Raw genomic sequence first — 57671 nt, 5'->3', positions numbered from 1 at the left:
TCGCAAGACTTATCAGATTGGATTGGAAAAACAGTAACAGTACTCGTTGAACAAGCGACAAGTGCTACTCTCAAAGGGAAATTGATTGTCTAAACCTGTTGATTTAAGAACCGTTAGGGTTCATTCTAAAGATGATTTACCACCAGATTTTATGGTGGATACAGATAGGTTAGGTAAGTGGAAACGTTTCAAACCTTCCATTTTAAGAATTTACATTCTCAAAGAAATTCTTAGTCCGTTTTTAGTAGCTCTTTCCTTTTTCACAATGATTTATATGGCTGTCGCCATCCAGAAGATGATTGGCCTTTTTGTTGGGAAAGGTGTCGATTTTTTCCGTTTATTGGATTATATGGGTTATGTTTTTGGGAACACACTCCCCATGACAATCCCCATGGCATGTTTGATGTCTGGAATCATGGCGGCAGGTCGATTGTCTGGAGATTCAGAAATCACTGCAATGCGGGCATCAGGGGTATCGTTTCCTTATATCTACAGTAATTTTTTAGTGTTTGGTTTTATCATGACTCTTCTCGTTGGGTATCTAAATTTTTATTTAGGTCCAGAGAACACTCGTAAAATGAAGGATTTTGATAATTGGATTGCTTCTTATAATCCCTTACTTGCAATCCAACCGGGTCAATTTTCTGGGGATAAAACTCAGGATTTTTTCTCTGAGAAAGGTCGCACCATGTATTCTGGTGGTGTGGATGAAGATGGTAACCTAAGCAATGTTCAAATACGAGAATGGGCAATTTCTGCTAGTGGAACGGATTTTATCATGGTGAACAATTTGGCTGTCCCAATGGGTGGATCAAAAATGTTACAGATCATCAATGCCAAAGAAGGGTTACTTGTTGAAAAAAAGAACTCAGTTGGTGAATTCGAAAAGTCAGTTCGATTGCGGAAAGGATATGTGATTGAATGGGATCCTGAAACAAATGCGATTGGTGTTACCAATTTTATGAATGGGGAAATGGATTACAATACGCCAGCGAAAAAAGATACAAAAACCTTAAGTATCAATGTAAAACCAGATACCTTCTCCTTACCAATGTTAATCGAGATCAGAAATGCCATTGAATCGGAAGGTTTAGAAAATATTCCTGGATTGGAAATTTTAAAAGAATATGGTTTGTCCATCAAAGGGGTTGGTGGACTCAAACAAATGGTGGAACAATTCAAGTATGAACTCATCATAGGAGCCAATTCTGGAAACCAAGAAGAAATGGCACAAAAATTTGCCTTATTTACGCAGCTGTCTGAACTTCTGAATGAGTCCAAAAAAACACTCACTGGGTTTAATGTGGAAATCCACAAACGGTTCGCAACACCACTCTCTTGTCAGATATTTTTCTTTTTATCATTTCCCCTAGGTCTTGTTGTCAAACGGTCTGGAAAGGGGATGAGTTTTACTCTTGCTGTAATCTTTTTACTCATCTACTACACGTTTTTTATATTTGGTTCTGGGATTTCTTACAAAGAGAACGTTCCCGATTGGGTGGGGCCGTGGTCTGCGAATATCGTGATAGCCACCCTTTCGATTTATATCATGATCTCAAGGACTGATGCAAAATTACCAGAGTCAATTCGTAATAAGTTAGGTTTTTATTTTCGCTGGAAAGACAAGTGGGACGAAACTTGGGAAATGTTAAAAAATCGCTTCGCCAGGAAGAAATAATAGAAAATTTGCTAGAAAATTCCCCTGTCTACGGTCCCATAGAGTGTAGTTGTCATTTAGGAGATCGGGTTTGAAAACTTCTTATATTTGGAATCTTTCCCAGGGCCGTCCGTTTCCCGTAGAGCTTTGGAAACATTCAAAAATCAAGATCCAAGTGAACCAAATTGGTTTGTCAGAATTGGATCAAATCTCTATCACTCCAAACGATATTCACATCCTTTTCATGCAAGTAACGTTAAAAGAATGGAAAGAGATCCTACCCAAAATCAAATCCACTTTTGAAACGAGTCCATTTGTTTCTTTGATCTTAGTTTCTTCTGAAGATGGAGTAAACCAAATCCAAGAGATGGTACAAACCCAACCCAAATACCTAGTTTTAGAAAATCCTCTCCATGTTCGGGAACTCAGGATGATTTTGGACAGAACCATCCAATCAGAATCCTACAAAGCAGCTGCTTTAGATATAGGAAATTCCTGTTTAGAGAATGTGGGTTTTTTTGAGGGAGTATTTTCTTTAGCACACCAAGAATACGAAGAATCAAAAAAAGAAAACGAAGCTTTGCGTTCCATCCTTAAGTATGAAGAACTAGTCAAACGTTCACAAGCTGGGATTAATTCTGCTTTAGAACGTGTGAATGATATGAAAAACCAAGAGCTCATTGAGTTACATCAAAGAGTCAAAGCAATTCAACAATTGGATGAACTTCGTGAAAAAGAACTCAAACAAGCCCTTGAGTTACAAAAGGCGACAGAAGAAGTATTAAATTATTCACGAATTGAAGAAATGAATTTGGATAAAATTTTACGAGCACAAGATCGTTTATTTGAGTATACGGAACAAGAAATCAAAGAGCTGGTAGAAGAAAATAGAGCACTTAAGAAAAAACTTGGGATGGTCTAATTCAAAAATCCTTTCCCACTTTTTCCTCAATCGCCGCGTATTCTTTTGATTCGCGGCCATAATGCAATTCTGCAAATCGTAATAGATGTTTTTTCTTTAATTCTTTAAATTCATAATAGAGTTCTTGGTTTTTTGAACGAAACGCTGTTTGCTCCATTTTCTCATAGGAAAGTGCAAGGAGTCTATGTGGTTCTGCTTCCATTTCATTTTTGGATGAGATTTCAATATAACGATTTGTAAAGTCGATGACCTGTAAGTAGTTTTTAAAAGATTCTTGGTGTTTGATGTATTCTCTGTAAATACCAGACTTTAAATCTATATAGGAAGTACTTTCCTTAACCTTCGGATTCTCAATTTTATCCAACAAATTCATAGCTTTCACAAGACGAAGTGTTGTTTGAGTCCTTAATTCATAGAGTTGTTTTTGGAATTCTTTTTCTTTGTTTTCTTTTCTTGTTACTTTCTGCCATTCATAACGATCTTCGTAAAAAACTTCCTTTTTAAAATCTTCTCTTCGTTTATCGATTCCCTTCTTCCCAGTTTCAAAACCATCTAAGGCTAGTGAGTATTCTTTACTCGCGTCCGACCATCTTTTCTGAGAGTTTTTTTCATCCACAAAATCGAGAACTGGTATGGAACCGATAGCTTGGGTAGAATCACCCCAGGGAGAACCTGATTCTGGTTGGGTCGGGAGAATGGATTCAACCCTTGTTTCCGTTCCCTGTTTTGGTTCAGTGGCTCCGAGTGGAATTTGGAAAAATAAGAGGAGGAAGACCCAAAAAAATCGGCGGTGGTTTACCATTTCAGGGAAACTTTCCTTGAATCCAGGATATTGGCAAGAACTATCACTTTATGGTACTAATTCAGAGAAAAATGGAAACAACGAAAAAGATCGTTCTCATCGCGCATGACAATCGAAAAGAAGATTTACTTGATTGGGTAAAATTCAACCGAGGAACATTGAGCAAACACCATCTTTCCGCAACAGGGACAACGGGAAAATTGATCCACGAACAAATTGGTTTACCCGTGTTCCGTTTCATTTCAGGTCCACTCGGTGGAGACCAACAAATTGGTGCGAAAATTGTAGAAGATTCAATTGATTTTATGGTGTTTTTTTGGGATCCACTTTCTGCACAACCACATGATCCAGATGTGAAAGCTTTATTGCGTATTGCTGTATTATATAATATTCCAATGGCCTGTAATCGATCGAGCGCAGATTTTTTAATCTCTTCTCCTCTTATGGAAAAGGAATATAATCGGCAACTAATTGACTACGGTTCGAGAATACCCGCTAAAAATTAAAATAGGTTTCACTGAAAAATATTCAGCTGTTAGTTTATGGCGTTTTTTAAACATCAAATACAACATTGGATATAAAAAGTATTTGGAAATGGGCCAAAGGTAAAAATTAATTTCAATCTCATCGGATATTATGGATTCGTTCTCGTTTACTTTGATAAACCGATGGGTGTGTAAAAACTTAAGAAATGGTCCTTTTTCTTGGTTGTCCTGGAATAGGGAATTTTTCTCGTATTTAGTGTGTTTTGCGATCCATTCAGTAAAAAGAAAGGGAAAGATCGGAACTTTTAAAATGGCTGTTTCACCCACTTTAATGGATCCTGGTTTTTGGATCACTCTGATCCCTTGATTTGCTTTCATTAATGTTTCAAAACCAATCGGGTCTTCATGGAATTGGAATAAGCTTTCGATCGGCACTTGGAATTTTGATTGGAAAATAAATGTATCCATATTCATTAGAAGGTAAAAAATCAATTATGACTTTGTTTTTTCAGAAAAAGAATCAATCGTTTCCCAAATTACATTCCGAAGTCATCGAAAGAATAAAGGATGAGTCTATAAGGCAAAAAAAGGAACAAGTGTTATTGGTTCAATTGGTTCAGAACCAAAGCGGAGTCGGTGAAGTCCAAGTGAGTTTTGCAGATCGGATACCAGAGGATACGGATTGGATACGATTTGCAAATGAAGATTCGAAAAAAAGATTACAACATGGTGAGTTTTCCCTGGAAAAAGGAAACATATATTACCACCCCAATGTAGACTTAAAATGGAAAAACACTCCGAAAGAAACGATCTATAAGATCGAATCCAATTATCAATTTTCCAATGGGAAAGTTTATTTGGATCAAAAGAACTACGACCAGTTAGTGCCAATTTTAAAAAACTGTTTTCTTTCAGATCAAGTGGAGTCTATTTATATGGACGGAAACATTTGCCAATTGGAAATAAAATCGTTAGATGATACAAAAGAGGAAAGGATTTCAGAAGTTTTATTAACTTTCTTTTCTTCTTTTTATCCTAGTCCGTTTTTAGCACCACATCGTCCCCAGTAGCCAATTCTTTTTCCCATCCCCGTTGTTTTGGTTTGATGTTTGAAATCGACTTTCCTAAAGAAATGATTTCTCCTTCAAAAAGAGTTTTTCCTCTCCTTTGGAATACTGGTTTTGAATCCAATTTTAACCCGTCATCTTTTCCAAGAGATACTATGACTTCGTCTTTTTTTACCTTTAGAATTTTCCCTTCGATAGGTAGGGTAGATTTAATCCGTTCGGCAATTCGATGAACTATGGTAGGTAAACTATCTCTTCCTCTTTGGTTTGTTTTCCAATTGACGATGTCTTTAAGTTGATTCCGATCATAAACTGAAATATCAAATTTGATATCGCCATTCTCAATTTGGTATTTTCCATGGACCACATAACGGATTTTAGTTGCATTTCGCCTTTTGGAATCCAAGTGGTGTAAATTATCGATGGAAAATGGGATTGTTTGAGAAAAAGGATGGTAACTAGATTCTTTTAATAAATTTCGAATGGATTTAAATTCACTTCCTTCAACCACTCTTACTGATAACATATTTTTCAATTGGTATCTTAAAACTTCTGCAAAAAGGCGACCCGCTTGGAGGTGGTAGGGAAATGGACTCACTGATTCTAAATCAAAAACATAAACTTCTGGACTAAACCGAACCGATAAATCGGAAACAGAATTTGGATCGATTTGAATGAATCCTTCCTTAAATTCGATCGAATCCTTTAGATTTTTGATCACAAATTCTAATTTGTTCTGTAGTTTAAAAGAGTTTGGATCTTCTTCTCTCAGACGTAAAAGCAGATTTGTATACTTAACTGAATCACCTGATAAATTATAAAAGTCCAATAGTTCCTTTCGGATTACAGGTGTTTGGGCGCTTAAGTCCCTTGCTCTAAATAAATGGAATAAACTACTTTTATGGTATAAGGAATGTTTTTCTGCATAATAACGATCCCTTCTGTAGTCTCCCAACTCTCTTCTGAGTTTGGATTCTTCTTTCTCTGACGAAATTACATATTCTTCTGCTTCAAAACGCAATATTTCATCTAAATCATCGAGTGCTAATGCTCTTCTGTAATGGTAGGAGGCAAATTTGTTTTCACCCAATTCCCAAGCAAGATTCGCTTCAATACTATGATAAAGTTGATTTTCGGGGAACTCACGTGCAAGTTCGTAAATTCGTTTGAATGCTTTTGTTTTTAAATCTTTGTCATTATTTGCATTTGCTAAAATCAAATCATGGTATACAAAATAGAATCTAGCTTCTTCGTTTTTATCATCCAAATTTAACGCATTTTCAAGAGATTCCTTTACATTGGGTAAAATCGAAACCAGAGTCCTTGGTTGAAAGTAATTTTCATACAAAAGAACTTTTGCTTTAAAGGAGAATCCGGATGGATCATTTGGCTCTTTTTTTGTATATGAATCAATGGTTTCTAAGGCATTTTCGAATTGTTTTTTTGAAAAATACAACTCAGCTAACATTCTTAATAAATCAGAAGGTTCTCCTAATTTATCTGATAATGTTTTGATTTTATAAAGAGCAGAATCCGTTTTACCTTGTTTTAAAAGAGTTTTTGCTTCTGTGATCCTTAGTCCCGTGTGATTGGGAAATTCAGTGAGTAGGGGTTGGATTAATTCATTGACCGATTTATACTCACCATCTTGTAAATAAATTTCTGATAAACCTGTAACTGCCGGTATGTATTTGGAATCTCTTTGTAAAATATCTAAGTAAAACTTTTTACTTTCTTTATAGGATCCCAGTAAAAAACTACAATCAGCAATTCCTAACTTTGCATCGATGGAATTTCTATTTTTTTGTAAAGCAGATTGGTAGAGTGGAATGGCTTTTCTGCAATTATTGTTTGATTGGAAAATTTTAGCTTCTGCAATGTCTTCCAATGCACTGGGTTCTGAAAAAACAAATTGTGTGAAAAAAAATAGAATCCCAAATACAATGTGTTTTTTGGTTTGTTTAACGAGGTTCTGGAACAAAATAACCTCCTTCATCCCTTCCTTTTACACCTCTATGATCAACACCAATACCAATCTTAATGTATCGATTGATAAGTTCAGGATTGGTATCTGTTTTATAGGAAAGAATATAACGGTAGTCTAAATGAGATCTGAAAAGTTTGTATAAATCTCTTTCTTCCCCTTCACCATCTAAAAAGATATACTTCCCATTACTTGGCCCTGTTAAATCGGACCAAGACTCTTCAAACGATGGATTGGGATTTGTTGTTAATACATAAATCGGAATGGAATGTGCCTTCGCATAAGATACAATTCTCGATTTTTGGTATTGTAAAAAACTTTCTTCTTTAGCTTCTTTAGAAACCAAGTAAACGAGGATTTTTGGTCCCGTTTCCATTGAAAGTTTTTTTAACGCAGCAATACTTGCTTTTCCAAAATTGAATTTTTCTTCTGCTTGGCTGTCCCGAATTTTTGCCAAAATGTCTCTCAGAGAAACTGTGTCTGGTAAAATCAATTGGCTATCCTTTCCAGCTCTGTAAAGTGTTATATGATCTGTATCATGTAACGATCGAAAAAGAGGGAATAAACCATCCTCTAAATTTGTTTTCCCTTTTTTTAAACTTTCACTGTTTTCATAAACAATTGCTATGTTCATCTTTTCGTTAATTTTGTTTTTGTTCGCCAAAGAAAAGAGGGGAGTCATATTGTCATTTTCGTATATTCGAAAACTCAATCGATCAATTCCAATCAATTCCTTTCCGCCTCTATTTTTAACTCGAGTGTAAATGTGGATGTTGGGGAAATCGGAAGTATCGATTGATTCAATTTTTAAATCAAGATTTGATAATAAATTATTTTTATGGGAAAAAATATCAATTCGATGTTTTCCAAAATCTACGAAATACAAACTTCCTGTAGAATCCATATTCGTTGCAAATGGTCGGTATAAAACACGGTAAACGCCATTTTTGTCTCTGAATTTTGGAAGTTGCCTCCAATCTCCGTTTAACATAGAATAGGTCCAGATTCCTGTTAATTCATCAGTTAAGAAAATTTGGTTATCTAAAATTCGAATATTTCGAGGTTTTTTCCATTCAGATTTGGAAATGGTTTCAATGGTATTGCCATCACCATCAAACACAAAAACTTTTAATTTATCTTTATCAACCACATAGATTTTCTGATTCTCAATCGTGATCCCAGAAGGATTTACAAGTTTGGAATTGCCAATCCCAAGGATTTCTAATACAAATTGTCCATTTGCATTAAATTTTTGGATACGACCATTTCCAGAATCAGCAACATATAAATTTCCTAATGGATCAAAACAAATAGAAGAAGGCCCTCGGAATTGGCCTGGATTTTTTCCTGGTCCACCAATGGTTGCCAAATAACTTCCATTTAAATCAAAAATTAATACTTCGTCCCTAGCAAAATCGGCTATATAGATTTTTTGGTTTTGGTAAACGAGTGAAACTGGTCTTTCCAGTTTTCTAGTGATACCACCTCTCCAGTTAGAGATTGGAGTTCCTTGTGCATTAAATTTGATCACATTGGATGTATCAAAACCAGCTACATAAAAATTTCCATCTTCATCAAATGTGATATCAACTGGATTTCGAAAACGATAACCACGAATGGAATCACCTTCGATGGTTTTAAAGTAGATTTTCTCTTTTTCAGTCACACCACCTGCGATTGCTAATCGAAGTGTTTCTATTTTATTTGTAATGAGTAGGTCATTTTTTGCTTTGGTGGCTAAAATTTCTAATTCATCTAATGCTTCTTCCCATTCACCTAACAAATAGTAGTTATTTGCAAGTTCTAAACGAGCAAGATGGAAATCTTTTTTTAAATTTACTGCTTTTAGAAATCGTTCTTTAGCAGCTGAATATTCTCTTAAATTTTTATAGGTAAGGCCACGTTTGAATTCTTCCTTGGCATTCTCTTCCCCTAAGGAAAAATTGGGAAAGTCTAGAGGAAAGATTTGGGTGCAGACTAAAAGAAAGATGATGGATACAAACTTTCGCAAAAAACTTCCCCTCTGTCCCCCATTATAATGGGACATAATATTGTAGTCAACCCCTTCCTCAGAGAAAGGGCAAAGGAACCATTCTTTATTCTCGACAGAATCGCTAATTTAGGCAATATGGAATAGTCATTATGTCCCCTGATACCATCGAAAAAGAAGTCAAACGTCGGAAAACCTTCGCGATCATCGCTCACCCCGACGCGGGAAAAACAACCCTCACCGAAAAATTGCTCCTTTACGGAGGTGCGATCCAACTCGCAGGGGCTGTGAAAGCGAAAAAAGAAGGGAAATCAGCCACTTCAGACTGGATGGCAATGGAAAAAGAAAGAGGAATCTCCATTACCTCTGCAGCCTTACAATTTGAATACAAAGGTCATATTCTCAATTTATTAGACACACCAGGCCACGAAGACTTTTCGGAAGATACCTACAGAACCCTTATGGCAGCAGATACCGCTGTTATGGTGTTAGATGCCGGAAAGGGGGTCGAACCACAAACCATCAAGTTATTCCGAGTTTGCCGTGACCGTGGCATTCCCATCATCACCTTCATCAATAAAATGGACAGACCCACAAAGGATTTATACGCCCTTTTGGATGAGATCGAAAAAGTCCTCGGAATCAAAGCAGTTCCCGATGTTTGGCCGCTCGGAACAGGTTTTGATTTTAAGGGCGTTTATGATTTGCGGGATGCACAGTTGTATCTATTTGATCGAACCCCAGGGGGAAAACAGAAGGCTGGTTTTCGGATGGCTGGGCCCAATGATCCGAGTCTCGACAAACAGTTCGATGAAGAAATTGTAAAAGCTTTCCGTGAACAAATTGACCTCGTGGAAAATGGAATTGGCCAAGTGGACAAAAACTCTTTTTTACTTGGAAACGAAACTCCTGTGTATTTTGGATCCGCAGTAAACAATTTTGGGATAGAGTTATTTTTAAATAAATTTTTGGAATTAGCCCCAGGGCCTGATCATATTCCCCTACGGGATGGAAATTACTTAGATCCTGTGAATGCTCCTTTTAGTGCATTTGTGTTCAAAGTACAAGCGAATATGAATAAGGCACACCGTGACCGAATCGCATTTTTACGAATTTGTTCAGGTGTTTTTGAACGTGGATTAAACGTAAATCATAACCGTTTAGACAAACCTGTTAAATTGTCCTCTAGTTTTGCATTTTTTGGACAAGACAGGAACACTGTCGATTTGGCATACCCAGGTGACATTATTGGACTCGTAAATCCAGGAACCTATAAAATTGGCGATGTTCTTTCGACTGGAAATACACCACCACTTAGACCACTGCCAAGTTTTGCGCCAGAACTGTTTGCAACCATATCTTGTAAAGATACCTTACAGTTAAAATCTTTCAAAAAGGGTTTGGATCAATTAGCAGAAGAAGGAATTTTGCATTTATTCACATCACGAACGATAGGTGGTGGTGTTCCAATTATCGGAGCCATGGGAAAATTACAATTTGAAGTGTTCCAAAGAAGGTTAAAGGATGAATACGGTGCCGACACATCGATCAATATTCTCCCCTATGGAATTTCTCGTTGGGTAAAAAAAGAAGACCGACCTAAAATACCATCAAATGCAAATTTGGTAGAAGATTTATTCGGGAATATGGCTTTATTGTTTGATACAGAGTGGGATATGAATTATTTCCATAAAAATAATGAAGGGATTGAGTTATTAGACAATCCACCACTAGAAAATTAATTAGATGATATCAATTCCAATCCAAGTGATATCATCTAATAATTCTTTTCCTTCCGAGTAAGATCTAATTTTAAAATCTAATTCTTGTTTGACGAATGACATGTGGTTTGTTGTCATTTGTCCAAAAAATTTGAGTAATTCCGCTTCCCACAATTTTTCCTGATTTTTATTTTCCACATCTTTTAAACCATCAGTGAATAAATAAAATCGATCCCCTGTCAGGATGGGAAATTCCAATATTTTGGGATCGAGTTTAGGTATCATCCCGAACATGGGATTTAGTTTTTCATAACAATGGAATTGACCATCGCTATAGTGGAGCATGCCTGGATGGCCTGCGTTTCCATAATATACTTTATTTAGATTCAAATCAAAAAGTAAGAACAAAAATGGAACAAATGCGTATGGGTCAGGGAAATGAGTGCTTACACCTTCATTCATTTTTAATAAAATATTTTTGGGATCTGTTTCTGTTTTTGCAATTTGATGGAATAAAACCTTGAGTACTGTCATCATCATGGCTGCTTTCACTCCATGCCCAATCACATCTCCTAAAGCAAAAATATATCGATTATCTCCTAAATCAATATAATCATAATAATCACCACCAACCTGGATGAGAGGTCTATATAGGATTTCATAATCTAATTTTGGAAAAATTAGAATCTGTGATGGAAGGTATTTTTTTTGTAAATCCTTTGCATATTCCATCTCTTTTTCAAATTCTAATCTTTTTTTCGTTATATTTTGTATCAGTATCAATGCACCACTTGCGAATTGATTGTTTTGTTCTAAGAACCAAATTTGGTAGGTGATTTCTAGGAGTATGGTAGATCCATCTTTGACAAATACCTCTAATTCCTCTTTTCGTAATTCTTGTGTACGATCATTTTGTTCTTTGATTTCTCTTAAAAATTCAGATACTTCTGTTTTTAACCAATTTACTAAAGGTTCTTGGTAAATATAAACATCTGATACTTGTAGTTTTTCTTCAATGAATGGGTTTTCGAGAATTACATTTCCTAAGGAGTCGTAAAGAATCGCAGCATGAGGGTATTCGTTTAAGATTAATTTTAGTTTTTGTTTGGATTCAATTTCTCTCAGTGAAATGAAAATGGAAAAAAGAAATGTGAAGAATAATATACCCACTAAGGTTGAGATATTGGTTTTTAAAGAAGAGATAATTGGCTGTAATACAAGGTTAATGGGGCTGACAACGAATAGGTGGATGGGAAGTCCATAAAGAGGAACACCAACCAGAAAAAAACCTAAATCATCTTTCTCGACTTCTTTTAATGTTGGTAAATTGGAATTTGATTGTAAGGAAGATTTTGCTTTTTCTTTCCACTCTTCTGACACTAAAAAATTATCTTCAATAAATCCTGAAATTCCAAATTCTCCATTTTGATTTAATAAAAACAATCCTTCATTCGGATCACTAAAAGAAGAATCAAGTAACGCTTCTTCAATGAATACAGTAGGATAAAGATACATTCTTTTTTTATCTGTGATTAAAAAATAAGAAGTAACTGGATTTGAATGTGCACAAGATATCAATTGGAAAGAAGAATTTTTTTGGAACAAGTTTAAATCATTCGAACAAAACTGATTTAAATCAGACGATTGTTTGAAAGAGATTAAATCTCTTGTTGGGTTTGAAAATTCATTCTGAATTTGGTTTCTGATTTGATTTTCTATATCGATTGCTAAAAGTTGAATGCGAATTAACTGGAACCTTTGGTTCCAATCCAATGCTTCTTTGTATTCCACATAAATCATCCTTCCAATGAGTAGAGCATAAGGAAGTAAGATGAACAAAACTAAGGATAAAAAGAGTTTAGCAAAGGATAATGATCGAATGACAAAAACAAAATTCGAAACGAAACTCCATACCCGATTGAGGAGAGTCTCCATTTACTTTGCCTTTTTTTGAGTTTGAATGATAATTTGTTTTGGGACTTCTTCATTTCCTAAGCGGTCGACAGCGCTGATTTCTAAGAGGATATTTTTATCACAACCAGAAAGGATTTCCATCCAAGAGGACTCTAACCATACATTGTAATCGGAAACTTGGTCATCACCACAAGAGGTTCTGTAACGAATGTTAGAAAGACCAGATCCTTCATCAGAAGAATGGAGTAATAATCCATTTTTCGAAGAGATAAAGGTGGTTCCTTTTTTTTGGAATGGTGGATCTAAAAAAGAATACGTTGTGACAGGTGGTTTTGTATCAACTTTAAATTCCCAAACTTGCATTCCATCGGAAATTCCAAGTTCATTTGTCACTTTGTATTCCAATCGGTAATTGCCATCTTTTGAGAAATTTAAGAGGGGAGATGTTGTCGTTTGCCAAGGGCCACCATTGATTCTGTATTGGATTCGAATCTTTTTCTCTACAGAAGTAGGAACAATTGTAATTTGATTGGTTGTGAGAAATAACTCAGGTTTTCCTTCCCTTGACTCAATGGGAACGAGGACATCCGTTTTCACTGGAATTTTTGCAATCGGTTTGGTAATAGGTTTTGGTTTTTTCCCAAACAATGCCACCTTGTACAACTCGGTCCAAAACCCTCTTACTTTTCGTTTGGCGATTGCTCTGATGCGGAAAAATTCATATCCATCTGGAATGAATAAACTTATGGGTCCTGGATTTGCCAATACTCGAAAGGGAATTTCGTCACCCAGTTCCTCGGTTTTCCAAAGTTCTATTTCATATTGAATGATGTCTTCGCGGTCTGGAACCAGTGAGAATTGGATCTGTTTTGCCTGTAATTGAAAATGGCATGTGAAACATAAAAAGAATAGTAGGATACGGATGCGAGTGGATTTGATCCTTAAAAAACCGAAATTCATTTGTTTTCTGGAATTGGAGGATCGGGAACTGGGAATGGTTTTACAGGTGGTTTTCCCTTTTCGACATACGTTGCATACCCTGAGTTAACAAGCACTGTTACTTTTTCTGCGGTGACTGCAACACTTCCTTCGTAACAACTTAGAGTGGTATTTCCATTCGGATCCACTTCCGTTAGAAAATCAGTTCCTTTGACAACAGATTCAGCAGATTCAGTTTTGAGTAAAAACATCTTTTGGTTAGGATTTGTGGTTTTAGGAATCAAAGAACGGATTCGACCTTGTCTTAAAAAAATTTCATCCGGTTCAGTTTCTGATTTTCCACGTTCCATAATAACGTGGCTATTTTCAGTGATTTCGAAGCGAGAACCAGATAAAAAAACAAACTGTGCTTCTGATTCTTTGAGTGTTCTCACTTCGTCTTTTGCATACAGTCCATCGCCATTTTTTGCTTTTGCCCAATCATTTTGTTTTTGTGAGATTTTTAAAACTTCAGTAGTTCCAGTAAACCGTTGTAAGTCGGCGAGTGGTTTTTTCCCCAAACTTTTTGGAATCCACAACTTCATTCCAGGAATGATGAGATTTGGATTATCAATTTGGTTGGATTTGAGAAGTTCTTTCCATTTCCTAGGATCATCCAAATAGGTTTTGGAAATGATACTTAAGGTTTGTCCTTTTTCTACAATGATGGTGATTCCATCATCTTGGTTCGGTTGAATGATTTGTTTTTTTGAATCAGCAAAGGATTCTGAAATAGGAAAAAGAAAGCTAAATACAAAGAGAGAATGGATGATAACTGAAAGTTCAGATAGATTGATGAGAAATAAAAAATCCAAAAAAGAGTAACCGGCGTTACACTTTTTTGGACTTGTGAAGAATCGAAAAAAGGGGAAATGGATTTGTTTCATCTAATTCCCCTTTTTTAACTGTTAGTCGATGTTTTCTGCGACTAGTTCCGCGATATCTTTTACTTTTACGGAATCAATTTTTTCCGCAGCTTTTACACCATCTGTGATCATTGTGATACAGAATGGACAAGCAGTAGCAATGGTAGTAGCACCTGTATCGAGGAGTTGTCCTGTACGTTTGCTATTCACTCGCATACTTTCTGGGTTGGATTCATCCACGTGTTCTTCCATCCAGTACTGCGCACCACCCGCACCACAACAAAGTCCTTTGGAGTGATGGTCGACCGCTTCTTCAATTTTTCCACCGGATACTTTTTTCACAACATCACGAGGGTTGTCGTAATTATTATTATAACGTCCGATGTAACAAGAGTCGTGGTAAGTATACTTACCAGTGTTTGCATCATCAGCCACTTTCACATCGATTTTACCTTCTTTGGAAAGTTGGTTGATGTATTCCGAGTGGTGGATGACTTCGAAGTTTCCACCAAATTGTGGGTATTCGTTTTTGATGGTGTTATAACAATGTGGGCAAGCAGTTACGATTTTTTTGATACCGTATCCGTTGATTGTGTCCACGTTTGTTTGTGCTAGTGTTTGGTATAGGTATTCGTTCCCACCACGGCGAGCTGAGTCTCCCGAACATCCTTCTTCTGTTCCAAGGATACCAAAGTTAACATCTGCTTTTTGCATGATTTTTACGAAGTCACGAGAGATCTTTTTATTTCTCTCATCAAAAGCACCCGCACAACCTACCCAATAGAGTACGTCTACGTTTTTGTCTTCTGCTTCTGAAAGAACTTTTACATTTAATCCTTCTGCCCAGTCTGCACGAGTGTGAGCGCCCACACCCCATGGATTCGAATTGTTTTCCATGTTTGTGAATGCTTTTTGAAGCTCAGGGCTCATTTTGGATTCTGCAAGAACTAAGTGGCGGCGCATTTCAATGATGGCGTTTACTTGGTTGTTTCCAACAGGGCATGCTTCTACACACGCATAACAAGTTGTACATCCCCAAAGAGCTTCTTCACTAAGGCCCTCGTGAGAGTTGATCACACCTGTATCAAGTGCTGCAACAGCTTCCGCTGCTTCTTCAGGAGATTTACCTGCACGTGCAGCTGCTACTTCTGGCATTTTTTCCAACATCTGGTGTTTGAGTTCCACAATGATGGCTTTTGGATTTAATACCTTACCAGTTCTGTTGGCAGGGCATTCCACTTGGCAACGACCACATTCAATACAAGACATACCATCGAGGAGGTTTGGCCAAGGGAAGTCTTCCACTCGGTTGGATCCCCAAACAGCATTTTCATCATCCAAATTGAGTTTGGAAAGTTGGCCTTTCGGAGTGTCAGTTGCAAGGAAGTAGTTAAACGGAGCAAAGATTAAGTGAGCATGTTTCGAAGTAGGAACATACAACATAAAAGAGAATACAGTGATGATGTGGCCCCACCACATAATTTGGAAAACGATATCCGCAGAAGAGTTTGCCACTCCCACTGATTCCCAAAGTTTTCCAATCGCACCATCGATGAATCCAGCATGTGTGTAGTAAGTTGCTGCAACCGTTTTGGCACCATTTCCAAGTAACGTCGTAACCATAAGAGTGGCAATCATGCTGATGACGATGGCAGAAGCAGGTGAGTGAACATCGAGACCTTTGGCTTTTTTGATCCAACGTCTCCAAGCAAAAAACCCAAGACCAGTTAACACTAAAATGGATACGTAGTTGACTGCTTGTTCGTAAATATGATTAGCTGCTTCACCAAATAAGAAATTTGGAAGTGCAAATTGGTAAGGATCTTCCATTGCATATCCAAATACACCTGCGATCATTTGGCTTGTTGTATGGATCGTATAGACGATAAATCCATAAAAAACAAACGCATGCATGATCCCACGTACTGGTTCACGGAAGTTCTTTTTTTGTAAGATTACGTTTAGGAAAAAACTTTTTAAACGGAATCCGATGTTTAGGTTCTTTTTTGCATCTTCATTAAAAAATGCAGGACGACCATTGAAGATCAATCCGAGCCTGAAAAGGATAGCGCGGACAAACACTACGTTTGCCACGACGAAAAAAGCTGTGAATAATAGGTGAAAGAGAATTCTTCCGATATCCATTTATATTTATGCCCTTAAGGTGTTTGGTTATTTCCTAGGATTTCTATAGAAAAATCAATGTCCAGGAAAATTCGGTTTTTACAGGGATATGTCAGAAGATTTCCTGTCCAAGTAGGTAGAGATATGAACTTGTCCTCTTTTTCCCTGAACCCAAATGACCCAGCCGATGTTGTCCTACTCAAAGCAGTGGACGGCAAACGAATCTCTCCCAGTGAGGCTCTCGTATTGTACAAGGAAGGAGACTTTCTAAAAATCCAGATGGTAGCCCGGTACCTTCGGGAGAAGGTTAGGCCCCATACGGAAGCCAGTTATACCATGTTTCGGGTGGTGAATTATACTAATTATTGCAATGTAGAGTGCAGTTTTTGTTCCTTTATGGATGAAATTGGAAATGGAAAAGGTTACGTTCTCTCCAAAGAGGACATCTTACAAAAGATGGACTACGCAGTCGAAGAAGGCGCTGACCAAATGTTCTTACAAGGAGGGGTTTACCCAGAACTTCCCTTTGATTATTACCTGGATGTGATCCGAACCGTGAAGGCAAAATACCCGAAGATGCATATCCGTGCGTTTTCACCCGTGGAAGTGATCAATTTAGAAACCATTACAGGAAAACCTTTGCGGGAAGTGTTACAAATCCTAAAGGAAGCCGGCCTTGATTCTGTGCCTGGGGCTGGTGCTGAAATCCTTACCGAAAGGATGCGCCAAATCATTTCTCCGAAAAAAGCCTCAGTAGCGGAATGGGTACGAGCGATGGAAACCTGCCATGAAGTAGGCCTCAAAGGATCTGCCAATATTGTCTTTGGATCGGAAGAAACAGAAGAGGAAGTCATCGAACACTTACAAGTAGTGCGAGATTTACATGACCGGACGGGTGGATTTTTGTCCTTTATCCCTTGGACTTTCCAACCACAGACCAAACGGTTTACAGTAAGGCCTGTTCCGACACACGAATACCTAAAAGTTCTCGGAATTTGCAGAATCTTCCTCGATAATATTCCTCATATCGAAACATCCGTAATGGTGCTTGGAAAAGGTGTGGGCCAACTTGCTTTGTATTCAGGAGCAGATGATATCTCCTCTGTTGTGATCGAAGAAAATGTCCTCAGGTCGTTTGGATTAAAAACAGAAAAGGAAGCGAGGAAGTTTTTGCAAGAAGGGGGATTTCGTCCAGTCCGCAGAAACCTCGATTACGAAGACGTCAGCTCTCCACTAGAACTTGTATGAATTCAGTCGGATTTGAAGTTACAACACCGTAGACGAATGTGAGGATCCCAACTTTGTTTAAAAAAAAAGATGGGGATCTTTCCCCATCTCCTAAGTTTTACACCTTATCCGTAATGGACATAAACTGAGAATCAGTCTCATTTGTAAGGTTAGATTCGAATCCCATTTCCGTCGATCATTTTTTTACATTTCTAGGAGTGTGATTCGGTTTCGGCCTTCATTTTTGGAGGTGTAAAGAGCCGTATCAATTTTATGGTAGAGTTCATCAAAACTGGGATCATCTTCCGGGTGGAAGAGAGTTCCACCGATCGATACCGTTAAAGTAAGGGATTCGTTCGGGTCGTTGTAGATGGGAATTTGTAATTCTTCCATTTTTTCCCGAATGGATTCTGTTAAGGTATGGAGTCCCTCTTTATCGATGGGAGATACTAACAAACAAAACTCATCTCCTCCAATCCTTGCGGCAATGTCTGTAATACGAGTCCTGGATTTTAACGTTTTGGCAAATGCTTGGATGGCAATGTCACCTTGTTTGTGTCCATAACGATCGTTAATGGTTTTAAGTTTGTCCAAATCCAATATCACAAGACCAATCACAAATCCATCACGGTGTGATCTTTTTTTATACAGATCAAATTGTTCTAATAGATGCCTTCTGTTAAAAAGTTCTGTCATCGAATCTACACGAGACAAATCTTCAATTTTCTGGTTGATACGAAGGAGTTTACCCACTGTTATGTGGAGTTTTTCTTTGACCCGATACTCTTCAAATCTCCAGTAATTGATGAGAAAGTTTGCAACAATCCCAAAGGCTAACAAAAAGGAAACAATGAGAACATCTTGGTAGAAAAAATAACGATCAAATCCTTGGATACGGGAAAAATTCAAATGAAGAGGGATAAAAATGGAAATATAAATCAAAGAGAGGATACAAATTCGAATCGGTTCTAACCAGAGTAAGATGGAAGCACCTGCAATCACGATGGCAGAACCAAATAGGTAATAGGCATGATTGGGATTATCAAAAACCATCATCGGGATATAAAGAGTTACGAGTCCAATGAGAACAAGACTTGTGATTCCTAGGATTTGTTTTTGGTATTGTTTGATTCCCCTTTTTGCTAAGAGGTAAACGGAAAAACAAATCGCAAGGGATGAAATTCGAAAAAATGCGATCCAAAAACTAGCTTCCTTTGTCCTCACAAGTGAGTCCACAAAGAGCAATGAGATGATGGATGTGACCGCAGTCATCACACTGAATATTTGTAAGGAGGATGCAATATCATCTAAATTTGTGGAGATAAAGTCTGGGTGGTAGGGTCGTAAAAATAATTTACGCAACACAAAACCGTATCGTTTGAATGTGTACCTACGCATGTTGGAAACCAATCTTGAGAATACAGTTTGTCGTTTCGTTGTAAACCATTTAGTGGGTTAGAACAAAATCACGTTTCGTTGTGTTTTGGCTAAGACATCCGGTAAGGACATACCATCACTTCCCAAAGTACGGATCCTTTCGCCATTCGAGTATAGTACAACTCCTTGGATTCCGAAATTCCCTACATAGGTAAAGGTGATTTGGTCCAATCGGTCTTTTAAGATTTCCATACTCCCACCAGAATTCAAATCTTCCGAAATGGAAAGGTGTAAGATTCCATTTTCTAAACGGTAGTTTGGTTCAATTCGGATTTTTTTGGTAAGTGCAGAAAGCACACCTTTCGATTTTTCTGTTGCTGTGGGGCCTTTAGTGAGTTCTTGGAATAAAAATACAATTGGATCCCCGCCAGGAAATTCGCGGGTAAGTTTTACAAGTTGGGATTGGCTATTTTTACCAGAACCATAAAACTTGAGAAAGTACACAGGAAGGTAACCAGGTTCAGCACTGATTCTTTTTCCTGCACCAGGGAACCTGTCTTCAGGGAGGGTGATTTCAGGAATGGTCTCATCGACGACTTTTGTTTGTTTGGTGGACTTTGGATTTGTTGGGTAGGAATGGTTGAAGACTTCTTCTTCCCAATTTAAATCATCTTCAAAGGTTTCACTTTGGAAAGGGTCTACTGGTTCGGCAAATTTTGTTTTTTCAACTTGTTTTCCGAGATTGCGAAAACCTTGTTTCGGAAAAAAATTTCCTGAAACCTTCGGATCAAAGCCCATAGACTTTTCAATGAGAACGAGTACAAAGAAGATCCCGCCAAGGAAATAGCGTAATGATTTCCATTTGTCTTCTTGGATTTGGGGATGTACCGCCACACTATCAATGTCGGAATTGTATTGATTTTCGAATTTAAAAAAATTGTTTTAAATTCGTTAAATCGTCGAATTTCCAATCAAAATCTGGGATTTCGCCTGGAACTCCATGACCATAGGTGCAAAAACCAAAAGGGCATCCATTTTGCCTTGCCGCTTCCCAGTCACTGAACCGATCTCCGATCATTGCAATGGAATTTGGCTCTAAACTGTATTTGCGTACATACTCTGCTAAAATTTCACCTTTGGTGTGGATGGTCTCTTGGTTGATCACAACAATGGGTTCAAAGTATTGTAAAACACCAGCTGTATCGAGAACGGTTTCGATATAAGGTTTTCGACCATTGGATGCGCAAGTAATGGTATAACCTTTTTCTTTTAGGTAATGAATGGTAGAACCGACACCAGCGTAAAAATCCCCACCACCACTGCGGATGGAATCACATAGTAAATCTAAAACCCTGGCTGAAATCGAATCTCGTTCGGATTCTGGTAAGGAAGGGAGAAGGTTTGCAAAAATAGTCCGCACTGGTTTTCCAATTTCATTGATGATCTGATCGTGTGTGGGTAGGGATGTAATTTTTCCCGTTTTCTTTGCAAACTCTTCGATTGCCTGCACATACGTCTTAAAGATTATGGATTCTGAGGAAAATAAGGTCCCGTCGACATCGAAGGCGACCATACGGATTTCCCCCAAGCGGTTTTCTTGCATTACCACCAGAAAAGAATTTGGTGGTCTGTTGGCAAGTAAGGAATAAAATCTTATGCTCGTGCAAAACAGTTTATCAGAAGTTCTTCGGGCCAGAGAAGAATTGTTTTCCAGGACAATTTGGACTGATCCCACATCACAGTTGCAAAACCGAGTGAAAGGGGAGGAACTTTCTCGTTATTTTTTACTCACTGAATCAGAACGGATTGGGATCCAACAAACCATCCGGTTACTAGTTTCGACTACACCTTATTATTTATCTTTATCTGATCCCACTGACCCAAACTGTCCCATAAGAAGGATGATTGTTCCCACTGCGGAAGAAGCAGTATTTTCTTTAGAAGAAAGTTCCGATCCATTGGATGAGGAACGGCTAAGCCCTGTTCGTGGGCTCACTCATATGTATCCGAATCGAGTCCTTCTGTTCTCAAACCATTCATGCAGTGTGTACTGTCGCCATTGTATGCGAGGGAGAAAAGTATCTTCCAATGGGGAAAGGATGGAAAAGGCAGATTTAGAAGCTGCATTTGCTTACATTCGAAACCATCCTGAAATCGAAGATGTAGTGATTAGTGGAGGAGACCCATTGAATCTTGCAGATGCAAGGCTTGAGTGGATCTTACATGAGCTGAATCAAATTCCACATGTACGAATTTGTAGACTCGGGACAAGAAATCCGGTTACTTTGCCGTTTCGCATAACAGAAGAATTGTGTAAAATTATTGATAGGTATAATGACGACAATTTATCAATTTTCTGTCATACCCAATTCAATCATCCAAAGGAATGTACAAAGGAATCTAAGGATGCCATATTACGTCTGTTAAAAGTTGGGGTGTCAGTTGGGAATCAGGCAGTTTTACTCAAAGGTATCAATGATGATGAAGAAATAATGCTCAACCTTCATAAAAAGTTATTGGAAATGCGTGTTCGTGCGTATTATCTATATGACCCTGAGCTCATCCCTGGTTCGCGAGGGTTTCGTACTCCACTTGCTCGTGGGATCGAAATCGTTGAGTATATGCGCGGAAAAATTGGCGGAATGGGCATTCCTCATTTTGTGAATGATCTTCCTGGTGGTGGTGGCAAAATTACAATAGGTGCAAATTGGTATTTAGGTTATTATCCAAAAACTAGACAACATGCTTTCCGTTCAGCAGTGACTAAAAAAATACATTTTTCATTTGAGCCAGTTGGTTCCGACAAAGAATCTTATTATCCAATTGTTTCAGATGCTGATTGGGAGAAATTCCAAGCCGAATGAAAACCGTCATTCTTGCCTGTGATCTTTATAATTCGGACCATCCGCAACGTTCCCAAGAATGGGAATCGGAAGAAACCATAGCCTATATGGAAAAAACAATTGATTCCTTAGGGTATGATGTGGTGTCACTTTCGGATCCAAAAGAAATTACATCTGTTCTTTCCAATATTCCAAAGGGAAACAGGGAAAATTGGATCGTGTGGAATCTTGTGGAAGGTTATACTTCTGCCTCTAGAGAAGCCTACATACCTGCGTTATGCGAATATTTAGGAATTGCGCATACTGGGAGTTCCGCGGCAGTGCAATCTATTACTTTGGATAAATACAAAACCAAAGTTTTTTTGCGTTCCTTGGGTATCCGAGTCACTGATTCAGAACTACTGACAGAATATCAAACAGAACCAAAACTCCAATTTCCTGTATTTGTGAAACCCAATGGAGAAGGATCGAGTTTGGGAATTTCGGAATCAAATAAGATCCGTGACCTGAGTGAATGGGAGATTCGGATTCCAAAGTTTCTCAAGGAACATTCTCCGCTTTTAGTAGAACCATTTTTATCAGGAAGGGAACTTACGGTTGGTGTGATTGGAAATTTGAATCACTACCAAGTTTTACCCATGGCCTATGTGGATACTCCTACAGGGATATACCATGAAGGAATCAAATCAAAATCTGAATTTTTGGAATCCTTGGATTTTGAAGTTCCTATTTCCCTCCAAAAGGAATTAGAATCCACTTCTTTGAAAATTGCTAATTTACTCGGAAGTTCAGGTTATATCAGAATCGATTTTAAGTTGGAACGAGAAATACCTTATTGTTTGGAAGTGAATGCTACACCTGGATTTTCTAAGATCTATTCCACCTTGCCAATGTTATGGGAAAGAACAGGGAAATTATATTCGGAATTATTAGAATTATGTATCAACTTGGGTTTTGAGGAATACCAAACTCATCCGCGTTACCAATATGGAAAGGACCAAAACGTATGAATCTCATTGGAATGTTAAAAAGGGAAGTGGAAACACATTCTGTTTTACAAGCAAAGTGGCTAAAAGAAAGAAATATTAAAATGAGTTTTGATGATTTAATACTTTGGCTGAGCCAGGAATACTTTGTATCCATTGGTTTTGTCGATTGGTTTTTGTTAGTTGCTGCCAATACACGAGACCAAAAAGCCAAAATAGTCCTTGTTGAAAATATTTGGGAAGAGTTGGGTGAAGGTAAAATTTCCGAGACACATGTATCGATACTAATAAATTTTTTAGAACAACTTGGTTTCGATTTTTCAAAACATCAAATTTTACCTGAAACCAAAACCTATTTAGAGAAAATGAAATCGGTAATAGATTTAGGATTTTATTATGGATTAGGTGCTCTTGGACCTGCCAACGAATACTTACTCAAATTGGAGTATTCACAAATTGCGAACGCTTACCAACAATTGAAAAAAGAATTAAATTTACCTGAAGGAAAGTTTTTTCAGGTGAATTTAGATGCAGACGAAGGTCATAGCAAACGTTTGTTTGATTTGATTGAAGCTGTTTGTTTAACAGATGAATCTAAAAAACAAGTTATGGAAGGGAACCGATTGGCTTTGGATGCAAGAGAAGATTTTTATTTAGGGTTGTCTCGTTTGGATGAAGGAAAACATTAACGAAGTGATTTTTTGAATTTTTTTAGAATCACCATCACAAACATTCCTAAAAAAGGAATGAGTGGCAAATATAGAATCCACGCAAAATACCGAACGATTCGTACATTCCATAACAAAACTCGAACTCCAAAAAAACCAGGGAAACGGTTTCCATCCTGGATGATTTGTACTTCCCCTTTGCATTTATCCCATGTTAATTGCGGATGGATTTTGTTTAAATCCTCTTCAGACAAAGAATGGTAAGAAACAATGTCAATTGGTTGGATGGATCGATTTTGCAAAGAATGAGCCAATCGAGTACAAAAGGAACAGTCTCCATCATAAATTAATTTCATTTTATGGTTCTGATGATGGATTTGGTAGACCAAAGTCTTCTGGTTGGGATTTCAAAAGAGATATGATTCCAGGGATGAGTGATTGGTCCACACCGAGCCAATAATAATACCATGAACTGTCCTTTTCGATGCCTTGAGCAATTGACATATACCATTTATTGATTGTATTGTCAGGTTTACTCCGCCAAAAAAGAGGACTACAATGTTCTAAAATTTGGTCCCAAATGTCTCGTCCAACGCCTGCACCACGTGCCACACCATTCACTGCAAATTTTGAAAGTAAATAACCATACTCAGTTTTTTGCATCCAAGCACAGGCACGATAAGATTCTTCCAAAAATAAGACATCAAACTTACTTTGAAAAAAATCTGGTTTTAGTTTTTTCCCAAATGATTCTTCAATCAAACGAAAGAGACGCACCATATCCACACCATCAGTGGATTCGAACTTATGGATTTTGTTTTTCCGTTTAACAAGTGTTCCACTTCCTTTGACTGTAAAAAGTTCCGTCAAAAGTGTGAAAGGTGATGTGAGAACAATGCTGAATTTTGGATCCTCAATTTTGGAAAGCAATGCCTCTGAAAGTTGGATGAATTCTTTTTGACTTTCGGTAATCGTCACTCCACTGGGAACAGGAAAGGTATTTTCCATTTGTAGGATTGATTTTACTTTTCCAGAATTTGGATCTTTGAATGGACCATCGATGGATACATAGATCACTTTTGAGGAATGTAAAATTGCCCTACATCGATCTAGGACGGATTCAAGTTTTTCGATTTCATCGTTCCAAAGTAGGATGGGGATTTTTTTCTTTTGGATGGAAGTTTTAACCGATTCACGAAGTGGTTCTTCTCTTGCGATGATTTCATAAGAAAAACCTAATGTCTTTTCATCGTTTGGGTTGGATCCCATTTGTTCGAGTGGGAAAAAAACTTTTAAGTATTGAAAACTATCTTCTTCTAAGACAACAAAAGGAAACAAATCCAATTGGTAGAGGAGTTTTAAGTCAGAAAATAATGCCTCGGAACTTTCAAAGATGGTTTCGGAATCAGCATAAAGAATGGCAAAAGATTCAGGAGAAAGGGATTGGAATTCTTTTAAGAAGAGTAGTCCATCTCTTGGATCTCTTGTGATTTCAAAAACACGACTTAAAATGTCCTTTGACTTCATTTCCCCCCTCTTAATTCATAATCTACGATTTTTGCCTTTAAATTTGCATGTTTGAGTGTGATGTGTTTGTTTTCTTTTAAACCAAATTTTCCAAGGAGTGAAAAATCAGCACATAACACTGTAAACTTCCAGCCACCAAATTCATTTTTTAAAACTCGGCCAAATTGAAAGTACATCTCACGAAGATCTTCCATTGGTTTTCCGATACGGTCACCATAAGGAGGGTTTGTGACCAAATGACCTTGGGTACCAAATGTATTTTTTAGAGTTAAACAATCCGCAACTTCAAATTTGATGAAATCTTCCACTCCTGCTTCATAGGCATTTTCTTTTGCAATGCGTATTGCTTCTGGGTCGATATCAAATCCAAAAAGATGAGGAGATGTTGGGTTTTCTTTTTTTCGTTCTGAGAAAACATAAGTTGGAAATAAAGTTTGGAAAATAGGGGATTCTGCAAAAAGAAATCGATTAATTTCACCAAACAGGCGTTCTCTGAGCGCAGCTTCGATAAGAACTGTGCCTGATCCGCACATAGGGTCAACTAAAGTTTCCCCTTCCTTCCAATTGGACATCTCGAGCATCGCTTGTGCAATGGGTTCTCTCACAGGTGCATTTCCTGCATGGAGTCTGTAACCACGTCGTCCTACGGGATCGCCAGATAATGAAAGTTCGACGCTAAATCGATCTGTATGTGACCTGACAACAATGGTAATATCAGCTAATCTTTTTTCAATTTCGGGTAGAGGGACTTTTTTCGCACGAAGTCGGTCAAGGATCGCATCCTTTGTCCGGTGCATTGTGAATTCTGAATTTTTTAATTTGTCTTTGGTTTCCGCATCAATACGAAAACTCACATTGGGTCCAATGTATTTTTCCCATGGGATCTCGGATGTCTTGGTATAAAATTCGTCATAGTTTTGTGCATTGTCATGTAGGAGTTGCAAATTCACGCGAGAGGCAAATTTGGTATGGATGGCAAATTGGATTACATCCTCTTTTTTGCCCGAGAAAAAAACTCCACCACGATTGTTATTGCTAATTTTAAGATGAAAGGTTTGGATTTCCGTTTCCAAAAGCGGAGACAGTCCTTCTCCGCAAATGGCATGATAGGTGGGATGTGTAGGTTTTATTCCGAATCTCCTAATTTTTGAGCCAAATAGTTTTGTAAACCAATGGATTCAATGAGTGATACTTGAGTCTCAATCCAATCAATGTGTTCTTCTTCAGAGACTAGGATTTTTTCCAAAAGTTCTCTTGTTCCATTGTCTTTACTTGCCACACAAATATCAATCCCTCGGTTCAATCGTTCTACAGCATTGTATTCCAATTGTAAGTCATGTTGTAACATTTCAGGAACGGTCTGGCCTACATTGATTTTCATGTATTTTTGTAAGTCAGGGATACCATCAAAATAGAGAATGCGTTCCATGATTTCGTCAGCATGTTTCATTTCTTCGATGGATTCTTTTCTGAGATACTCGGCAAGTTCCATGTATCCCCAGTTTTTGCATAATTTTGCGTGAATGAAATACTGATTGATGGCTGTGAGTTCCGCAGATAGAACTTCTGCTAATATGTCGATTACTTCTTTTTTTCCCTTCATATGGGTAACCTCAAATTCTCGGTTCAATTGGAAAGATAATTGGTTTTCATAGAATAGGCAAGCGGAAACTATATTCGAATGAAGAAAGTTTACATTCACAATCCATCTATGAGTGTATTTGGTAAACACAAAGGATCACAACTCGATTTGTCCTTTGTTACCGCAAAACAATCTGTACATGAGTTTCAATCTCACAAAATTCAATTCATCATCTATGCAAGTTTTTCACCTGATTCTTATAACAAGGAATTTCATCTTTCTGCAAAAATTGCCGCCAGGTTAGGACTAAAAGATCTTTATTCCATCCGAATGGAAACTGCATCCTCTTCTGGTGCTGCAGCCTTCCAGTTGGGAGTGAATTTGATTCTCAGTGGTCGGTTTGATCATGGTCTTGTGATCGCAACAGAACTCATGTCACAACTGAACCGAGAAGAAAGTAATTTATTGTTAGGTTCTGTCCTTTCTGATTCACAACGGAAACTGGGAATGTCAATGGCACAAGGTGGTGCCATGATCACAAACCAATACCTACATCAGTATGGGTATGAGGCGGAGGATTTGTTTGCTATTGCTAAAAAACTTCATGACAATGGGTTACAGAATCCAAAAGCACATATCAAAAAGAATCTAACCCTAGAAGAATACAAAAACCAACCAAAGATTTCAAGTCCCCTGGGGCTTTATGACATCTCGCCCTTATCTGATGGATCAGCTGCTCTCATCTTATCGAAAGATCCAAGTTCAGTTTGTGTCAAAGGAATGGGTTCTGGTTTGTCTCCTTTCCTACCTGGTGCCGATCCCAGTTTTTTAGCCAATCGGATTGCCTTTGCCAAGGCCTATGAAGAGGCAGGAGTGGCACCCAATGACATCCATTTTGCGGAATTACACGATGCATTTACCCCGTTTGAACTTGTGGGTGCCGAAGACGCTGGATTTTTCAAACGCGGAGAGGCCTTATTCCAGGTAAAAGCGGGTCTCACACACCCGAAGGGCAAATTACCGATCAATGCTTCCGGAGGGCTTAAATCCCGGGGTCACCCCGTCGGGGCATCGGGACTTGCTCAAATTGTGGAACTTTGTAGGTTCTTTTCTGAATGGCCTGAAAAGCGGTTGGCAGTAGCACAAAGTATAGGTGGACTAGCTACAAACAACTTTGTGACGATATTAGAAAGAGTCTGATGCCTGAAAAAATCCTCATCATCCAAACCGCTTTCCTTGGCGATTTAATCCTCTCTACCTCCTTTTTCCACGCTGTGAAAATGGAACACAAGGAAAGTGAAATCCACGTGTTAGTGAATTTAGGTACGGAATCGGTATTAGAACATAATCCTGATATAACGCAAGTTTGGTGTCTTGATAAAAAGAAAATCAAAAAGAATCCATTTTTTTTCTTAAAGTTCATCCAAAAATTAAGAAAAGAAAAATTCGATAAAGTGTATTCTCCCCATTTTTCTTATCGTTCTAGTTTGATTTCTTTTTTCACAAAGGCACCCATTCGAATTGGTTACAAAGAATCTGGATTTTCCTTTTTGCATACTAAGTTGGTTCAAAGGCCAAAACAAGGCCCTCATGAAGTGGAAAAATTATTTTCACTTTTATTTGAACCTTATGATTTCCCAACTGGAAGAGAAAGAAGGCCTTATTTATACCCTAGCGAAGAAGACGAATCTTCCTATCTTTCCAAACGGACAAAAATTCTCAAAAACGAAACCGGTTACATTTTAATTGCTCCCTCTTCTTTATGGGAAACCAAACGAATGCCTGAAGAAAAATTTGTGAGTGTCATCACACAAATTTTAAGAAAAAGAAATGAATCAGTCATTCTCATAGGAAGTAAGGCAGATTTAGAGATCCAGGATCATATTTTTCGTATGATGAAAACAGAACCTTTGGAAATCAAAGAAAGAGAGAGGTTACTTTCTTTAGTAGGCCAAACGAGTTTAAAAGAACTTATGGTTTGGATCCAAAATGCAACAGCCATCATTTCCAATGATTCAAGTCCCATTCATTTTGCTTCTGCATTTAATACACCAACGGTTATGATCTACGGTGCAACAATTCCAGAATTTGGTTATGGAAGTTTGTCAGACAATCATCGAATTATGCAAGTGAATGGTCTAAATTGTAGACCTTGTGGAATTCACGGTGGAAGGATTTGTCCTGAAGGTCATTTCCGTTGTATGTTAGACCAAAATCCCGTTCGCATTTTTGAAGCACTTGAGGAAGTGATTAAAACATGAAACAACCGCAATTAAAATCGAAAGAATATGATGCTGAAACGTATCAAAAAAGAATCTCTAAAGTTCAAAAAAAATTAAAAAACGGAGAAATCCTGATTCTTTTTGCGGCGAATCATAAAATTCGTAACCGCGATGTGGAATATAAGTTTAGACAAAACTCTGATTTTTATTATCTAACAGGGATTAAAGAAGAAGATTCAATTTTGATCATAACATCCGAAGTTGTTGGAATGTTTTGTTTACCCAAGGACAATGAGAGAGAAATTTGGACAGGGATTCGATTGGGTAAAGACAAAATCAAATCAATGTTAGGTTTGGATTTTGCTTATGATTTAACTGATTGGGACAATCAAAAATCTGCAATTTTATTAGGAAATCATACTTTATATTATTTTTTTGGTGAAAACCCTGAGAGAGACCGCGAACTATTATTAGAATGTAAAAATTTATCGGAAAGGGCAAGGGAAGGAAAATTTGGACCACATCGAATTGAACATCCCAATTTTTTACATGAAGAACGTCTCACCAAATCAAAAGAAGAAATTCAAATTTTAAAAAATGCAGCTGAAATCACCAAACTTGGGCATATGCGAATCATGCGAGAAAGTAAACCTGGTATGTACGAATATGAACTGGAAGCCTTACTCGAACAAGAATATTTAAAGTTTGGCTCCATAGGTGGAGGGTATGGACATATTGTAGCATCGGGTAAAAATGCATGTATTTTACATTATGTAAACAATGATGACAAACTTTTGGATGGAGATTTAGTTCTCGTTGATTCTGGTGCTGAATGGAATTATTATACGGCTGATGTAACGCGCGTTTTCCCTGTCGGTAAAAAATTTTCCGAATCACAAAAGATGGTTTATGAAGTAGTTTTGTATGCGCAAAAAAATGCAATCCAACATTCAGTTGCAGGTATTCCATTCAATGAAGTCCATGAAAAAACAGTTCGATTTTTATCAGACTGCCTTCGGGAAATGGGTTTTTTAAAAGGCAATCTTGATGAAATCTTAGAAAAAGAAACCTACAAGAAGTTTTATATGCATCGCACGGGACATTATTTGGGTATGGATGTTCATGATGTGGGAAGGTATTTTTTAGAGGGAAAATCAAGGCCATTAAAAGACGGTCAAGTTGTCACTGTCGAACCAGGTTTGTATTTTGATCCAAATGATGAATCAATTCCAAAAGAGTTTCGAGGGATCGGGATCCGTATCGAAGATGACATTCTCATCAATGGCAAAACACCAATCAACTTAACGGAATCCATTCCGAAGGAAATTTCAGAAATCGAAGCTCTGAAAGTGTAACGATTTTAGTTCGAATCATGCCAAGAGAACTTCCTAAACGGTTTCGCTCCGTACGTTATTTTGATCGTATCAGTTCAGAAATTGCTGATATTGTTCGCATCGAAATGGAGAAGTTAGGTTATCCAGGTCTCACTACCTCACATTTTGAAATATTAACGTTTTTGATTCGAACATCGAAACCTATCAACATGACCCAAATTGCAAAAACAATTGAAAAAACAAAACCAACTTGTACCGTGCTAGTGAATCGATTGGTGAAAGAAGGCCTTGTGGATCGTAATCCGTCTCCTAGTGATGGAAGGGAATGGGCTATTTTACTTTCAAGGGATGGAAAAAAAATTCGGAAAAAAATCGTAACCATTTCCGCAAAATTATTATCCCTTCAAACTTGGGGGATTTCAAAAGAAAACGAGGATATTTTATACCCTATCCTCGATGAAATTTATAAACACATCCGAGACCGAAAGGGAATCGTTTGAATGTTTAGGATGTAAACACAGGCCTTCTGACTTCAACAGAGGCTGAGATGCCTTCTTTTGCGTCAGGTGATTGGATACTTGCAATCGTATTTTTTACATCTTCTTTTACCAGATCTAGTAAAGGTTTGTGAACACTTAAAATTCCTTTTTTTGTATCTCTCATTGCTGAGAAGGAATTTTTTTTCAGTTTGGTTTGTAAAGACTTCGACTTCTTTTTCAAGTCATCTTCTGTTTCTGAAATTTCTTCAAATAAAGTAGGATACTCCTTTGCTTTAAAAGCATCACCGAGTAACACATGACGTTTAGCTAAGTCATAACCAACGGCTTCCCCCATCAGTGCATAAACAAAAGAAGGTACTTGGATTCCAATTTTCACTTCAGGTAATCCAAAACGAATGTCAGAAGTGGCAAATCGATAATCACAAACGAGAGCAAGCATCGCACCATATCCTAACGCATGCCCTGAAACTTCCGCTATGGTAGGCATCGGTAATTGGTAAATTTCAGTTAGGTTGTGATAAAATAGTTCTAAAAATGAAGCAAGATCTTTTGACATATCCATTGAACTAACAGTTGTCAAATCTAGACCTAATGAAAAAGATCCTGCAGAACTACTTCTTAAAACCACAACCTTTGCTTTTGAATCTTTTGCTTGTTGGATTGATTGTTTTAATGCCAAAAAAGACTCATTGGAAAAACTGTTCTTGTCATTAATCCCAAGTTGAATGATTCCGATTCCATCATTCAGTTCAAAACTTATCATATTTCCCTCGAATTGGTTAGATATCTAACTAATAACGAAATGGGATATAAAAGCAAGGATAAATTTATGAAAAATCTTGGAGGTAAGTGTGAATGACTTCCTTCATAACGGCAAGGCCAATGGGAAGTGCATCTTCGTCAAAATCGAAAAAGGAACTATGATGAGGGTGGACAAATCCTTTTTTCTCATTTCTAGACCCGATGAAAAAATAACAGCCTGGTTTTTGCATCAAAAAAGCAGAAAAATCCTCTCCACCCATAGTACGAGTATTTTCTTCCGTTAGACAATTCTCACCCAGAACTGACTTGGCAGCCTTTCGGACGACATCAGCCATTACTGGGTCATTGATCGTTGGTTTATCAATTCGTTTGTAATCCAAACGAATTTTGGCTCCAAAACCAGAACCTACTTGTTCTACCAATTGTTTCATTCGTTCCGGGATCATGTCGTAAACAGATTTTGAATAGGTACGAACCGTTCCATGTAAAACTGCATTTTCTGGAATTACATTAAATGCATTCCCCGAATGGAAGGATCCAACGGTTACAACACAAGGTTCTAAGGGATCTACATTCCTAGAAACTAAAGTTTGTAAGGCGGTAACTAAATGACTACCAACAAGAATTGGATCTACAGTGTGTTGTGGCATCGCTCCGTGTCCAGAGGTACCTTCAACTGTGATTTTGAATTCATCAACGGAAGCCATCATGGTTCCATTGACGACACCTACCTTTCCTAAATCAATATGGTTCCAAACATGTAGGGCAAAAACAGAATCAACACTGTATCGTTCTAAAATGCCAGATTCAATCATCCTATCGGCACCTGATCCACCTTCTTCAGCTGGTTGGAAACAGAGCAGAACTCTACCTTTCGGTACAAAACTTGAAAATTCCTTTTTTAAATCAGAAGCTAACGCAAGTAAAATACTCGTATGCCCATCATGCCCACAGGCATGCATTTTTCCTTCATTTTTACTTTTGTATGGGTGAACATTTTCTTCATGGATGGGAAGGGCATCCATATCTGCACGGACCAATATGGTTTTTCCTGGTTTTCCAGAATCAAACAAGGCAACTAGACCCGTTTCTGCAATTCCTTCTTCGACAATAAAACCTAAGGATTCTAAATGCTTTTTTGCAAAACTGGCAGTCTCTTTTTCTTCGTATTTGAGTTCTGGATTTTGATGGAAGGTACGGCGGTATAATACCATTTCATCTTTTCTATGTGTCGGAAAGGATTTCATAATTTATCCGTTTCGATTTTAGCTCGTTTTTCTACTTCTTCCAATATGGAATACAAATCTAAACCATACTTTTCAAATAGAGAGTTTTTAGCTAATTCGTATCGAACTAAATTGATATTAAAATTAATTTTAGCTTGGGTAACAGCAAGTTCTGTATTGGCCAAACTATCAAGTGCATTTTTGACATTAACTGCTGTATAACGGCCTTGTTTAAAACGTTCCATGAGTCCGTTATAAAATGTTTCTGTTTCCTTTTTTGTTTTTTGTAAGTCTTTAAGTAGAGCGTGACTTGCAATCAAAGCTTCATGTCGAATCGCAATTTCCTGCTCAATTTCTTGTTCTAAATTTTGAATTTTAAGTTCATTCACTTTCAAGTTTGTTTCGGCATCACGGATGGCAGCTTTGATCCCCAAATCCCATAATGGATATGACATTTTTAATTCTGCGGCTATTTGTGGATACATAAAGGATGAAACGCCACGTTGTCTTGCGATAAAGTTTTCTTGTGGAGATAAAAAGTTTTGTCCAATCGAACTATAGGATACAGTTGCTAATAGAGAAGGGTCATCTTCTGCCAATGCTGTATTTAATGCCAGTTTTGCGATTTCTCGTTCTCTTTTTAGGATTAAATAATCAGTTCTATGTGCTAATGCGTATTCAATATCAGCTTTTATATTAATATTCGTTGGTAATGTTTCACTTAAATCGGTAACACCTTCAATGGAAGAAGATGTATCAACATTCAGAATGCGGATCAAATTTCGTTCTGCTTCTATCCGGTCTACTTTTGCCTTTTCAAGTAAGGACTGTGTTTTGAGATAAGCTTGGTTCCATTGGTTTACTTCGAATCCTTCGGAGAGTCCAAGTCCAGTTTTTCGTAGTGTTAATTTCCGGATTTCCTCTGTATTTTTCGAAACTTTCTCATACGTTGCAATGCGGGAATCAACAATACTCAATGACCAATAATCAACGAGTATTTTGACAACAAGTTGAGTTAAGATATTGATGTAGTTTTCCCTGACAAGGAGGGTTTGGTTTTTTAATAACTTCTCTTTTTCTTCTTCGTTTTTACCAAAACTATACTTTAGCAGTTCTTGTGATAGTGTAGCAGAAATCGCACCAGTATACATAGGAGGCGCAGCAAGTAAACTTGCAAAACTAGATGTAGAGGAATCTGGGTTTTCAAATGCGTTTACGTCATAACGAATGGTGCTGATTTCCGTTTTAAAATAAGTTCCAGTTTTGAATTGTTTTTCAATACCCGCAGAAATTTTATCTTGGGAACGAATTGTTCCCGCAAAGATGTTATTTCTGTTAGTGGGGAATAATTGTTTTGCAGACTGGATACTGGCTAGTGCTCTCCAGGAATATTTGGATTCATTTTTCCATTCGGGGCTGTCTGCTTTGACGATTTCCAATTTTGCATTTTGTACGATAGTATTATTTTCAATGACTTGTTCGATTGCTTGGGCAATGGACAAACGCAGTTTTTTCGGGCCTGGCCCTTGAAGAGGTTCCGGAACAACATCACCATTTTCCCACTGGGCAAGTTGCATGCGTTTGATGTCGTCATCAAAGTCGGAATTTGCCAAAATCGGGAAAGTGAGAAGACTCAAAGATATTAACCAGCTGGTCAACTTTTGAGATTTTGTGAGAAAATGTTTGGGGATAAAATTTTGTCTTTTCAATGGAAACTTTTTAAACCCCTTACAGAGACAAGATGAAAAAATCAATGTTGTCAATCAACCGAAAATGTAAAAAGCTTGGCCTGGAAAGCTTCTTTTCTGGGAGAACATTGTGGCAAATTTGTCTAAAAAACCGAATCGTTTGGTTCATGAAAAAAGTCCTTATCTGTTACAACATGCACACAACCCAGTAGATTGGTTTCCATGGGGACCGGAAGCCTTCGAAAAAGCAGAAAAGGAAGATAAAGTCATCCTTTTATCCATTGGTTATTCCACTTGCCACTGGTGCCATGTGATGGAACGCGAATCCTTTGAAGACGAATCCACAGCAGAAGTTTTAAACCGTGATTTTGTATGCATTAAGTTAGACAGAGAAGAACGTCCCGACATAGACAAAATTTATATGGATGCATTACATGCGATGGGTACTCAAGGTGGATGGCCTCTCAATATGTTTTTGACTCCAGAAAAAGAACCCATCCTTGGGGGAACTTACTTCCCACCTGAAAACAAGTATGGGAAACGAAGTTTTAAAGAAGTCCTAAAACTTATAAACCAGGCTTGGACCCACCAGAAAGGGGAACTTTTACAAGCAGCGAAGGACCTTACGATTTACTTAAAAGAGAATGAAACACGAACCAATGCTGGACAAGTTCCTGAAAAACAAATTCTCACACAAAATTTCAATCGATACATCCAAGTATACGATAAGGATTATTTTGGTTTCAAAACAAATTCTGTTAATAAATTTCCGCCGAGTATGGCACTTAGTTTTTTACTCGATTATTACATGATCGAAAAAGACAATCGTGCTTTGGAAATGGCATTTAATACATCGTATGCCATGAAATCGGGTGGAATTTACGATCAAGTTGGCGGAGGAATTTGTCGTTATGCGACAGATCACGAATGGTTGGTTCCACATTTTGAAAAAATGTTGTACGACAACTCATTGTTTGTCGAAACTTTGGCAAAACTTTACCTAATCACAAACGAAACTTTCTTTCTAGAAACGATCCAGGAGATCATCTCTTACATCGAAAGGGATATGCACCTGAATGTGGGTGGAATTGCCAGTGCCGAGGATGCAGACTCAGAAGGGGAAGAAGGAAAATTTTATGTTTGGACAGAAAGTGAAATCAAATCTTTGGTTTCCGATGAAGAGATCCTGAATTTCTGGAATGTAACGGAAGAAGGAAATTTTGAACACAATCAAAATATACTCCATGTTTATTTTAAAGGAAAAAACCCCTTCCTTGATGGAATCCAATTCAAAAATGATTTTAAAGAACGAATTCAAAAAACAAAAAACATTTTGTTGGAAAGAAGGGACACTAGAATTCGTCCGTTACGCGATGATAAAATCTTAACATCATGGAATTGTTTGTGGATCCGCGCATTACTTGCTAGTTACGAAGTGACAGGTGAAACGGAGTATCTAAACCAAGCCAAAGAGATATACCAATTCATTCATACGCATTTAGTCAAAGAAGACGGATCCGTTTTACGAAGGTTTCGAGATGGAGAAACCAAATACTTTGGCACATTGTCTGATTATTCCGAGTTGATTTGGGTTTGTCTTCGTTTATTCCAGTTAGATGGTGGAATCCATTATTTCGATGCAGGTATTCAAATTTGGGAGTACTTAGAGAATCATTTTTTATCGGATGTGGGTCCTTATTATGAATCCTATGAGGGGAATGAGGACTTAATCGTACGCACGATTGAAGGTTATGATGGAGTGGAACCTTCCGGAAATTCTACAATCTTACATTGTTTCTATTTTTTAAATTCACTAGGTTTTTTAAATGGAAAATTAGAAACAAAAGCAAATTCTATCTTCTCTTATTTTTTACCAGAACTCACACAAAACTCTCTCAGTTATCCTTCAATGTTATCCGCATTTCAAAAATTCCAAACTCCATCAAAAGAAGTTCTCGTGGTTTATCGAAACCAATCAGAGGACATTGTAAAAAACATTCGGATGAAATTAAGCCAAATCAAAGATCCAGCTCTTGTTTGGTGTGTCCTTAGTGAGGAAGAATGTCGTTCTTTGGAAAACAGGTTGGGTCTGTTACAAGGACGAGATGCGGGGAATGGAATCCGTTATTATGTTTGTCAAAATTTCCATTGTGAATTGCCAAAAGACAATTGGGAAGAAACCTTACAACTTATATCGCAATAGGAGAAGCATCACCCCAAAGTCTATCTAATGAATAATAAGTTCTCATTTCATCCGTCATGATGTGTACACAAATTTCACCATAATCGAGAAGGATCCAGCCTGTAGCATCCTTCGGTAAATCAGCTAAATTTTGACGTTTGACTGCCAGTTTTAAGGGTTTCATATACTTATCGATATCTTTCGCACATGATCTTCCTTGTGTTTCTGTTTTCACTGTAGCGATTACAAATAACGATAAATAAGAATGAACATCTTTAAGATCAAGAAATTGAATGTTTTCACATTTCTTATCAACTAATGTTTGTTTGATTTTTTTAAGATGTTCTAAAGTTTCTGAACTGATATTTGGCATTTTAATCCTTGGAATTTTGAAAGTCTTCTCCGAGTATAACAGTGGCATCAAGGCCTAAGTCTTTTCGTAAGGAAAAGAAAACCTTTCTGCCCTGAAATGTTTCAGAAATTAAATCTGTATATTGTGTGTTTCCAGATCGATTTAAAATCACTGTGGATTTAAAACTCGAATCCCAAGCATTGTCAACGGTGAGAACTTTCAGACCTTTATCATTGAGTAATACTTTTCCATATCTGGCAAGTCCATTTTTTGCAGTTCCATTAAGAACCTCAATCCTTGCCCTTTCCCCTTCGCCAAAACTAGGAGACCTAAGTTCACCAGAAAATTTATAAAATGCTACCTTTATCGTTTCCTCGTTAGCCTTTAAGATTTGGTCTTTGTATTTGGGACGTAACACGGGTTCACCTGGAACTTCAGATACTCCAAATTGGATTTTTTCCTTTTTCAAAAAATCGATCAAAGTTTCCCATTCTTTCGAAGATAGGTTTGTTGTCATTTGACCATGTAAATAGGTGAGTTTTTGTTTACTCAAGGCATCTCGTTTTTCATGGATAGTTTCAAAAAGAGTTAACATCACAGTCTCTTGGATTTCCAATCTTCGAAAGTAAGAAATCATCGAATCATCAGAAAGTGAACTCATCCAATCGAAACAATCTTCTCCATCTAAAACATAAGATTCTTTGTTTCGATTGTAGTTTTTAGTGATATGTAAAGACTTTGGTTCAAAAAATAATTGTAATCCACCAAGTAAATTCACCCAATTTTGAAATTGTTCCTTGGTCCATACGATTTTGTATGGAATGTTGGAATCCAAAGTATCCTCTAAAACAGATTCAACATAAGAAGGTGCAGAACTACCTTTCTCTTTTAATGACTTTTCACCATCATCAAAACTAGTTTTAGGATTTACAAAAAATAGAGCAGCCTTTCTTTCATTTGGATAAAATTCAGCATATAAAGAAAATAAGTATTCGTCTTTCTCACCCAAAACCGAAAACAAAATCGGCATTCGTTTGCTTTGTGAAAATTTTTGGTCTAAGGAAAACCCAGTTTTTGACCTAAAAATTAAAAACAAAATGGCAAAAATAAAAAAGGCACCCGCGATGATGAGAAGTGTTTTTGCTGGAATGGTTTGTTTATCTTTTGTTTCACGTAACATCTATTAGATTTCCTTTAATGATAACAATGATTGGTTATAAGTATAAAAAGTATAAGGATGGATGATTTCTTTTTTTTCCATTAGAAATGAGATCGTCTGGAATGCTTTCATAAAAATGCCAAAATCTAAGTTTTCTTTCGTTTTTTGAAACCATTCCTCTAGATCCAAATTTCGATAACAATAATCCGATCCTAAAAAATCCGCCGCATACAGAATTTGATCTAATAAAGCGGGTTTAGGATTTCCCAAGGTGTGATTTTGGATGGCCGACTGGATTTCCTGATCGTAAAAATCGTAATTTTTTTTAAGGAAAAGGGGAGCCGAGTAAGCATGTAAGGCTTGGAAGGGAATTCCATTTGTATCTAAATTAAATTCAGTAAACAAACTTTGATGGACATCCATTTTTTTTTGTTTGGTGATGTCATGGCATAATCCTGCTAAGTAAGCTTTATCTGGATCTTCGTATCCATGTGCCAACGCCAATTCTTTTGCATAGGAAGCCACTCGTAAAATATGTTGCCATCTAGTATCCGTGACATGATTTGGAATTTCTTTTTGGAAGAATTGTATCCAGTCATTCACTTGTGTGGGAGTGAGATTCATTTTTCATCTCCTCTTAAAGATTCCCTTATTTGTAGATAAGAATCCAGTAAGGACTTTGTTTGGGGTAAAATCGAATGATTTTCCCATTCACGGTTTGGTTGGTTCCTAATTTCAGTACTACTCATTTTGACAATTGGGTTGTTTAAAACCAATACTTGTTTTTCATCGATGAAGTTTGGGATTAAAATTGGATTCGGAGATTCCGTACTACGCCTTACAACGATTAATTTATTTATTTTCTGTAAGATAATATCGAAGGATTTCCATTCGTTAAAATTTTGTAAATTGTCCTCACCGATGACAAGGGAAATATTTCCCTTTGTTTCCAAGGATTGTAAACTTGTTATGGTATCGATCGTGTAACTAGTTGTTTCTTTTTTGATTTCTTCATCCCATAAGACTAGATTTGGGGATAAAAATTCATGGAATTCTGATTGGCATAAGGACCAAATTTCTTCCCTAGAAAATTTTTTTTCGTTCAATTTAAAAGGAGATAAAAAATTCGGACAGATATAGATTTTGGATTCGGGAAACTGTTTTTGTAGGGAAGAGATCACATGTCTATGACCAATGTGTGGGGGATTAAAACTTCCACCAAACAAAATCACATCCATTTTACCCTCGGACTTGTCCGTTCCCAGTAACATAAGTTGTGGTTGTTGTTAGGTGGATGAGTCCCATCGGTCCCCTAACATGTAATTTCCCAGTTGAAATTCCCACTTCCGCACCAAGTCCATATTCACCACCATCATGAAACCTTGTGGAACAATTCACAAAAATGGCTGCACTATCGAGTCCTTGTTTGAAAGTTTGGATTTCTGTGATGTCTTCCGATAAAATACATTCCGTATGACCTGAGCTATATTTTTTGATATTTTCCATAGCTTCTTCAACTGAGTTCACAAGTTTTATACTAAGCCTTGTGTCTAAAAACTCTGTCAAATAATCCTCTTCAGTGGCAAGAGGGATTGTTGGATCCATTGATTGAATAGAAACATCACCCAGGATCTGAACTCCATTTTGTTTTAATTCCTGTAATAAAACTTTTGTATTTGGGTAATTTTTATGGATGAACAAATTCTCCAATGCATTACAAACACCTGGTCTTTGGATTTTTGAGTTTACAAGAATAGGTAATACAATTGTTTCGTTGGCTTTGTCAGACAAATATAAGTTAGTCACACCTTTATCATGTTTGATGACAGGGATTTTGCTATTTTCTGATACAAACCGAATGAGAGCCTCACCACCCCTAGGTACAATGACATCGATTAAATCATCCAATTGGAAAAAGGGAAGCATCGCTTCTCTGTTTGTATTGTCTACAAAACTGACAACTTCCTTACTCACATCTGGAAATTTTGAATCTTCGATGGCTTTGTGAAAGAGGGAGGATAAAATGAGATTTGAATGATACGCTTCACTACCACCACGTAAAATACAAGCATTCCCAGACTTAAATGACAATGAGGCAATGTCTACTATGACATTCGGTCTCGACTCAAAAATTGTCATCACAACACCAATAGGAACTCGTTTTGTCAAAAGTTCGAGCCCATTGGGAAGGATGGTTCCTCTAACTACTTCCCCAACCGGATCTGGGAGTTTCCTAATCTCTTCAACACTCTTTGCCATCCCATGGATTCGTTTCGAATCAAGGAGCAAACGATCCATCATAGAGGAACTTAATCCCTTATCTTTCCCATTTTTTAAATCAATTTGGTTTTTTGTTACAATCTCAGATTCATTTTCGAATAACAGTTTTTCAAACCGAAGTAAAACCGTATTTTTCTGGTTTGTGGTAAGTCGTTTTAAACTCCGACTGGCTTCCTTTGCGTTTGTGGCAATGGTTTTTGCATAAGTGGTATAGTCTTCAGCCATAAATTACTCCGTAGGAAAAGAAAAAAAGTGAGATTGGATTTCGGAAGCAGTCGGGATTCGGTGAGGGAATCCATCATTGGCTATCAGAGTTCCAAACGATTCGTTCGTGAAAAATTGGCCAATTGCATGTTTTTTTTCACCATTCACAATTCCCGTTTTGATTCCAAATGGTAACAAGAGTTTTGCGGCATTGATTTTTGTAAACATCCCACCTGTACCTGGACCAGAAGGTCCAGTTGCGAGGGATTCTGTTTTTCTAGAGATTTCTGTAAATAAATCAATTTTACGATTTCCCTCTAAAAATCCATCAACTCCAGTGAGGATTAGGAGTAGGTCTGCACCCACTATGGAGGCTACTATGGCTGATAAAATATCGTTATCACCTAAATTAAGTTCTTCGGTAGATACGGAATCGTTTTCATTGACGATCGGTAAAATTCCCCAGTCCAAAAGTTGGCGAAAGGTTTGTTTGAGATTTGTGAAACTGCTATCTTCATTTAAGTCTTTGCGACCGAATAAAATTTGCGCAATCGGAATGTTCACTCGGCTAAAGAAACTTTCATATAAATTGAGAAGTTTGTTTTGACCCATAGCAGCAAATGCTTGTTTTTCTGCGAGAGAAGTTTTCCCATTTGGTAAAACACCCGTTCCAATTTTATCAACGAGTAGTTTTTTCCCTTGGGCAATCGCACCAGAGGATACGAGAATGATTTCTTTTCCTTGGTCGCGTAAGGTTCTTATATCACCAACTAAATCATACAAAAAATCATTAATTTTGGTTTCTTCGCCTGAAACTCTCGCACTACCAATTTTAATGACGATGAGTTTTGCGGCTTCGAGTGAATCTAAAAATTCCTTACGTGTTTTCATAAACTAACTTTGCTTTTTCTGGAAAAAATACTTTATCAATTCTTTCGAGTAGGTATTCCAAATTGTTTTCTTTGTCAGCAGAGATACAAACAATCTCACCAAGAGAAGAATAGTTTTTTTGGATTTCTTCGGTAAAACTAGGGTCGTTATCCCATATATCCATTTTGTTGATGACAATCAGGTATTTTTTGTGTAGAAGAGACTCGTTATAATTCCCAAGTTCACTCCGTAACATTTCCAATTCTTCTTCTAATTGTAAATTCCCACCATCAAATAAAAACAAGATCCCTTGTACACGTTCAATGTGTTTGAGAAAACTAATCCCAAGGCCCACACCTTTGGAAGCACCTTCAATGATTCCTGGAATGTCAGCGACTGTATAACGAAATAAATCTTCATGTCTATGCACCACACCGAGATTAGGTGATAGTGTGGTAAACGCATACCCGGCAATTTTGGGATGTGCATGTGTGATTTTGGCAAGTAGTGTTGACTTACCAGCGTTTGGTAGTCCTACAATGCCAATGTCGGCGAGGAGTTTTAATTCTAATCGTAAGGAGAAAGAATCACCATCTTCACCAGGTTGGCTATAACGAGGTGCTTGTTGGACCGAGGTTTTAAAAAAAGTATTCCCTTTGCCTCCGCGCCCTCCCTTAGCTATGGTAAATGTTTCCCCATCATGGCTAAAGTCGTAAATGAGTTCCATCGTGACCGCATCAATGATTTGGGTTCCCACAGGAACTTTCAGAAGTAAGTCCTCTCCATTTTTTCCATTCCGGTTTTGGCCAAGCCCTGGACCTCCGTCTTCTGCGGCATACAGTCGGTCGGGTAAGTAATTTTCCAAGGTCATCATACGACCTTCGGCAACAAAGATCACATCTCCACCTTTGCCTCCATCGCCTCCGTCAGGTCCTCCAAATTCGACAAACTTCTCTTTATGGAAGTGGACAGAACCTGCCCCTCCGTGTCCGGCTCGAATTTGGATGGGTACTTCGTCAATAAATCCGCTCATAATATCCTTTGGTCAAAAAAAAACCCGTTTAAGGATGACCTAAAACGGGTTTTGTCCTCTCTTATAATTGAGAGGATTAAGCTTTCGGGTAAACGGAAATTTGTTGTCTTTCTTTTGTTACGTGTTCGAAAGTCACAATCCCGTCAACGAGTGCATAAAGGGTATGGTCACGACCAATCCCTACGTTTTTACCAGGTTTGTATTCAGTTCCTCTTTGGCGTACGATAATGTTTCCAGCAATTGCTTGTTGGCCACCATATACTTTTACTCCAAGTCTTTTCGATACCGAATCACGACCGTTCTTTGTGGAACCACCACCTTTTTTTGTAGCCATTGTTTACCTCTTAATTAGTTCGTTGTTGATGGAAATCGCATGGGAGTGGGAATGTTCTAAACTTCTCAAACCAAACTCAACCATGGCAAGAAGGCTTTGGTAGCCATCTATTTGGTTTTGTTTGACAAAAAACTGAAGATACCCGTCTCGTTTTTCTTCTCTTTCCAAACTGCCTTGTGATGCCAAATACGAGTGAGCACTCTGCACGAGAGTGGAGACTCCGGCACACAAAAGATTTTCGCCTTTCGAACCTAGGTTCGTTGGAGAATGTCCTTCCAGTTGGATTCCTGCGATTTTCCCTCCTAAATCTTTAAAAATTGTACTATAAATCAATTAACCGCTGATTGAAACTACTTGGAGTTTTTGGAGTTGTTGTCTATGACCCCAAGACTTCTTGTAGTTCTTTCTTTTTTTGTATTTAAAACCGTGGATTTTTTCACCCTTACAGTCTTCTAATACCTTTAAAGTGACTTTAGCTCCAGACAATGCTGGTGACCCAATGTTCACTTTGTTATTATCGGAAAGGAGTAGGACTTTCGTTTCTACTGTGCTTCCAACCGTGTTTCCTGTTTTTTCTGCGACGAATACCTGGTCAGGAGACACTTTAAATTGTTTGGCTCCAAGTTCAATGATGGCGAACATATAACTATCCTAATCTCTTTCTCGAATGTAGTTCTTACCAGGATTTCTGACAGGCACCTCTTGTCAAACTGAAATCCCCATTTACAGCCTAAGCGGATTGGAATTTCTGGTAAAAACAATGGAAATTCGCAACATCGCCATCATCGCACACGTCGATCACGGTAAGACGACACTAACAGATTGTATCCTTCGCCATACGGGCGCCGTAACCGCAAAAGAAGACCGAGAAAGAATCATGGATTCCAACACTTTGGAACAGGAAAAAGGGATTACGATCCTTGCCAAGAACACTTCGGTAAAGTACAAAGGAACTCGCATTAATATCGTTGATACTCCAGGTCACGCTGACTTCGGAGGAGAAGTGGAACGAGTTCTGTCCATGACAGACTGTACACTTTTACTCGTGGATGCATTCGACGGACCAATGCCACAAACTCGGTTTGTGCTTGGGAAATCACTCCAACTCGGACACAAACCAATTGTGGTTGTGAACAAAGTGGACCGTGAAGGAGCAAGACCAGGTTTTTCTGTAGACAAAGTATTTGATTTGTTTAGTGACCTAGGTGCCACCGAAGAACAGTTAGACTTTCCTATCATTTATGCTTCTGCCAAACAAGGTTGGGCAGTAAACCAACTTTCAGAAGTTCCAGGATCCAATATTGAACCACTTCTTGATAAGGTTTTGGCTCATGTTCCGGCAGTAAAGAACGAAAGCGACAAAGCTCTTCAATTCCAAGTCACAGCACTAGACTATAATGAATATGTAGGTCGTATCGCCATTGGTAAAATTTACCAAGGAATGATGAAAAAAGGCGCTGATGTCACTCTTGCCAAAACAAACGGAACCACAGCAAATTATAAAATCACAAAACTGTATGGTTACGAAGGACTCACTCGTTACGAAATCGACGAAGCGGGCTCCGGAGACATCGTTGCCATGGCAGGGATTCCTGATGTGTTCATCGGAGATACTGTTTGTGACTTAGGAAATCCACTCCCTCTTCCTGCGATCCAAGTAGAGGAACCAACTGTATCGATGTTCTTTATGGTGAATAATTCACCGTTTGCTGGGAAAGAAGGAAAGTTTGTGACAACACGTAATTTACGTGAACGCCTTGACCGCGAACTCGAAACCAACGTAGCACTTCGTTTGGAAGAAACTGAAGACAAAGATCGTTTCAAAATTCTAGGACGTGGGGAACTCCACTTATCCATCCTCATTGAAAACATGAGAAGAGAAGGATACGAACTCCAAGTTTCTAGACCAGAAGTCATCATCAAACACAATGAAGCTGGTGAAAAGATTGAACCTTACGAAACACTCGTAATGGACCTTCCAGACCAATACACGGGAGCTGTGATCCAAGAACTAAACCGCCGTAAGGGTGAGTTAACAGGAATGGATGCTCATACTTCTGGGATCACTCGTGTGGAATACACAATTCCAACAAGGGGACTCATTGGTTTCAGAGGTCACTTTATTTCGGAAACTCGTGGAGAAGGGGTCATGTCTAGCCGATTCTTACGTTTTGACAAATACAAGGGTGAAATTCCTGGCCGTAAAAACGGAGCCCTCATCTCTATGGACTCAGGGGAATCCACTGCGTATGCTTTATGGAAAGTGCAAGAACGTGGGGATCTTTTCATTGAACCACAAGTAGCAGTGTATCCTGGTATGATCCTAGGAATGAATAGTCGGGATACAGATTTAGAAGTGAACCCAGTGCGTGAGAAAAAACTCACAAACGTGCGTGCTTCTGGATCGGATGAAGCCATCCGCCTTGTTCCACCGAAAAAACTCACTTTGGAACAATCCATTGAATTTTTAGATGATGATGAACTTTTGGAAGTGACTCCACAAAGTTTGCGTCTTCGTAAAAAGGTTTTGGATGCAAGTATGAGAAAAAGGTCCAGTGGTGGAAGATAAGTAAAAATCCAAAGTTTTACGGATCAACCAATCTAATAAAAAAGGGACTAAGTCATTAGTCCCTTTTTTATGTTCTGAGAAACGTTGCGGGAATTGGTATCTAACTAAAATCCCAATCCTTTTAACGCATTCCCTGCACCAGGAATCTTTTTTAAGGCGTCGCCTGCTTTTCCTTTGATCACTTCTTTGACAGCCCCGCCTATGAGGTCTGTTAATGTTCCGATTCCAACACCAAGTTCTACATTTGGATTTCGAATATCACCATAGGTTCTAAAAGGAATAAACAACCGTTCATCTTTTACCAAATTCCCTACGATTTTATTCCGGAGTTCTTTGGGATCCCCTTGGCCTTTGGTGGCTTGTTTGATTTTTTCATCAACAGAAGCGAGGGATTTTTTAGATTCAGCTTCATCATACAACATTCCCATTCTCATTTCATGGTAGTTAGTTGTAGTGATGATGTAGGATCCTTTTGAGATTTGAAGGTCATAATTTTTGGTTGGGAAAGTTGGTTCATCAAGAAAAGTCACCTTACCGTTGCTATACTCAACTTGGAAACTTACATCTTTTTTAAGTTCTGCTTTTTCCTTTAATTTGTCTAGTTTCAGTCCAGCTTGGTTGAGAGCAGGAAGTTCTCCAGCTATGGCATCAAAGGCAGCGAAACCAGAAAGGAAGGAATCTTCTTTCATGGTGACTTCGTAAATTACCTTTGGATTCACTAAACCAGTTTTTTCCACAAACGGAGTTACCTTACCACCGGTTTCCAATAAAAACTTTGCAGCCTCTTTTTTGTTTTTTCCAATGATTGTTACATCAGTATCAAAATTTACCTTTAGGCTGTTATGCGAAGCTAAATCACTGCCATCAATATCAATGTCCTTTAATTCCAAATCCAATTTTTGGACAAGGATTTGTTGGCCAGTTTTACGCATATTCACTTGGATATTCCCTTCTTGGATTCCAACAAGACTCATTTGAATGGCAATCGGAATGTCCTTGATCGAAAATGGACCAGAAGGTGGTTCACTTGCTTTTTCTTTGGCTTCCTCTGCTGCCTCTGCTTTTTTCTCTGCTAAGGCCTCAGGGGAAAGTGCGGGATTTTTTTCACCATTCACAATTTTGGGAGTTTTGAATAGTGAAGTTAAATTATTACCACCGTCTTCATACATCGTAAGAGCGATATTAGGTTGTTTTAAGACGAGTTTGTTGACCTTAACGGTTTTTGTTAAGAGAGCTAAGAAAGAAATTTTAACATCGACTTTACCAAGTTGGATCGTACCTTTTGGTTTTGATTTCCTTTCCTCTAGAGGGATTCCTTTATTCGCAATCTCATCCCTTGGTGCTAGGATGATCCCTTCGATTTCAATGCCTGAAAGTACATTGAATAGATTGATATTTACTGTTTCAACATGTGCTCTGACATTTAAGGAAGATTCAATTTGTTTGACGAGAAAGCTCGGAGTGATGATACTTCCTGCAAATACAAATGCGATGATAATGATTAAAAGAACTGAGGCAATAAACCCAACAATTCCATAACCTATTTTTTTCATAATTACTCCTGATTCCATCTAAAACGGTGGACTAGAGACTATATCGATTTAGGAAACTGTAAAGTAAAAAAGGAAAGAAATTAATTCAAAAACCTTACAGAACTTATGATATTGGTTAATTGTTGGAATAATTCATCTCCCACTTCTTCATCAGAATTGTAAGTTAAGAGGATCATTCTTTCTTTATTTGCCACTAGATACACCATCCAAACACGGTCTTCTCTTTGGAATTCGCAAGCCCGAATGTTTGATCCTTCATTATTTTCAAAAACCGCAACTTTCTCCGGGTCATAATCTATTTCATGAATTTTGAGATAATTTTCGAGTTCTTTATCAACGTCAAAATGTTCTAGTTTGGATTCGAAGGCATATACTTGTAAGGCACCACCACCATCGGGATGGAAAAATGCGGGAATTTCTTCTACGACCATATGTTCCCAGGTGACCGGAAATAAAAAAGAATACCACCCTTGGGGAGAGCGAAATTGTTTGTACATTGGTTTTGTCATAAGAATTCCCTTTTCTTTCCAGTAAATCTATGGAGGAATGGCAGTAAATGATTTTCAAATCAAAATGGCAATGCTTAGTTCCAGTTTTAGGTTTTGGCCTTTTTTCCTTTTTTCCCTTACACGCCCAAATCTCTGGGTATGATGTTGCCTATCCTTCCGCTTATTTACTCGGACTTTCTTCTCAAGGTGTAGTGAGTTCAAACCCTATGGCTAGTTTGTATGGAAATACTGCATTTTTATCCTACCAATCAAAACATATATTAGATGTTTCTGCAAATGCCAGTTATGCGAATCCCAATACTTCTCCATTGTATTTATCTGGGGCAGGTTATCTTTCTTTTTCTGAATCAATAGGATTTGGCATTCGTGGAAAACCTGTTTACTTACGTTCGTTTCCAGCAGATGAAAGGTTTTCTAATTATGCATTCCAAGCATTTGTCAATTGGAAGTTCAATCCTTACGTTTCCTTTGCCATCCAAGTTGGTCCTGGAGTTTCTGGGAGACTTGGAGGTTATAGTTCGTATTCATGGAATGTATCTGTGTCTACTGCCATTCAATATGAAAATTTCAGATTTGGGATTTTATTAGAATCACCAGGCACATATCGATTTGATCAATATTTAGGTTCAGAACGATTGAAGGAAAAATTACCGGAAAGGTTAATCTTAGGATTTGGGTATAAATGGAACGATTGGTTGGAATTACAATTGGAAGGTTCCCGTAAATTTTATGAAAGTACATCCGTTGATCTAAATCAGAAATCACAATTTATACCTTATCCAGTCAAGACCATGTATTCGGGTAATATCAGTTTGGCGATTGGAAAAATGGAGTCATTTCAGGTTTTAACAGGTGTTGGGCGAGAGATTCGTATGGAACAAAGTTTACGAGGTTTTACGACAGGATCAATTGGAGTTGCGGGTTCATTTTTCCCAACTTGGTTTGGAGAAGGATTGTTTTACGCAGTTTCTCTCCAAAGGTCTGGCATGAGTGTAAAAGAAAGGGATGGAGCCGAAACAAGGATGGCCATCCAAGTCCAGACACAATTCTAATCAAGAACGCCATTTGCTTAAATAAAAGGCGTTTTGGTTGTTTTCCATAAACACAGTTTTAACGTTTTGTGCAGATATCGTCCAGTTTGTAGAGAAATATAGGATATTTTTACTTCTTTAGGCGAGATGCATCGTCGGTACGATACTTGCATCTCATTGGGAAAGGTATCCAATATGGTTGATTTCAAAGTTTCCAAACGAATGCTCGTCAACTTCCGCGGACAGAACAAAGTTGTGGGAGGATTAACAGATAAAGATAAAATTGCAATCCTTCTTTATATCTCCAAAGAATTTGCCAATTTAGATAGAGAAGACCAACTCTTTTCCAAGGTCATCCTGATATGCCAGGAAATATTTGAGTCGGACAACACCACACTCAGGTTATGGGATGGTGAGTTCTTAGTCCCAGTAAAATTTGTCAAAGAAACTGAACCACCTCGCAGGAATTTAAAACTGGGTGAGGGTTATTCTGGGACAGTGTTTGAAACCAAAGAACCAATTCTTGTGAACGATTTGTCCCGTTCCGCTCATTACTTTGATGAAGGGGAAAAAACCAAATCGGTGATGTGTGTTCCTATCATGCAAAAGGAAGAAATCCTTGGAACACTTGCAGTAGAAAGTGAAAGAGAGAATTTTTATATCATTGATGATTTGGAAATCCTCGAAGCCTTAACTTCCCAACTGGCACTTGCTTTATATGGAGTACGCCTGATTGAAGGACTTGTCACTGCTAGGGCAAGGGAAGCCGCCATCTTAAACCAATTAGAATGGGATTTGAAGATGGGACGAAATGTCCAAAGCCAAATTCTCCCCCAGGACTTAAGTGCTTGGAATGGAATCTATTTTGCAAGCCATTACGAACCTATGGCAGAAGTCAGTGGAGATTTAGTCGACATTGTCAGACAAGGTCATTCGTTAACTGCAATTAACATTGATGTATCGGGACATGGAATTCCAGCAGCACTTGTCACAATGGCGATCCACCATCAGTTCCGTCGTTCCGTCATGGCAGGACTTGGTCTCACAGAAATCATGGAAGAGTTAGGCGAAAAATTATGGGAACAACTCCCGGAATCTACCTACTTCACTGCCTTTATGGTACGAATTTTTAGCGATTATACTTTTGGTTATGTGAATGCAGGCCACCAACGGATGTTACATTACAAAGCTTCCGATGATACCTTCATTCAATATGACACTAAAGGTGTTCCTCTTGGAATTTTGCCAGTCCGCAAAATCGATTATGAGGAAAAACAAGGGAAACTCGAACCTGGTGACTTTTTACTTTTGATCTCAGATGGATTCAGTGAACAAAGAAACCATTTAAAAGATGAAGTAGGTGTAGAGAGAATCCAAACTTGGTTACATGACGAGAGAGAAAAACTTGTCATTGAAGGAAGAGGGAAAGTGGATCTAAAAAAATTAGCATCCTCTTTTATCAAACGTTTCCGAACTTACCAAGGAGAAGTACCAAATGGAGACGACTTAAGTTTTCTCTTTCTATATTGTGGTGATTCCATTCCTGAAGCATCTCATTACATCCAACTGGCAAAACAATCCAATTCAAAAATGAAAATGGAAGAAGCCTATGCCCAAGCTCTCAAAGCATTTAGTATCGATTCTTCCTTAAAAGAGATATTGGTATTTCTTGGAAAAATGTATTACAGAGATGGAAAGTATACAGAAGCAATTCGTTACTTAGAAGAGTATTTAAGAACTTCCGGTGATAACACAGCTGCATCACATTTTATGATGGGCAGAGCTTATTACAAAGCAGGTATGATCTCGGAAGCAAAACGAGCGTTAAAGATGGCACTCTCCAGTGACCATAGTTTTGCGAAAGCGAGTATTTTACTTGCACAGTGTTATTTAAAAGAAAATGCGAAACCAAAAGCGATTAAGGTATTACAACAAGGCGTAAAAAACACACCTCAAAATCTGGAATTAAAAACTTCGCTTTTGAGATTAGAATCACATACCCAAAAGGTAAGTTAAGGAACGTTATATGAGACATCTCGGAGTTTATTTTAGTTTGATAGGATTACTGTTGGTAAGTAATGTATTTGCGGAAACAGTCGTTACCCCTGACAAAGATAGTTTGGAATCACTTGCCAAGGAAATGGCAGAGATCAAAACCTCACTGGCAGAGACAAAACTGGCATTGGAAACCACAAAACAAGAAGCAAATTGGGTTTGGACTTGTATTGCTGCCTTCCTTGTATTTTTTATGCAAGCTGGTTTTGCCTATGTGGAAGCAGGTTTCACACGTGCCAAAAATGCAGTGAACATTCTCATGAAAAACTTTTCCGACTTAACAGTGGGAGCAATCGCGTATTGGCTCATCGGATTTTCGATTATGTTTGGTCCTCAAATTGTGAGCGGATTTGGTATTGGTCTTCCATCATTTGCCGAATCTCTCATCAATGCAGAGGATGGGAGTATGGATCCATCCAAGTATACATTTTTTATCTTCCAGATTGTATTTGCTGCCACAGCCGCGACGATTGTTTCCGGAGCCATGGCGGAACGCACAAAATTTTCAGCCTATCTGATTTTTTCTGAGGTAATTACCGCGTTCATTTATCCCGTGTTTGGTTCTTTAGCTTGGGGGAGTTTACTTGGGATTTCAACAGGTTTTCTCGAAACATTAGGCCTTGGTGGTGGAGACGGAGTTGGGTTTCATGATTTTGCTGGATCAACAGTGGTACATAGCATCGGAGCTTGGGCAGGGCTTGCAGGTGCAATCGTAGTTGGACCTCGTATGGGTAAGTTCCAATCTGATGGCCGTGTATACCCGATTCTTGGGCACAATATGTCGATGGCGGCACTTGGTGTTTTTATTTTATGGTTTGGATGGTTTGGCTTTAACCCTGGTTCGACGACATCGATCGAAGGGGGAAGTTTTGCAAAAATTGCGGTTGTGACACATATGGCAGCTTGTGCCGGTGCTATCAGTGCTATGGTTCTCACATGGTATTTATTCAAAAAACCTGAAATCGGTCTCACGTTAAATGGTGGTCTTGCAGGACTTGTTGCCATCACTGCACCTTGTGATAATGTCAGCATCTTCGGTGCCGTTCTCATTGGACTTGTGGCAGGAGTCCTTGTCATCATTTCCGTTCTCTTTTTAGACAAACAAAGGATTGATGACCCAGTAGGTGCAGTTTCTGTTCATGGTGTATGTGGTGCCTGGGGGACTTTGGCCTATGGACTTTTTAGTCTCGATACAGGCCTATTTTATGGAGCCGGTTTTGCCCAATTTGCGGCACAGGCAATCGGTGTTGTGACTGCATTTTTCTGGGCTTTTCCTGTGAGTCTTTTGGTATTTTATTTGATTAAAAGGACGGTTGGCCTTCGGGTTTCGGAAGAAGAAGAATTATTAGGATTGGATATTTTGGAACACGGAAACGAAGCTTACCCCGTTTCGAAATAGTCCTTGACCCTAGATTTTCTCTATGGGGAAGTCTAGGGTGTGTTTCGTTTTTTTCTATTTTTACTCCTTTTCTGTTATGGTTGTTTTGAATACGAGGAGACAATTCTCTTTCGTAAAATGAGTTCCGGAACGGTTGAAATATCCTATACCGTTCCTCTCAAAAAAGATTCCAATGAATCCCTGGTTAAATTTTTACCCACTTCGAAAGAAGAAATCCTAACATCTGTTAAAAAGAAATCAAATAACAATTTACAAGTAAGAGATTTTACGTTTCGAGAATTAGAAAAATCAGAAACAACTGATATGTATTTCAAACGAAAAGGAAAGGTATCCTATAAATTGGATTTTGAAGATCCCGTTCATCTTGAGGGAGTTCTCATTGGTACATTTTCCATCAAACAAAAACCTAGATCCGTGACTGTCAAACGTGACTTCCCCAATCTCACGGATAATGCAATTCTTGATACCAGTGCTGGAGAGAAAAAAATCATATCGGAAACATCACGGTTGTTAAGGGAAGGAAAAATCCAATTCAAAGTTTTGTTTCCCAAGGATTCTGAATGTAGTTCGAATCGCGGATTTATAGGACTTGGAAATTTGGTCTACCAAATCCCTTTACAGGAAACGTTAGAAAATCCAGATACAAAAACTTGGGAATACAAAATCCGTTTTTTTTGAATTAGAGTAGTCCCAATCCTTTTGCGGTTTCAATGAATAAGGCAAACCCATCTAAATTTTTTTTCTCAGGAATATAGTGTAATTCTTGTTTGAGATAACGCTCTGTTATGGCGATGGGAAGGCGTTTTTCTTCACTGATGATGGTTGGAAGTTCTTTCAGTCCATACTCAAGTGCTTTTAAAAAGATTTGGTTGTCCCATTCTTTTCCCTTTGGATAAGCCCAAAACGCAAAACAAAAATAATGTCCAGTGATTCGATTCCACCACTCGGCAAGGTCAATGGCTTGGTATCCATTGATTGGAATTTGCAAAAGAGCATGGTCTCCAAATAATAAATGGGAACCAATCCCTGAATCCATCATTTTGGAAATTTCCATCGCATCGGTAGGGATCACTTCGATTTTTTTACCATACTCCAAATAGAATAAACATTGTAATAGGCAAACACTGGACCTGGAACCTTTATCTGTATAAACTACATTGGGAATCCCAGGTTCTGTTTGATTTTGAAAGAACAAAACAGAACGAACAACGTCACGTGCACAAACTCCTACAATTTTTGTGTAATCAAATTGGTCCTTGTTTCGTTCACATTCAATAGAAGAAACAAGGGCACAGTCGAGTTCTCCCTGTTTGAGTAGTTCTATGAGCACACTTGGATTCTCATACACAGGGGTAAATTCAGGGGACTTTTCAAAATAGAGGGTAAGTGGGCGTGCATTTAGGTGTTTTACGATACCAATCTTCAAGAAGCTACCTCCATTGGAAAAAACAACTTGTCAGAATCAAAAAACTCTGTTGAATCTTCGTGAGGGCAAATTGGACTTTCGAACATCTTTAAACACAATCGGTGATGCCGAGTTTGAATTCATCAAAAATTTAGTGTACAAACAAGCAGGAATTTTCCTTGCTCCACACAAAAAAATCATGGTGCAGTCCAGACTCAACGCAAGGTTACGTACACTCGGGATCCAAAGTTTTGAGGACTATGTGGCAAAACTCAAAATGGATCAAAATTTTGCGACCCAAGAGATGCAAGAACTCATTAATCGCATAACAACGAATAAAACTGATTTTTTTCGTGAGAACCACCATTTTGAATTTTTAAAAAATGATTATTTCCCTCAGTTGGAAAAAGAAGCCGCTGAAACAGGGGCATCAAAAACCTTACGTATCTGGTGTTCTGCATCCTCCACAGGAGAGGAACCTTATTCGATCGCAATCACGGTGTATGATTATTTCCAAAACAAACCTGGTTGGAATTGTAAAATTTATGCATCAGACATTGATACCCAAGTTCTCACCACTGCTAAAAAAGGTGTGTACCGGGATGATCGATTGGAACCTGTATCCGAAACACTGAAGAAAAAACACTTCAACCAATTCACCGAAAAAGACCATGTGTTTTATGAAGTAAAACCTCACTTAAAGGCACTGGTTGACTTTCGTCAAATTAACCTATTGCATTTTCCTTTTCCCATCACAGATAAACTCGACTTAATTTTTTGTCGGAATGTTGTGATTTATTTTGACAAACCAACACAAAAAACCTTGTTCCAGAATTTTGAAGTCAGTTTAAAACCAAAAGGGTATTTGATTTTAGGACATTCCGAGACAATGTTTGGAATCTCCGACCAATTCAAATTTTTGGGTCATACCATTTACCAGAAAAAAGTGTAAGGGGTTTACGTTTCTTCCTTCGACCAAAGAGTTTTTAGGTCTTCCCACATTTGGTAGGGTTCATAGATGACAATCCTTGTATTGGAGAGAACATCTAAAAATCCTGCTTCATTGGGAAACCTAGGCACAATATGCTCATGGATATGAGGGATGGATCCTCCGCTGTTTTTTCCAAGGTTGTATCCAGTGTTAAAACCTTGTACCTTCCATTGTTTTTCTAAAATCCTCATGGTTTTTTGGGTGAGAACGTGGATGTCCAAAGCCTCTTCATTCGTAAGTTCCAAATAACTGATGATATGGCGTTTTGGGAATATGATGATATGTCCAGGATTGTACGGAAATAAATTGATGGATACGATGGAGAGATCCGTTTCCGCAATGGTTAAGTTGGGGACGATTTCGTTTTTGTCTCTGACTCCACAAAGGATACATTCCACATTGGGTCTGTCCCCTTTGGCATAACCTAATTTGCCAACGCTAAAGAGGTTTTTTCGTAGGGAATGTTCTTCATAGGAACTCATGGATACTTTCAATCTCAGAGAAGGATTAAAGGATTGCAAGGATTTTGACAGCTATACAGTAAGAAAGTAACAGTGTTAGAATCTCCCCACATACCGGTCCTTCCGAACGAAGTCATTTCCTTATTACAACTGGCACAAAATCCAAAACCAATGTGGTTTTTGGATGGGACAGCTGGAGAGGGTGGTCATTCCAAACTGATCTTAAAAACCTTTCCAGAAGCAAAACTCATTCTCATTGACCGTGATGCTGTCATGTTAGAACGGGCAAAAAAAGAAATCCAAAAGGAATTTGGCTCTTTAGATCGGGTACACTCATTCCAGATGAATTTTTCAGAAGTGGACAGTACTTTACTGGAAGAAGTTGGGTGTTTTGGGCTCGACGGAGCTCTCGTAGATTTAGGAGTTTCACTTTTCCATTTTCTACATTCAGGGAGAGGGTTTACCTTTAAAAACGAAGAACCTTTGGATATGCGCCTCGAACCACAAGTAGGCCAAAAAACAGCTGCCGATGTTGTGAATTATAGTTCTGTTCTACATTTAAAAAAGGTATTTTGGGAATACGGAGAAGAACGTTGGGCCCTAAAAATCGCAAATAACATCGTACAGTCGAGACACAAAAAAAAATTCGAAACAAACACTGACCTTGTGAAACTCGTGGAAGCATCGATCCCTAGAAAATTTTGGCCAAAAGAATCACATCCTGCGACTCGTATTTTCCAAGCGTTACGAATTGAAGTAAACGAAGAGTTAATCCATGCAGAAAAGGGAATTCGAACACTTGCAAACTGCCTACAATTGGGGGGTGTTCTTACTTGTATTTCATTCCATTCTTTGGAAGATAGAATTGTGAAATGGACATTCCGAGACTTAAAAGCAACAAACGAATTCGAAATCCTTACTAAAAAACCGATCTTACCAACGGACCAGGAAATCAAAGAAAACAGAGCCTCTCGGTCAGCAAAATTAAGAGGTCTTCGAAAAATTGAACCGATAAAAGAAAGTAGATGGGAAAAATGACCTTATCATTCAAATCATTCCCCAAAATGGTTTTCGAATTTTTGGAGCCTCTCCATGGATTCGTTTTATTATTCCCATTTTTAGGATTTTTTTTCTTCCATGTTTGGCAAGGATTGGAAAAAGCCAGATTACAAAGATTTATCCATGAAAGGACTACCACAAAAGAAGAGTTAAAGCGAAAAAATGATGAATTAAAAATTGGAATTGTATCGTATACCTCAGCAGAACGAATCGAAACTTTATACAGAAGGACCTATCAATTTTTACCCATCAGTCTTGGCAATCGAACCGTTACAATTGAACTTCCACCGATTCCTGAATCACCCTCGAAATCAAATCCATGAAACTCATTGATATCCTAAAAAAAATTCCAGAGATTAAACTTATAAGAGGAGAGGGTAACATTGAAGTTCACTATGTTTGGGCTGACAGTCGTAAACTGACTCCCAATGATATTTTTGTCCTCCCTATGGGTAGTGATGATGTATTAGAATCTTATTTAAAAATGGCTCACGAGTTGGGATGCCAAGTGGTTTTGGTTTCCAAACGACATTTAAAACTAAAGGGTCTCAGTTTATTTTCCACAGTATTGGAATCGGAAGAACAGTTAGGTGATGTCCATGGGAAATTGGCATCCTTACTTCTGGGTTGTCCTTCCAAAAAATTAAAAATCATAGGGATCACAGGTACAAATGGAAAAACTTCCTTAACTTTCATTTTGTTTCATATTGCGAAACAATTAGGTAAAAAAGTTGCTCTCATTGGGACTGTGCAAATTCAAATTTTAGATCGTGTTTTAGAATCGGGTTATACAACACCAGATGCATCATCTCTTAACTTATTACTCAAAGAGATGGTTGAAGAAGGTGTGGAATATGTTTTCATGGAGATGAGTAGCCATGGTTTAAAATTAGGAAGGGTTTCAGGTCTTGAAATTACTTGTGCAGGATTTACGAATTTAACCCAGGACCATTTAGACTTTCATGAAAGTATGGATGATTACTTTGAAAGTAAATTTAAAATCTTCCAATTACTCGAACAGTCATCGGTAAAAAATAAATTCGGTCTTGTGGCTGGAGATGTATCCTTTGGTGACAAGATGATCCAAAGGATAAGAGAAGCTAATTTAAAATCACCCATCTATATCCTAGGAAAATCTGGAGAATTTCATTATAGTAACACAAAACTTTCGTTACTGGGAAGTGAATACAGATTTCATAAAAAGGAAAAAAACCTTCCTTTTGTCGAGGTGAGAACGGTTCATACAAACCTACTAGGTAATTTTAATGTTTTTAATACAGCTTTTGCAATGTCCATTGCATACGAACTTGGATTTCCATGGGACGATGTAGTAAAGGCTGTTGAAACAATCCCTACAGTTCCTGGTCGTTTTCATGTCGTTCCTTACCCAGACAAGTCTCGCATAGCTGTAGTAGATTATGCACATACACCAGATGCATTGGAGAATATCTTAAAGAGTTGTGTAGAAATTCGACCGAAACAAATCATTTGTTTGTTTGGTTGTGGTGGTGATCGTGACCGAACAAAACGTCCACAAATGGCAAAAATTGCCGAAACCCTTGCTGATTTTGTCATTTTAACATCTGACAACCCAAGAACCGAAAATCCCGAAACAATTCTCGATGAGATTGAAGCAGGTTTTTCACGTGGTTTCAAACGGTATGAAAAAATTACAGACCGAAGCACTGCAATTAGGCGAGCAGTTTCCTTGTTAGAAAAGGATGGAATTTTGGTTGTCGCAGGCAAAGGTCACGAGACTTATCAAATTCTCGG

56 protein-coding genes (2 of these 56 only partly in view) are annotated in these 57671 nt (G+C 38.0%); 24 read left to right on the top strand and 32 right to left on the bottom strand.

The window, feature by feature from the left end:
- The 3 genes from miaB to ND812_RS11545 all read left to right on the top strand — a co-directional run.
- Positions 1-93, top strand: partial view of a tRNA (N6-isopentenyl adenosine(37)-C2)-methylthiotransferase MiaB gene (gene miaB / locus ND812_RS11555; protein WP_265375574.1) — the 3' portion only. Its footprint begins 1284 nt before the window's first position; the window shows 93 of its 1377 coding nt (coding positions 1285-1377); its start codon lies off the left edge, out of view; its stop codon occupies positions 91-93.
- A complete protein-coding gene (locus tag ND812_RS11550) occupies positions 86-1678 on the top strand; it encodes an LptF/LptG family permease (RefSeq protein ID WP_265375573.1) in 1593 nt (530 codons plus the stop codon). Before miaB ends, ND812_RS11550 begins: the two co-directional genes overlap by 8 nt.
- Before the next feature lie 70 nt (positions 1679-1748).
- Entirely contained in the window at positions 1749-2579 is an 831-nt protein-coding gene (locus ND812_RS11545) for a hypothetical protein (RefSeq protein WP_265375572.1), read from the top strand.
- 1 nt (position 2580) lies between these two features.
- On the opposite strand, the gene ND812_RS11540 is transcribed toward ND812_RS11545, so the two are convergent.
- The gene (locus tag ND812_RS11540; RefSeq protein ID WP_265375571.1) at positions 2581-3381 is read right to left on the bottom strand and encodes an FcpA-related putative periplasmic flagellar protein; all 801 of its coding nucleotides are present in this window, start codon (positions 3379-3381) and stop codon (positions 2581-2583) included.
- 71 nt (positions 3382-3452) lie between these two features.
- On the opposite strand from ND812_RS11540, the gene ND812_RS11535 reads away from it, so the two are divergent.
- Positions 3453-3887 carry a methylglyoxal synthase gene (locus tag ND812_RS11535; RefSeq protein WP_100726883.1) on the top strand — a complete coding sequence of 145 codons (435 nt, stop codon included), beginning with the start codon at positions 3453-3455 and terminating at the stop codon, positions 3885-3887.
- Here ND812_RS11535 and ND812_RS11530 read toward each other — a convergent pair.
- On the bottom strand, positions 3849-4334 hold the full coding sequence (locus ND812_RS11530) for an SRPBCC family protein (RefSeq protein ID WP_265375570.1): 486 nt from the start codon (positions 4332-4334) through the stop codon (positions 3849-3851). The two genes, ND812_RS11535 and ND812_RS11530, sit on opposite strands and share 39 nt — an antisense overlap.
- On the opposite strand from ND812_RS11530, the gene ND812_RS11525 reads away from it, so the two are divergent.
- A complete protein-coding gene (locus ND812_RS11525) occupies positions 4325-4936 on the top strand; it encodes a hypothetical protein (RefSeq protein ID WP_265375569.1) in 612 nt (203 codons plus the stop codon). The two genes, ND812_RS11530 and ND812_RS11525, sit on opposite strands and share 10 nt — an antisense overlap.
- Here the strand turns inward: ND812_RS11525 and ND812_RS11520 are convergent.
- Together ND812_RS11520 and ND812_RS11515 are read right to left on the bottom strand one after the other, a co-directional pair.
- Complete coding sequence (locus tag ND812_RS11520) at positions 4902-6914, bottom strand: tetratricopeptide repeat protein (protein WP_265375568.1); 2013 nt, start codon at positions 6912-6914, stop codon at positions 4902-4904. The genes ND812_RS11525 and ND812_RS11520 overlap by 35 nt on opposite strands.
- The gene (locus ND812_RS11515; protein WP_265375567.1) at positions 6895-8964 is read right to left on the bottom strand and encodes an NHL repeat-containing protein; all 2070 of its coding nucleotides are present in this window, start codon (positions 8962-8964) and stop codon (positions 6895-6897) included. Before ND812_RS11515 ends, ND812_RS11520 begins: the two co-directional genes overlap by 20 nt.
- A gap of 95 nt (positions 8965-9059) precedes the next feature.
- Between ND812_RS11515 and ND812_RS11510 the strand changes: the two genes are divergently transcribed.
- Positions 9060-10649 carry a peptide chain release factor 3 gene (locus ND812_RS11510; protein WP_265375566.1) on the top strand — a complete coding sequence of 530 codons (1590 nt, stop codon included), beginning with the start codon at positions 9060-9062 and terminating at the stop codon, positions 10647-10649.
- Here the strand turns inward: ND812_RS11510 and ND812_RS11505 are convergent, their stop codons facing one another.
- The 4 genes from ND812_RS11505 to ND812_RS11490 are packed head-to-tail and all read right to left on the bottom strand — an operon-like array spanning position 10650 to position 16531.
- A complete protein-coding gene (locus ND812_RS11505) occupies positions 10650-12563 on the bottom strand; it encodes a PP2C family protein-serine/threonine phosphatase (RefSeq protein ID WP_265375565.1) in 1914 nt (637 codons plus the stop codon).
- Positions 12564-13502, bottom strand: coding sequence for an LBF_2017 N-terminal domain-containing protein (locus tag ND812_RS11500; protein WP_265375564.1), 939 nt, complete (start codon positions 13500-13502; stop codon positions 12564-12566).
- Positions 13499-14407, bottom strand: a complete 909-nt coding sequence (locus tag ND812_RS11495) for a FecR family protein (protein ID WP_265375563.1) — start codon at positions 14405-14407, stop codon at positions 13499-13501. The genes ND812_RS11500 and ND812_RS11495 overlap by 4 nt, the downstream gene beginning before the upstream one ends.
- A 21-nt stretch (positions 14408-14428) precedes the next feature.
- Positions 14429-16531: a (Fe-S)-binding protein gene (locus tag ND812_RS11490; protein WP_265375562.1), complete on the bottom strand. Its 2103-nt coding sequence runs from the start codon at positions 16529-16531 to the stop codon at positions 14429-14431.
- Between the two features lie 123 nt (positions 16532-16654).
- On the opposite strand from ND812_RS11490, the gene mqnC reads away from it, so the two are divergent.
- Positions 16655-17758, top strand: coding sequence for a cyclic dehypoxanthinyl futalosine synthase (gene mqnC, locus ND812_RS11485; protein WP_265375951.1), 1104 nt, complete (start codon positions 16655-16657; stop codon positions 17756-17758).
- A gap of 183 nt (positions 17759-17941) precedes the next feature.
- On the opposite strand, the gene ND812_RS11480 is transcribed toward mqnC, so the two are convergent.
- The 3 genes from ND812_RS11480 to ND812_RS11470 are packed head-to-tail and all read right to left on the bottom strand — an operon-like array spanning position 17942 to position 20687.
- The gene (locus tag ND812_RS11480; protein ID WP_265375561.1) at positions 17942-19135 is read right to left on the bottom strand and encodes a GGDEF domain-containing protein; all 1194 of its coding nucleotides are present in this window, start codon (positions 19133-19135) and stop codon (positions 17942-17944) included.
- Between the two features lie 57 nt (positions 19136-19192).
- Complete coding sequence (locus tag ND812_RS11475) at positions 19193-20008, bottom strand: GerMN domain-containing protein (protein WP_265375560.1); 816 nt, start codon at positions 20006-20008, stop codon at positions 19193-19195.
- 34 nt (positions 20009-20042) lie between these two features.
- Positions 20043-20687: an HAD family hydrolase gene (locus tag ND812_RS11470; protein WP_265357860.1), complete on the bottom strand. Its 645-nt coding sequence runs from the start codon at positions 20685-20687 to the stop codon at positions 20043-20045.
- Between the two features lie 82 nt (positions 20688-20769).
- Here ND812_RS11470 and ND812_RS11465 point away from each other — a divergent pair, with 82 nt between their 5' ends.
- From ND812_RS11465 to ND812_RS11455, 3 genes are read left to right on the top strand one after another with little or no spacing between them, the layout of a single operon-like run.
- Positions 20770-21978 (top strand): KamA family radical SAM protein, encoded by a 1209-nt coding sequence (locus ND812_RS11465; protein WP_265375559.1) that lies wholly within the window; start codon positions 20770-20772, stop codon positions 21976-21978.
- On the top strand, positions 21975-22967 hold the full coding sequence (locus ND812_RS11460) for a D-alanine--D-alanine ligase family protein (protein ID WP_265375558.1): 993 nt from the start codon (positions 21975-21977) through the stop codon (positions 22965-22967). Before ND812_RS11465 ends, ND812_RS11460 begins: the two co-directional genes overlap by 4 nt.
- Positions 22964-23632, top strand: a complete 669-nt coding sequence (locus tag ND812_RS11455; protein ID WP_265375557.1) for an iron-containing redox enzyme family protein — start codon at positions 22964-22966, stop codon at positions 23630-23632. The genes ND812_RS11460 and ND812_RS11455 overlap by 4 nt, the downstream gene beginning before the upstream one ends.
- Here ND812_RS11455 and ND812_RS11450 read toward each other — a convergent pair.
- The 4 genes from ND812_RS11450 to bfr are packed head-to-tail and all read right to left on the bottom strand — an operon-like array spanning position 23629 to position 26741.
- Positions 23629-23967 (bottom strand): DCC1-like thiol-disulfide oxidoreductase family protein, encoded by a 339-nt coding sequence (locus tag ND812_RS11450; protein ID WP_265375556.1) that lies wholly within the window; start codon positions 23965-23967, stop codon positions 23629-23631. The two genes, ND812_RS11455 and ND812_RS11450, sit on opposite strands and share 4 nt — an antisense overlap.
- Before the next feature lies 1 nt (position 23968).
- On the bottom strand, positions 23969-25138 hold the full coding sequence (locus ND812_RS11445; RefSeq protein ID WP_265375555.1) for an acetylglutamate kinase: 1170 nt from the start codon (positions 25136-25138) through the stop codon (positions 23969-23971).
- Positions 25135-26238, bottom strand: coding sequence for a THUMP domain-containing class I SAM-dependent RNA methyltransferase (locus tag ND812_RS11440; protein WP_407658543.1), 1104 nt, complete (start codon positions 26236-26238; stop codon positions 25135-25137). The genes ND812_RS11445 and ND812_RS11440 overlap by 4 nt, the downstream gene beginning before the upstream one ends.
- 26 nt (positions 26239-26264) lie before the next feature.
- Positions 26265-26741, bottom strand: coding sequence for a bacterioferritin (gene bfr, locus ND812_RS11435; protein WP_108959277.1), 477 nt, complete (start codon positions 26739-26741; stop codon positions 26265-26267).
- Positions 26742-26819: 78 nt separating this feature from the next.
- Here bfr and ND812_RS11430 point away from each other — a divergent pair, with 78 nt between their 5' ends.
- Genes ND812_RS11430 through ND812_RS11415 form a run of 4 tightly spaced genes read left to right on the top strand, consistent with a single transcriptional unit; the run spans position 26820 to position 30776 of the window.
- A complete protein-coding gene (locus tag ND812_RS11430; RefSeq protein WP_265375553.1) occupies positions 26820-27920 on the top strand; it encodes a thiolase family protein in 1101 nt (366 codons plus the stop codon).
- The gene (gene waaF / locus ND812_RS11425) at positions 27920-28981 is read left to right on the top strand and encodes a lipopolysaccharide heptosyltransferase II (protein ID WP_265375552.1); all 1062 of its coding nucleotides are present in this window, start codon (positions 27920-27922) and stop codon (positions 28979-28981) included. Before ND812_RS11430 ends, waaF begins: the two co-directional genes overlap by 1 nt.
- Positions 28978-30297, top strand: coding sequence for an aminopeptidase P N-terminal domain-containing protein (locus ND812_RS11420; protein ID WP_265375551.1), 1320 nt, complete (start codon positions 28978-28980; stop codon positions 30295-30297). Before waaF ends, ND812_RS11420 begins: the two co-directional genes overlap by 4 nt.
- Positions 30298-30314: 17 nt before the next feature.
- Positions 30315-30776, top strand: coding sequence for a MarR family winged helix-turn-helix transcriptional regulator (locus ND812_RS11415; RefSeq protein ID WP_265357870.1), 462 nt, complete (start codon positions 30315-30317; stop codon positions 30774-30776).
- Positions 30777-30780: 4 nt separating this feature from the next.
- On the opposite strand, the gene ND812_RS11410 is transcribed toward ND812_RS11415, so the two are convergent.
- The 3 genes from ND812_RS11410 to ND812_RS11400 all read right to left on the bottom strand — a co-directional run bounded on the left by ND812_RS11410 (position 30781) and on the right by ND812_RS11400 (position 34341).
- Positions 30781-31539, bottom strand: coding sequence for an enoyl-CoA hydratase/isomerase family protein (locus tag ND812_RS11410; protein ID WP_265375550.1), 759 nt, complete (start codon positions 31537-31539; stop codon positions 30781-30783).
- A 64-nt stretch (positions 31540-31603) separates the two neighbouring features.
- Complete coding sequence (locus ND812_RS11405) at positions 31604-32785, bottom strand: M20 metallopeptidase family protein (protein WP_265375549.1); 1182 nt, start codon at positions 32783-32785, stop codon at positions 31604-31606.
- Positions 32782-34341, bottom strand: coding sequence for a TolC family protein (locus ND812_RS11400; RefSeq protein ID WP_265375950.1), 1560 nt, complete (start codon positions 34339-34341; stop codon positions 32782-32784). The genes ND812_RS11405 and ND812_RS11400 overlap by 4 nt, the downstream gene beginning before the upstream one ends.
- A gap of 241 nt (positions 34342-34582) precedes the next feature.
- Here ND812_RS11400 and ND812_RS11395 point away from each other — a divergent pair, with 241 nt between their 5' ends.
- Positions 34583-36655 carry a thioredoxin domain-containing protein gene (locus ND812_RS11395; protein ID WP_265375548.1) on the top strand — a complete coding sequence of 691 codons (2073 nt, stop codon included), beginning with the start codon at positions 34583-34585 and terminating at the stop codon, positions 36653-36655.
- On the opposite strand, the gene rsfS is transcribed toward ND812_RS11395, so the two are convergent.
- The 10 genes from rsfS to rplU all read right to left on the bottom strand — a co-directional run bounded on the left by rsfS (position 36642) and on the right by rplU (position 43508).
- Positions 36642-37007: a ribosome silencing factor gene (gene rsfS, locus ND812_RS11390; protein ID WP_265375547.1), complete on the bottom strand. Its 366-nt coding sequence runs from the start codon at positions 37005-37007 to the stop codon at positions 36642-36644. The two genes, ND812_RS11395 and rsfS, sit on opposite strands and share 14 nt — an antisense overlap.
- A 1-nt stretch (position 37008) precedes the next feature.
- A complete protein-coding gene (locus tag ND812_RS11385; protein ID WP_265375546.1) occupies positions 37009-38166 on the bottom strand; it encodes a LytR C-terminal domain-containing protein in 1158 nt (385 codons plus the stop codon).
- A gap of 3 nt (positions 38167-38169) precedes the next feature.
- A complete protein-coding gene (yqeK, locus tag ND812_RS11380) occupies positions 38170-38769 on the bottom strand; it encodes a bis(5'-nucleosyl)-tetraphosphatase (symmetrical) YqeK (protein WP_265375545.1) in 600 nt (199 codons plus the stop codon).
- A complete protein-coding gene (locus tag ND812_RS11375) occupies positions 38766-39383 on the bottom strand; it encodes a nicotinate-nicotinamide nucleotide adenylyltransferase (protein ID WP_265375544.1) in 618 nt (205 codons plus the stop codon). Before ND812_RS11375 ends, yqeK begins: the two co-directional genes overlap by 4 nt.
- A 1-nt stretch (position 39384) precedes the next feature.
- Positions 39385-40650: a glutamate-5-semialdehyde dehydrogenase gene (locus ND812_RS11370; protein WP_265375543.1), complete on the bottom strand. Its 1266-nt coding sequence runs from the start codon at positions 40648-40650 to the stop codon at positions 39385-39387.
- A gap of 3 nt (positions 40651-40653) precedes the next feature.
- Entirely contained in the window at positions 40654-41520 is an 867-nt protein-coding gene (proB, locus tag ND812_RS11365) for a glutamate 5-kinase (protein ID WP_265375542.1), read from the bottom strand.
- Positions 41507-42532, bottom strand: a complete 1026-nt coding sequence (gene obgE, locus ND812_RS11360; protein ID WP_265375541.1) for a GTPase ObgE — start codon at positions 42530-42532, stop codon at positions 41507-41509. The genes proB and obgE overlap by 14 nt, the downstream gene beginning before the upstream one ends.
- 76 nt (positions 42533-42608) lie before the next feature.
- Positions 42609-42866 (bottom strand): 50S ribosomal protein L27, encoded by a 258-nt coding sequence (gene rpmA, locus ND812_RS11355; protein WP_108959159.1) that lies wholly within the window; start codon positions 42864-42866, stop codon positions 42609-42611.
- 3 nt (positions 42867-42869) lie between these two features.
- Positions 42870-43199 carry a ribosomal-processing cysteine protease Prp gene (locus ND812_RS11350; protein WP_265375540.1) on the bottom strand — a complete coding sequence of 110 codons (330 nt, stop codon included), beginning with the start codon at positions 43197-43199 and terminating at the stop codon, positions 42870-42872.
- Positions 43200-43508, bottom strand: coding sequence for a 50S ribosomal protein L21 (rplU, locus tag ND812_RS11345; RefSeq protein ID WP_012388757.1), 309 nt, complete (start codon positions 43506-43508; stop codon positions 43200-43202).
- A 118-nt stretch (positions 43509-43626) separates the two neighbouring features.
- Between rplU and typA the strand changes: the two genes are divergently transcribed.
- Positions 43627-45435 carry a translational GTPase TypA gene (gene typA, locus ND812_RS11340; protein ID WP_265375539.1) on the top strand — a complete coding sequence of 603 codons (1809 nt, stop codon included), beginning with the start codon at positions 43627-43629 and terminating at the stop codon, positions 45433-45435.
- 104 nt (positions 45436-45539) lie between these two features.
- Here the strand turns inward: typA and ND812_RS11335 are convergent, their stop codons facing one another.
- Positions 45540-46988 (bottom strand): AsmA family protein, encoded by a 1449-nt coding sequence (locus ND812_RS11335; protein WP_265375538.1) that lies wholly within the window; start codon positions 46986-46988, stop codon positions 45540-45542.
- 80 nt (positions 46989-47068) lie between these two features.
- The gene (locus tag ND812_RS11330; RefSeq protein ID WP_265375537.1) at positions 47069-47497 is read right to left on the bottom strand and encodes a hypothetical protein; all 429 of its coding nucleotides are present in this window, start codon (positions 47495-47497) and stop codon (positions 47069-47071) included.
- A gap of 47 nt (positions 47498-47544) precedes the next feature.
- Between ND812_RS11330 and ND812_RS11325 the strand changes: the two genes are divergently transcribed.
- The 4 genes from ND812_RS11325 to ND812_RS11310 all read left to right on the top strand — a co-directional run bounded on the left by ND812_RS11325 (position 47545) and on the right by ND812_RS11310 (position 52660).
- A complete protein-coding gene (locus ND812_RS11325) occupies positions 47545-48549 on the top strand; it encodes a hypothetical protein (protein WP_265375536.1) in 1005 nt (334 codons plus the stop codon).
- Between the two features lie 174 nt (positions 48550-48723).
- A complete protein-coding gene (locus ND812_RS11320) occupies positions 48724-50544 on the top strand; it encodes a SpoIIE family protein phosphatase (protein WP_265375535.1) in 1821 nt (606 codons plus the stop codon).
- 10 nt (positions 50545-50554) lie between these two features.
- Positions 50555-51982, top strand: coding sequence for an ammonium transporter (locus ND812_RS11315; RefSeq protein ID WP_265375534.1), 1428 nt, complete (start codon positions 50555-50557; stop codon positions 51980-51982).
- Positions 51983-52021: 39 nt separating this feature from the next.
- Positions 52022-52660 (top strand): LIC11874 family lipoprotein, encoded by a 639-nt coding sequence (locus tag ND812_RS11310; protein WP_265375533.1) that lies wholly within the window; start codon positions 52022-52024, stop codon positions 52658-52660.
- A gap of 1 nt (position 52661) precedes the next feature.
- Here ND812_RS11310 and ND812_RS11305 read toward each other — a convergent pair whose 3' ends face one another.
- Positions 52662-53408 (bottom strand): menaquinone biosynthetic enzyme MqnA/MqnD family protein, encoded by a 747-nt coding sequence (locus ND812_RS11305; RefSeq protein WP_265375532.1) that lies wholly within the window; start codon positions 53406-53408, stop codon positions 52662-52664.
- 70 nt (positions 53409-53478) lie between these two features.
- Here ND812_RS11305 and ND812_RS11300 point away from each other — a divergent pair, with 70 nt between their 5' ends.
- On the top strand, positions 53479-54339 hold the full coding sequence (locus ND812_RS11300; RefSeq protein WP_108959275.1) for a CheR family methyltransferase: 861 nt from the start codon (positions 53479-53481) through the stop codon (positions 54337-54339).
- Between the two features lie 5 nt (positions 54340-54344).
- Here the strand turns inward: ND812_RS11300 and ND812_RS11295 are convergent, their stop codons facing one another.
- Positions 54345-54860: an HIT family protein gene (locus tag ND812_RS11295; RefSeq protein ID WP_265357891.1), complete on the bottom strand. Its 516-nt coding sequence runs from the start codon at positions 54858-54860 to the stop codon at positions 54345-54347.
- Positions 54861-54932: 72 nt separating this feature from the next.
- Here ND812_RS11295 and rsmH point away from each other — a divergent pair, with 72 nt between their 5' ends.
- The 3 genes in view from rsmH to ND812_RS11280 are tightly spaced (each overlapping or abutting the next) and all read left to right on the top strand, a layout consistent with a single transcriptional unit that may run on beyond the window.
- Positions 54933-55877 (top strand): 16S rRNA (cytosine(1402)-N(4))-methyltransferase RsmH, encoded by a 945-nt coding sequence (gene rsmH / locus ND812_RS11290; protein ID WP_265375531.1) that lies wholly within the window; start codon positions 54933-54935, stop codon positions 55875-55877.
- Positions 55865-56221, top strand: coding sequence for a hypothetical protein (locus tag ND812_RS11285; RefSeq protein ID WP_407658510.1), 357 nt, complete (start codon positions 55865-55867; stop codon positions 56219-56221). The genes rsmH and ND812_RS11285 overlap by 13 nt, the downstream gene beginning before the upstream one ends.
- Positions 56218-57671, top strand: partial view of a UDP-N-acetylmuramoyl-L-alanyl-D-glutamate--2,6-diaminopimelate ligase gene (locus tag ND812_RS11280; RefSeq protein WP_265375529.1) — the 5' portion only. Its footprint extends 67 nt past the window's final position; 1454 of the gene's 1521 nt are visible here — the first part of the coding sequence; its start codon is at positions 56218-56220; the stop codon falls past the right edge of the window. The genes ND812_RS11285 and ND812_RS11280 overlap by 4 nt, the downstream gene beginning before the upstream one ends.

The organism is Leptospira limi (genome assembly GCF_026151395.1).
Classification (GTDB): Bacteria; Spirochaetota; Leptospiria; order Leptospirales; family Leptospiraceae; genus Leptospira_A; species Leptospira_A limi.
The sequence above is the reverse complement of the archived record's forward strand: the minus strand, read 5'-3'. Positions and strand labels throughout refer to the sequence as shown.

Bases quoted from the DNA above. Each gene is read 5' to 3' on its own strand.
- ND812_RS11540 (WP_265375571.1), bottom strand. From the start codon at position 3,381: ATGGTAAACCACCGCCGATTTTTTTGGGTCTTCCTCCTCTTATTTTTC.
- ND812_RS11535 (WP_100726883.1), top strand. From the start codon at position 3,453: ATGGAAACAACGAAAAAGATCGTTCTCATCGCGCATGACAATCGAAAA.
- ND812_RS11525 (WP_265375569.1), top strand. From the start codon at position 4,325: ATGTATCCATATTCATTAGAAGGTAAAAAATCAATTATGACTTTGTTT.
- ND812_RS11530 (WP_265375570.1), bottom strand. From the start codon at position 4,334: ATGGATACATTTATTTTCCAATCAAAATTCCAAGTGCCGATCGAAAGC.
- ND812_RS11515 (WP_265375567.1), bottom strand. From the start codon at position 8,964: ATGTCCCATTATAATGGGGGACAGAGGGGAAGTTTTTTGCGAAAGTTT.
- ND812_RS11510 (WP_265375566.1), top strand. From the start codon at position 9,060: ATGTCCCCTGATACCATCGAAAAAGAAGTCAAACGTCGGAAAACCTTC.
- ND812_RS11505 (WP_265375565.1), bottom strand. From the start codon at position 12,563: ATGGAGACTCTCCTCAATCGGGTATGGAGTTTCGTTTCGAATTTTGTT.
- ND812_RS11500 (WP_265375564.1), bottom strand. From the start codon at position 13,502: ATGAATTTCGGTTTTTTAAGGATCAAATCCACTCGCATCCGTATCCTA.
- ND812_RS11495 (WP_265375563.1), bottom strand. From the start codon at position 14,407: ATGAAACAAATCCATTTCCCCTTTTTTCGATTCTTCACAAGTCCAAAA.
- ND812_RS11490 (WP_265375562.1), bottom strand. From the start codon at position 16,531: ATGGATATCGGAAGAATTCTCTTTCACCTATTATTCACAGCTTTTTTC.
- mqnC (WP_265375951.1), top strand. From the start codon at position 16,655: ATGAACTTGTCCTCTTTTTCCCTGAACCCAAATGACCCAGCCGATGTT.
- ND812_RS11480 (WP_265375561.1), bottom strand. From the start codon at position 19,135: ATGCGTAGGTACACATTCAAACGATACGGTTTTGTGTTGCGTAAATTA.
- ND812_RS11470 (WP_265357860.1), bottom strand. From the start codon at position 20,687: ATGGTCGCCTTCGATGTCGACGGGACCTTATTTTCCTCAGAATCCATA.
- ND812_RS11465 (WP_265375559.1), top strand. From the start codon at position 20,770: ATGCTCGTGCAAAACAGTTTATCAGAAGTTCTTCGGGCCAGAGAAGAA.
- ND812_RS11460 (WP_265375558.1), top strand. From the start codon at position 21,975: ATGAAAACCGTCATTCTTGCCTGTGATCTTTATAATTCGGACCATCCG.
- ND812_RS11455 (WP_265375557.1), top strand. From the start codon at position 22,964: ATGAATCTCATTGGAATGTTAAAAAGGGAAGTGGAAACACATTCTGTT.
- ND812_RS11450 (WP_265375556.1), bottom strand. From the start codon at position 23,967: ATGAAATTAATTTATGATGGAGACTGTTCCTTTTGTACTCGATTGGCT.
- ND812_RS11445 (WP_265375555.1), bottom strand. From the start codon at position 25,138: ATGAAGTCAAAGGACATTTTAAGTCGTGTTTTTGAAATCACAAGAGAT.
- bfr (WP_108959277.1), bottom strand. From the start codon at position 26,741: ATGAAGGGAAAAAAAGAAGTAATCGACATATTAGCAGAAGTTCTATCT.
- ND812_RS11430 (WP_265375553.1), top strand. From the start codon at position 26,820: ATGAAGAAAGTTTACATTCACAATCCATCTATGAGTGTATTTGGTAAA.
- waaF (WP_265375552.1), top strand. From the start codon at position 27,920: ATGCCTGAAAAAATCCTCATCATCCAAACCGCTTTCCTTGGCGATTTA.
- ND812_RS11420 (WP_265375551.1), top strand. From the start codon at position 28,978: ATGAAACAACCGCAATTAAAATCGAAAGAATATGATGCTGAAACGTAT.
- ND812_RS11415 (WP_265357870.1), top strand. From the start codon at position 30,315: ATGCCAAGAGAACTTCCTAAACGGTTTCGCTCCGTACGTTATTTTGAT.
- ND812_RS11410 (WP_265375550.1), bottom strand. From the start codon at position 31,539: ATGATAAGTTTTGAACTGAATGATGGAATCGGAATCATTCAACTTGGG.
- ND812_RS11405 (WP_265375549.1), bottom strand. From the start codon at position 32,785: ATGAAATCCTTTCCGACACATAGAAAAGATGAAATGGTATTATACCGC.
- ND812_RS11400 (WP_265375950.1), bottom strand. From the start codon at position 34,341: ATGCAACTTGCCCAGTGGGAAAATGGTGATGTTGTTCCGGAACCTCTT.
- rsfS (WP_265375547.1), bottom strand. From the start codon at position 37,007: ATGCCAAATATCAGTTCAGAAACTTTAGAACATCTTAAAAAAATCAAA.
- ND812_RS11385 (WP_265375546.1), bottom strand. From the start codon at position 38,166: ATGTTACGTGAAACAAAAGATAAACAAACCATTCCAGCAAAAACACTT.
- yqeK (WP_265375545.1), bottom strand. From the start codon at position 38,769: ATGAATCTCACTCCCACACAAGTGAATGACTGGATACAATTCTTCCAA.
- ND812_RS11375 (WP_265375544.1), bottom strand. From the start codon at position 39,383: ATGGATGTGATTTTGTTTGGTGGAAGTTTTAATCCCCCACACATTGGT.
- ND812_RS11370 (WP_265375543.1), bottom strand. From the start codon at position 40,650: ATGGCTGAAGACTATACCACTTATGCAAAAACCATTGCCACAAACGCA.
- proB (WP_265375542.1), bottom strand. From the start codon at position 41,520: ATGAAAACACGTAAGGAATTTTTAGATTCACTCGAAGCCGCAAAACTC.
- obgE (WP_265375541.1), bottom strand. From the start codon at position 42,532: ATGAGCGGATTTATTGACGAAGTACCCATCCAAATTCGAGCCGGACAC.
- rpmA (WP_108959159.1), bottom strand. From the start codon at position 42,866: ATGGCTACAAAAAAAGGTGGTGGTTCCACAAAGAACGGTCGTGATTCG.
- rplU (WP_012388757.1), bottom strand. From the start codon at position 43,508: ATGTTCGCCATCATTGAACTTGGAGCCAAACAATTTAAAGTGTCTCCT.
- typA (WP_265375539.1), top strand. From the start codon at position 43,627: ATGGAAATTCGCAACATCGCCATCATCGCACACGTCGATCACGGTAAG.
- ND812_RS11335 (WP_265375538.1), bottom strand. From the start codon at position 46,988: ATGAAAAAAATAGGTTATGGAATTGTTGGGTTTATTGCCTCAGTTCTT.
- ND812_RS11330 (WP_265375537.1), bottom strand. From the start codon at position 47,497: ATGACAAAACCAATGTACAAACAATTTCGCTCTCCCCAAGGGTGGTAT.
- ND812_RS11325 (WP_265375536.1), top strand. From the start codon at position 47,545: ATGATTTTCAAATCAAAATGGCAATGCTTAGTTCCAGTTTTAGGTTTT.
- ND812_RS11320 (WP_265375535.1), top strand. From the start codon at position 48,724: ATGGTTGATTTCAAAGTTTCCAAACGAATGCTCGTCAACTTCCGCGGA.
- ND812_RS11315 (WP_265375534.1), top strand. From the start codon at position 50,555: ATGAGACATCTCGGAGTTTATTTTAGTTTGATAGGATTACTGTTGGTA.
- ND812_RS11295 (WP_265357891.1), bottom strand. From the start codon at position 54,860: ATGAGTTCCTATGAAGAACATTCCCTACGAAAAAACCTCTTTAGCGTT.
- ND812_RS11285 (WP_407658510.1), top strand. From the start codon at position 55,865: ATGGGAAAAATGACCTTATCATTCAAATCATTCCCCAAAATGGTTTTC.